Source organism: Scytonema sp. PRP1, from assembly GCF_036697665.2.
Lineage (GTDB): Bacteria > Cyanobacteriota > Cyanobacteriia > Cyanobacteriales > Nostocaceae > Kalymmatonema > Kalymmatonema gypsitolerans.
Window position 1 is genome coordinate 172,303 of sequence record NZ_JBAHYJ020000059.1, and the last position, 57,671, is coordinate 229,973.

Genomic DNA, 57,671 nt, shown 5'->3' on the forward strand with positions numbered 1-57,671 from the left:
GTGTAGGTGCAGATGTGCTGGTGGGGATTTGTGTAGAACGCTCACTAGAAATGATTGTGGGTATACTCGGCATTCTCAAGGCTGGTGGTGCGTATGTCCCGCTTGATCCTGAATATCCCCAAGAGCGTTTGAGCTTTATGTTAGAAGATGCTCAACTTCCCCTGCTGTTAACTCAACACCATTTTGTAGAGTCTGTTTCTCAACATCAGGCGCGTGTCGTTTGCTTAGATACCGATTGGGAAAAAATTGCTCAAGAGTGCAAGTCAAACCCGGAAAACACTGCAACATCCGAGAATCTAGCTTATGTCATCTATACTTCAGGTTCCACAGGTAAGCCCAAAGGTGTTTTAGTCAATCACTCTAATGTAGTGCGTTTATTTGCAGCGACAGACTCTTGGTATCACTTCAACTCTCAAGATGTCTGGACACTGTTCCACTCTTATGCCTTCGACTTCTCTGTTTGGGAAATTTGGGGAGCTTTGTTTTATGGTGGACGACTGGTAGTAGTCCCATATCTGGTTACGCGATCGCCTGAATCCTTTTATGAGTTATTGTGTCAAGAAAAAGTCACTGTTCTCAATCAAACACCTTCAGCCTTCCGTCAATTAATTCAAGCCGAACAATCTATAGAAACTGCTAACGACTTAAGCTTACGCTTGGTAATTTTTGGTGGAGAAGCCTTAGAACTGGCGAGTTTGCAGCCTTGGTTTGACCGACATGGCGACTCCTCACCCCAGTTAGTGAATATGTACGGGATTACAGAAACTACCGTACACGTTACCTATCGTCCTTTGAGCAAAGCTGATTTGCATGATACAGCCAATGTCATTGGACGCCTGATTCCTGACTTACAGGTATATCTGCTAGACCAAAATTTACAGCCAGTACCGATTGGTGTCAGGGGTGAGATGTACGTCGGTGGTGCTGGGGTGACTCGTGGCTATTTAAATCGTCCTGAATTGACTCAAGAAAGGTTTATCTCTAATCCTTTTGCGGAGGTAGGAGGGAGTAGATTATATAGAACAGGTGACTTAGCTCGTTATTTACCTCATGGCGAGTTAGAGTATTTAGGGCGCATTGATAACCAAGTCAAGATTCGCGGCTTCCGTATTGAGTTGGGAGAAATTGAGGGATTGCTGGGGCAACATCCAGCCGTTTGGGAAAATGTGGTGGTAGTGCGAGAGGATGAACCGGGGGACAAACGTTTAGTTGCTTACGTAGTGCTGAAGGTAGAACAATCAGCCACAGTTCCAGAACTGCGTCAATTCCTGGGCAACCAACTGCCAAGCTACATGATACCCAACGCCTTCGTGTTGCTGGAATCTTTACCTCTTACCTCTAACGGAAAAATTGATCGCCGCGCCCTACCAAAACCAGACTTAGACAGCACACAACTAGAAAAATTTGTTGCCCCACGCACGCCCATTGAGGAAATGCTGGCACAAATTTGGACACAAGTGCTGAAAATAGAACAGGTAGGGATTCATGATAACTTCTTTGAATTGGGGGGACATTCCCTACTAGCGACGCAATTGGTTTCCCGCATCCGCAATTTGTTCAAAGTGGAACTACCATTGCGTGAGTTGTTTACTAATGCCACAGTAGCTCAATTAGGGCGATCGCTCCAGCAGTTGCAACAACAAGATATCGCCCTGACTTCTGTGCCAATCCTCAAGCGAACGGAGAATGTAGAACTACCACTGTCATTTGCTCAACAGCGTTTATGGTTTTTAGACCAATTTGAGCCGAATAGCCCCTTTTACAATATCCATGTTGCTTTGCGTCTAACAGGAACTCTCAAAGTTCCTGCCTTAGAACAAAGCTTACAAGCAATCGTTGAGCGTCACGAAGCCTTACGGACCAACTTCATCACCGTTGATGGACAAGCTTCACAAATCATTCAAACACAAGCAGACTGGCAAGTTTCAGTTTTTGACTTGCAACATTTACCTGCAAACGAACAAGAAATAGCTGTACAGCAACTAGCGCAAGAACACGCTATTCAACCCTTTAACCTAGCAAATCAAGCATTATTTAGAGCGAAGTTACTGCTGCTGAATGAGACAGAAAACGTCTTGTTAGTGTCCATGCACCACATTGTCTCAGACGGTTGGTCAATGGGTGTGTTTGTCAAAGAATTAGCGGTGCTGTACGATGCTTATGCTCAAGATAAATCACCCAATTTATTACCACTGCCGATTCAGTATGCAGACTTTGCACTATGGCAGAGACAGTGGTTGCAAGGGGATGTACTACAAAGCCAATTGAATTACTGGCAAAAACAACTAAAAGATGCACCAGCTTTATTACCGCTTCCCACAGACCGACCTAGACCTGCGGTGCAAACCTTCGCTGGCGCACGTCAAGAATTTGCGCTTTCACTGGAACTCACCCAAAAACTGACACAACTGAGTCAGCAGCAAGGTTGTACTCTCTTTATGACGCTGTTAGCTGCATTTGATACCCTACTGTATCGCTACACAGAACAAACAGACATTTTGGTAGGGACACCAATTGCTAACCGCGATCGCTCTGAGATAGAAGGGTTAATTGGCTTTTTTGTCAATACCTTAGTCATGCGTACCAACTTGGCAGGTAATCCCAGTTTTAGCGAATTATTAGGTCGCGTTCGGGAAATGGCAATGGAGGCATACACTCATCAGCATTTGCCATTTGAAATGCTAGTGGAAGCATTGCAGCCAGAACGCAACCTTAGCCATACACCACTGTTCCAAGTGATGTTTGTGTTAGAGAATGCGCCTATATCAACCGTGGAGTTAACTGGGTTAACTGTCAATTTACTCAAGCTAAGGAGTAAAACTGCCAAGTTTGATTTAACTTTGGCAATCGAAAACACTACTACCGGACTGGTGGGTGTGTGGGAGTACAACACCGACTTGTTTGATGCAGGTACTATTGAGCGGATGGCTGGTCATTTTGTCACACTGCTAGAATCTATTGTGGCGAATCCCCAAGAGCGCATTTCCCAATTGCCTTTGTTGACACAACCTGAGCAACATCAACTGTTAGTTGAGTGGAATGACACACAGGTAGATTATCCCCGTGATAAGTGTATCCATCAGTTGTTTGAGGAACAGGTACAGCGTACTCCTGATGCAGTGGCGGTGGTATTTGAAGATGAACATTTTACCTACCATGAATTGAATTGCCGTGCTAACCAGTTGGCGCGCTACCTGAAGTCCTGGGGTGTAGGAGCAGATGTACTGGTAGGGCTGTGTGTAGAACGTTCTTTAGAAATGATTGTGGGATTATTGGGTATTCTCAAAGCTGGTGGGGCTTATGTACCACTTGACCCTGAATATCCCCGAGAGCGTTTGAGCTTCATCATTAAAGACGCTCAACTGTCGCTCCTATTGACTCAACAGCATTTAGTGCAAAGATTACCTGAGCATCAAGCGCAACTTATTTGTTTGGATACTGACTGGCAATCTATTGCTCAAGCGGGTGATGCTGATTTGGTTAATAGCATCAGTAGTGAAAATTTAGCTTATGTAATTTACACTTCTGGTTCTACAGGTCAGCCCAAGGGGGTGATGATTCAACATCAGTCTTTAGTTAATCTTACACAAGCGGCAATTGTTGAATACGGTGTAAGAAATACCGACAGGATACTACAGTTTGCCTCTATTAGCTTCGATGTAGCAGCAGTAGAAATCTATCCTTACCTCATTTGTGGTGCAACGATAGTGCTGCGAACTCAGGAAATGCTGAGTTCAGTGCAGACATTGATCCAAAAATGCCGCGATGGGAATTTAACAGTGTTAAGTTTGCCGACAGCATACTGGCATCAGCTAACTTTTGAATTAGTTAATGCCAATTTGTCGTTACCTGATTCCGTCAGGCTGGTAGTTATAGGCGGCGAGCATCCACTTGAGCAACGCTTGAGAATGTGGCAACAGCACATAGGCGAATACCCACAGTTACTGAATGCCTATGGCCCTACTGAAACAACTGTAGAAGTAACGTACAAAATACTGGGTGTTAATGAGCAAAAAACCACCATTGGACGACCCATTCGTAATACTCAGATATACATTCTCGACCAATATCTACAACCAGTTTCCATTGGTGTACCAGGAGAACTACACATTGGTGGTGCGGGATTGGCAAGAGGCTATCTCAACCGTCCAGAGTTGACCAATGAGAAATTTATTGCTAATCCGTTTGAGAAGACAGAAGGGAGTAAATTATATAAAACTGGGGATTTAGCACGTTATTTACCTGATGGCAACATCGAATACTTAGGACGCATCGACAATCAAGTTAAAATTCGGGGCTTCCGCATTGAGTTGGGAGAGATTGAAACAGTCCTCAGTCAGTATCCCCATGTGCAGGCTTGTTGTGTTATTGTTCGCCAAGACATACCAGGAGAGAACCGCTTAGTCGCCTACATAGTGCCACAAAAGCAGGTAACAATTACAACTAGCGAACTACGTCAGTTTCTCTCCCATAAACTGCCTGAATATATGATTCCTCAGGCGTTTGTGATGTTGGAGTTCTTGCCACTAACTCCTAATGATAAAGTAGACCATCGCGCCCTACCCGCACCGGATTTACAAAGCGACGCAGATAAATATGTCGCCCCACGCACCCCCACCGAAGAAATGCTGGTGCAAATTTGGGCGCAAGTGCTGAAAGTAGAGCAAGTAGGCATTCATGACAACTTCTTTGAACTGGGTGGACATTCGCTACTAGCAACGCAATTAGTTTCACGTATCCGCAAGATTTTCCAAGTGGAACTACCATTGCGTGAGTTGTTTGCCACAGCCACAGTTGGTGAATTAGCGCTCATCATTGAGCAATTGCAGCAACAGGAGTTAAAACTGGTCGCTCCACCAATCTTGCCAAGAGCAGAGAATGTAGAAATACCACTGTCATTTGCTCAACAGCGTTTATGGTTTTTAGACCAGTTCGATCCGAACAGTGCTTTATACAATATCCCTTTTGCGTTGCGCCTAGTTGGAACTTTGCATCAAGTTGCGCTACAACAAAGCTTGCAACAAATCATTCAGTGTCACGAAGCTTTACGCACCAACTTCATCGCTATTGATGGAGAAGCAAGGCAAATTATTAGGGAACAAGAAGATATACCTTGGACACTATCAATTGTTGATTTGCAACATCTGCCTGCAAACGAGCAAGAAATAGCTGTACAGGAATTAACGCAACAGCAAGCTTTGCAACCCTTTAATTTAGCAAGCCAAGCATTAGTTAGGGCGACTTTACTGGTGCTGTCAGAGACAGAACACATTTTATTAATGTGTATGCACCACATTGTCTCAGATGGCTGGTCAATAGGTGTGTTTGTCCAAGAATTAACAGCTTTGTATAACGCTTATATTCAAGGTCAGCCTACCACTTTAGCACCACTACCGATTCAGTATGCAGATTTCGCCATCTGGCAGAGACAGTGGTTGCAAGGTGATGTACTTCAAAGTCAATTGGACTACTGGCAAAAACAACTCAAAGACGCACCCACTTTATTACCGCTTCCCACAGACCGACCTAGAGGAGCAGTGCAGACATTTGCAGGCGCACATCAAGAGTTTGCACTCTCTGTTGAGTTAACTCAAAAACTGACCAAACTTAGCCAACAGCAAGGTTGTACCCTCTTTATGACCTTGTTGGCAGCATTTGATACATTGCTTTACCGCTACACAGGTGTAGCAGATATTTTGGTGGGTACACCAATTGCTAACCGCGATCGCTCTGAGATAGAAGGGTTAATTGGCTTTTTTGTCAATACTTTAGTTTTGCGGACTGATTTATCAGGCGATCCCAGCTTTAACGAATTACTGGGTCGTGTTCGGGAAATGGCAATGGATGCCTATGCTCATCAGGACTTGCCTTTTGAAATGCTGGTAGAAGCATTGCAGCCAGAACGAGACCTCAGCCATGCACCACTATTTCAGGTAGATTTTCTGCTGCAAAATGACCCCCTCTCAACCGTAGAGTTGACTGGGTTAACTGTCAGTTCGTTGCCAATAGAAACTGCAATGGCAAAATTCGATTTGACTTTAGCGATGCAGAATACTCCTACTGGACTGGTGGGCGTGTGGGAGTACAACACTGACTTGTTTGACCATAGCAGCATCGAGCGGATGACTGGTCATTTTGTGACTCTGTTGGAAGCGGTTGTGGCTAATCCCCAAGAGCAGATTGATCAATTGCCTTTATTGACGGCATTTGAGCAACAGCAGTTACTTGTTGAGTGGAATGATACTCAAGCTGATTATCCCTTTGATAAATGTCTCCATCAATTATTTGAGCAGCAAGCAGAACTGACACCTGATGCTGTTGCAGTGCTGTTTGACAATGAAGAACTGACTTATCAAGAGTTAAACACCCAAGCGAATCAATTAGCACATTACCTACAATCTTTGGGCGTGGAACCAGAGGTTTTGGTGGGGATTTATTTAGAGCGATCGCTATCCATCATCGTGACATTGTTAGCTGTCCTCAAAGCTGGCGGCGGTTATGTTCCTCTAGACCCTGATTATCCCCAGCAGCGATTGGCTGATATATCCCAAGACTCACAAGTTGCCATACTAATCACCCAGCAGAAATTGCTTGATTCCTTGCCAGTCCAACGGGTAAAAGTCATCGTCTTAGATGCGGAATCTGAGACACTTAACTCTCAAAGTCAAGAAAATTTGGTGAGTGGAGCAAAACCAGAAAACTTAGCTTGTCTGTTGTACACTTCTGGGTCTACTGGCAAACCTAAAGGCGTGATGCTCACTCATGCAGCTTTGGTGAATCATAGCAGTGCCATTAGTGAAGTATTTGGTCTGACTAGCAGCGATCGCGTCTTGCAATTTGCTTCCCTTGGCTTTGATGTGGCGGCAGAAGAAATCTTCCCCACTTGGTATAAAGGCGGAACTGTGGTCGTTAGACCAGTACAAATGTTCTCTGACTTTGCCAATCTTGCCGAATTTATTGAACAACAAAAGCTAACTGTCTTAAATATCACTCCAGCCTATTGGCATGAATGGACAGTGGCGGTAGCTCAATCCTATGCCACTGTGCCGCAATGTTTGCGCTTAGTGGCTGTGGGTGGGGATGCAGTGCTACCAGAAACTGTTACCATGTGGAGAGAATTGGTAGGCGATGGCATCACTTGTCTGAATGTCTACGGTCCCACTGAAGCATCGGTAACAGCCGTAGTCCACGAGCTACTACATCCCGAATCAGGAAAAACTAATACAGTCCTTATTGGGCGTCCCATCGCCAATACGCAAATCTACATCCTTGACCGTAATCTTCAGCCAGTACCCGTTGGTATCAGAGGCGAACTGCATATTGGGGGTGTGCGTTTAGCAAGAGGCTATTTCAACCGCCCAGAATTGACCCAGGAAAAATTTCTCCCCAACCAATTCAAAGATCCCAAATGCGATCGCATCTACAAAACCGGGGATTTGGCACGCTACTTACCCGATGGCAACATCGAGTGCTTTGGGCGCATCGACAATCAAGTAAAAATCCGGGGCTTCCGTATCGAGTTGGGAGAAATCGAAGCCGTACTCAACCAACATCCTGATGTGCAGACATCTTGTGTCATCCTCCGAGAAGATACTTCTGGGGATACTTGTACTGAGCGGAGTCGAAGTAAACGCCTAGTCGCATACATAGTACCTTATGCCCAAGAGATCCCCGTAATTAGCGAACTGCGTCAGTTCATTTCCAATCGTCTGCCGCTTTACATGGTTCCAAGCACTTTCGTGGCGCTGGAGTCACTACCACTCACAGCACACCGCAAAGTAGACCGCCGCGCCCTACCCGCACCAAATTTACAGAGCGAACAAATAGACAACTATGTTGCACCGCGCACCCCCACTGAAGAAACGCTGGCAGAAATTTGGGCGCAAGTGCTGAAACTAGAGCAGGTAGGCATTCATGATAACTTCTTTGAACTGGGGGGACACTCCCTACTAGCAACACAACTGGTTTCCCGCATCCGCAACATTTTCAAAATAGAACTACCATTACGTAGCATTTTTGCAGCAGCAACAGTTGCCGCATTGGCGGATTTGATTGGGCAATTGCAGCCACAAAATTTAGAACTAACTTCTCCACCCATCTTGCCAAGAGCAAAGGATGCGGAATTATCACTGTCATTCGCTCAACAGCGTTTGTGGTTTTTAGAACAGTTACAGCCTAACAGTGCCTTATATAACATTTCCGAAGCTTCGCGTCTGGTAGGAACACTGAATCAAGCTGCCTTAGAACAAAGCTTGCAAGAAATTATTCAGCGTCACGAAGCCTTACGCACTAACTTCATCGCCGTTGATGGACAAGCAAGGCAAATTATTCAAACACGCACAGATTGGCAAGTTTCCGTTGTTGACTTACAACATCTGCCTGCAAACGAGCAAGAAATAGCTGTACAGCAACTAGCGCAACAACAAGCTTTGCAACCATTTGACCTAGCAACGCAACCATTAATCAGGGCGACATTACTAGTGCTAAATGAGGCAGAACACATCTTGTTAGTGTGTATGCACCACATTGTCTCTGATGACTGGTCAATGGGTGTGTTTGTCCAAGAATTAACAGCGTTGTACAATGCTTACGCTCAAGGTCAGCCAACCACTTTACCAACACTACCAATTCAGTATGCAGACTTTGCACTATGGCAGAGACAGTGGTTGCAAGGCGATGTACTGCAAAGCCAACTGGATTACTGGCAAGAACAACTCAAAGACGCACCAGCTTTATTAGCACTGCCCACAGACCGACCCAGAGGGGCAGTACAGACTTTCGCTGGCGCACACCAAAAGTTTGAACTTTCACCCCAGTTAACCGAAAGGCTAACACAACTAAGTCAGCAACAAGGGGCAACTTTGTTCATGACGCTGTTAGCAGCTTATGATACTCTGCTGTACCGCTACACGGGTGTAGCAGATATTTTGGTGGGTACACCAATTGCTAACCGTAATCGCAGCGAAATAGAAGGGTTAATTGGCTTTTTTGCCAATACCTTAGTGATGCGGGCTGATTTATCTGCAAATCCCAGTTTTTCTGATTTACTGCGTCGTGTTCGGGAAGTAGCTTTAGGCGCATACGCTCATCAGGACTTGCCCTTTGAAATGCTGGTGGAAGCATTACAGCCAGAACGCAACCTCAGCCATACACCACTGTTCCAAGTTATGTTTGTACTTCAGAATGCACCTATGTCTGAAGTAGAAATGACGGGGCTAACTCTCAGTCACATATCAACAGCAGGTGTAACTGCCAAGTTTGATCTTACCTTAGCAATGGGCAACACTGAGGCTGGATTAGTGGGAGTCTGGGAATACAATACCGACTTGTTTGATGCCAGCACCATTGAGAGGATGGCTGGTCATTTTGTCACATTGCTGGAAGCAATTGTGGCTAATCCCCAAGAGCGCATTTCTCAATTACCATTATTGACAGCAGTTGAGCAGCAGCAGTTATTAATCGACTGGAATGATACACAAGTAGATTATCCCGCAGATAAATGTATCCATCAGTTGTTTGAGGAACAGGTAGAGCGTACACCGGATGTAGTAGCGGTGGTGTATGAAAATGAACAACTCACCTACCATGAATTAAATTGTCGTGCTAACCAGTTGGCGCACTACCTGAAGTCCTTGGGTGTGGGAGCCGATGAGCTAGTGGGTATTTGTTTAGAGCGTACACCCTTGATGATGGTGGGACTACTGGGTATTCTCAAAGCCGGTGGGGCATATGTGCCGCTTGACCCTGAGTATCCCCAAGAACGCCTAGAATTTATGCTGACAGACACTCAGGTAAAAGTGCTGTTGACTCAAGACAAATTAGTAGAGTCTCTTCCTCAACATCAAGCCCGTGTGGTGTGCTTAGATACTGACTGGCGAATTATTCACCAAGAAAATCAGGATAATCTCAACAGCACAGTCAGTGCAGAAAACCTAGCTTATGTAATTTACACCTCCGGTTCTACAGGCACACCCAAGGGAGTAGTCGTCACACATCAAGCTGTAAATCGATTGGTCTTAAACACCAACTACATACAGTTAACACCCGATGACTGTATTGCTCAAGCGGCAAATATTGCTTTTGATGCTGCTACGTTCGAGATTTGGGGAGCATTGCTGCATGGAGCAAGACTAGTCATCATTACCAAGTCTGTATTACTTTCGCCCCAAGAATTTGCTGTAAATTTGCGCTCCCACAAAATCAGCGTCCTATTCTTAACCACAGCTTTATTCAATCAATTAGCAAATTTGTTACCGCAAGCATTTGCTTGTGTACGATATCTGCTATTTGGAGGGGAAGCGGTTGACCCCAGATGGGTGCAGGAAATCCTAGATAAAGGCGCACCACAGCACCTACTCCATGTCTATGGCCCTACAGAAAATACTACGTTTTCTACTTGGTATTTGGTAGAGGAGTTAGTAGACACAGCCACAACTATTCCTATTGGTCAGGCAATTTCTAATACGCAAACCTACATCCTTGACCAAAACTTACAACCTGTACCTGTTGGTGTACCGGGAGAATTGTACCTTGGTGGTGTGGGATTGGCACGCGGCTATCTCAACCGACCAGAGTTAACCAATGAGAAATTCATCCCCAATCCTTTTGCGAAAGCAGGAGAGAGTAGATTATATAAAACGGGGGATTTGGCACGGTATTTACCAGATAGTAATATTGAATACTTAGGGCGCATTGATAACCAAGTAAAAATCCGGGGCTTCCGTATTGAGTTGGGAGAGATTGAAGCCTTACTCAGTCAACATGAAGATGTGCAGGCATCTTGCGTCATTACCCGTGAAGATATCCCTGGACAGAAGCACTTAGTCGCCTATGTAGTGCCGCAAAAACAGGTGATACCGACAAGCGACGAATTGCGGCAATTCTTAAAAGCTAAACTGCCAGACTACATGGTTCCCAATGCTTTCGTCATTCTGGAAGCTCTACCCCTGACTCCTAACGGTAAGGTAGACCGCCGCGCCCTGCCTGCACCAGATTTAGATAGTGAAATAGCAGATAAATTTGTTGCGCCCCGCAACTCTATTGAGGAAAAAATTGCCCTGATTTGGTCGCAAGTGCTGAGGTTAGAGCGAGTAGGTATTGATGATAATTTCTTTGAACTAGGAGGACATTCCCTCCTAGCTACTCAGGTAATTTCTCGCTTACAGGAAGCTTTGCAAATTTCGTTGCCGTTGCGTTCTCTGTTTGAATCACCAACAGTTGCTCAGTTAAGTGAAGTAATTTCCACTCAGCTAGAAACTGGTTCTAGTCTAACAGTAACGCCGATTCTACCTGTTTCCAGAAATGCAGACATACCCCTGTCATGGGCGCAGGAAAGGTTGTGGTTTGTCAATCACTTAGAAGGCGAAAGCGGTGCTTACACAATAGATTTAGCTTTGCGTTTGGTGGGGCAACTCAATGTTAAAGCTTTGGAACAAGCTTTTGCGGCGATCGTGCAACGCCATGAACCTCTGCGGACTCGCTTTGGGATCAAGGATAATAAGCCAGTACAGGTAATAGACCCCTATACAACCTTCACGTTACCAGTGGTCGATTTACAGAATCTGCCAGACCCCACCAAACAAGTAGAGCAACTGGTGGCAGAAGAAGCCTGCAAACCTTTCGACCTGGCTAATGGTTCTGTGCTACGAGTCAAGCTGTGGCAAGTGGCTCAAGACGAGTATGTATTGGCATTCGCAATTCACCATATTGCAGCTGATGGTTGGTCACTGGGCGTATTCATCAGTGAATTATCAGCCTATTATCGAGCGATCGCCACAGGTAATCCTATAATGTTACCAGAGTTACCCATACAGTATGCCGACTTTGCTGTGTGGCAGCGTCAATGGCTGATAAATGAAGTGCTAGAGCGTCAGTTAAGCTACTGGAAGCAACAATTAGCAGGTGCGCCACCTCTGTTAGAACTACCCACAGACCGCCCCCGCCCAGCTATACAGACTTTCCGAGGCGGTACAGAACGACTGCAATTAGACGCCAACCTAACGCAACAGCTGAAAAAGCTCTCTCAAGAGTCTGGAAGTACGCTGTTTATGACATTGCTAGCGGGTTTTGTAGTGTTAATGTCTCGCTACAGTGGACAAACAGATTTGGTAGTTGGTTCACCGATCGCCAATCGCAACCGCACAGAAATAGAAGGGTTAATTGGCTTTTTTGTCAATACCTTGGCACTGAGATTCGATTTATCCCAAGAACCAACTTTTGAAGCTTTGTTGGCGCAGGTGCGACGGGTAACTCAAGAGGCTTACGACCATCAGGATTTGCCCTTCGAGATGTTAGTCGAAGAATTGCAAGTAGAGCGGAACTTAGATCGCAATCCTTTGGTACAGGTGGTGTTTGCCCTTCAGAATGCTCCCTCTGCGCCTTTGGAACTACCTGGTTTAACAGTTGAAGAGATGGCTTCGGGACTAGATTCAGTGCGGCTTGACCTGGAAGTTTACTTGTGGGATACACCAGAAGGGCTTGGGGGCTTCTGCTCTTACAACCGTGATTTATTTGATGCGGCAACGATCGCCCGTATGATGCAGCACTTCCAAATTTTACTAGAAGCGATATGCCTACAGCACGCTGGCGCGATCGCCGCAAATCCGCAGCAGCCAGTAGCATTACTCCCCTTACTCACCGAGCCAGAACGCCATCAATTGTTGGTAGAGTGGAACTCAACTCAGGTTGCTTATCCTCAAGATAAGTGTATTCATCAGTTGTTTGAGGAGCAGGTAGCACGTACCCCTGATGCAGTGGCGGTAGTATTTGAGAATCAACAACTGACTTACCACCAATTGAATTGTCGAGCGAATCAGTTAGCCCATTACTTGCGGTCTTTGGGTGTGGGAGCAGATGTACTAGTAGGGTTGTGTGTGGAGCGATCACTATTAATGGTCATAGGACTGTTGGCGATTCTCAAAGCTGGTGGTGCTTACGTACCCCTTGATCCAGAGTATCCTAGCGATCGCCTCAGCTTTACGTTAGAAGATACGCAAGTTGGAGTACTGCTCACCCAAGAGCGACTGCTAGATAAACTACCCCAACATCAAGCAAAACTGGTATTCTTAGATGAAGTTTGGTCACAAATTGACTCCAATAACCAAGATAACTTGACTATTGAAGTCACAGCTTCTCATCTAGCAAATGTAATCTATACTTCCGGTTCCACAGGTAAACCTAAAGGTGTGATGGTTGAGCATAGGGGATTGTATAACTTAGCTCTAGCACAGATTCAGGCTTTTGGTGTACAGTCTAATAATCGCGTTCTTCAGTTTGCCTCCTTTAGTTTTGACGCCTGCATATCCGAAATCTTGATGACTTTGGGGTCAGGGGCAACACTTTACCTGGGAACAAAAGACGAAATCATGCCAGGTACGCCGTTAATTGAGCGATTACGCGATGATGCCATTACCCATGTCACCTTACCACCATCGGCCTTAGCAGTCCTACCAAGTCAGGAACTTCCAGCACTGCAAGCGATTATTGTTGCTGGTGAAGCTTGTTCGCCTGAACTCGTCAAACTTTGGTCTGCGGGGAGAAACTTCTTCAACGCTTATGGTCCGACAGAAGCCTCCGTCTGCGTCACAATTGCCAAATGCAATCCTGAAGATGAGAAAGTTACTATTGGTCGTCCCATTGCTAACACACAAATCTACATTTTAGATTCGCATTTACAACCAGTACCCGTTGGTGTACCAGGAGAAATACACATTGGTGGTGTGGGATTGGCACGAGGTTATATTAACCGTGTGGAATTAACACAAGAGAAATTTATCTCTAATCCCTTTAGCGATGAACCGCATTCCCGACTGTACAAAACTGGTGACTTAGCTCGTTATCTGCCAGATGGCAATATCGAATACTTGGGACGCATTGATAACCAAGTCAAGATTCGTGGTTTCCGTATTGAGTTAGGGGAAATTGAAGATGTTTTGACTCAACACCCCTTAGTACAGGAAAGTGTCGTTGTTGCCATTGATCGCACTGGTGATAAACAGCTAGTAGCTTACTTAGTACCTGCGCTGAAAAACCAAGTCTTACCCCAACAGTTAGCTCAATGGCAGAGTGAGTACGTCAGTGACTGGCAAATGCTCTATGAACAAGCTTACGGACAACCGCAAACAAGCGCCGATGACCTGACTTTTAATATCAGTGGTTGGAACAGTTCGTACACAAAACTTGCTATCCCAGATTGGGAAATGCGCGAGTGGGTTGAGAATACAGTCAGCCGCATCCTGTCTCTGTCACCGCAGCGAGTATTAGAAATTGGTTGTGGTACGGGGTTACTCCTATCTCGTTTAGCTCCCAAAAGTAAGGAGTATTGGGGGATTGATTATTCCAGTGCTGCCTTACAACACGTTGAGCAGATGTGTAAAACATTATCAGGTTTAGATAATGTGCGTCTGCTACAACGAACGGCAGATAACTTTGACGGTATCCCCCAAGGAGAGTTTGATACTGTAGTGATCAACTCTGTCGTCCAGTACTTCCCCAGTGTGGACTATCTGTTGCAGGTAATCGAAGGGGCGATCGCCGCGATCGCTCAACAAGGTAAAATCTTCATGGGTGATGTGCGCTCCTTGCCTCTGTTGGAAGCATTCCATGCTGCTGTGCAGTTGTCCCAAGCTTCGTTCGAGAGAACAATTGAGGAATGGCAACAGCAGGTAAATTCTAGTGTGGCTGCTGAAGAAGAATTACTAATTGATCCTAGTTTCTTCATCGCCCTGAAACAACGTTTTCCCCAAATTACTTGGGTAGAGATTCAGCCCAAGCGCGGTAACGCCCAAAACGAGTTAACGCAATTCCGCTATGATGTTACCCTGCATATAAATACTGATGTCCAAACACCTGTACTGAGCGAAGCCGAAGTGACGGTAGTTCCTTGGTTAAACTGGCAACTAGACGGGCTGTCATTAAAACAAATTGAAAATCAACTACTTACCCGACAGCCAGAAATTTTGGGAATTAGGGGTGTACCTAATAAACGGGTGCAGCAAGCGCTACAGATTTGGCAATGGTGGGAAAATCCCCCAGCCGTCGAAACGGTGGGGCAACTACGGCAACTACTAACACAACAGTCCACAGTTGGCATTAACCCCGAACAGTTTTACCAGTTGGGGCAGGAACTCGGCTACACAGTCCAACTCAGTTGGTGGGAAAGTAGTCAAGATGGTTCTTATGATGTGGTTTTCTGCCACAATCAAGCATACAAAGCCGCTTCTTTTGATAGTTCGTCCATTACTGCTAAACCCTGGACTGAGTACACTAACAATCCCCTATATGGTAAGTTAGTTCAGAAATTAGTCCCGCAAGTGCGCTCTTTGATCCAACAGAAGCTACCTAACTATATGGTTCCCCAAGCTTTTGTTCTCCTCAAAGCCATGCCCTTGACACCCAATGGCAAAGTTGATCGTCGCGCCCTAAGAGCACCGGATACAGCTACGAGAAATCTTGCTACTGGCTTTGTTTCACCCCGCACACCTCTGGAAGCTCAACTGGTGCAAATTTGGAGCGAAGTTTTAGGAACTGAACGCATTGGTGTTAAAGATAATTTCTTTGAACTAGGCGGACATTCCCTGTTAGCTACTCAAGTGGTGTCACGAATTAACTCAGCTTTGGGATTTGGTCTATTTGTGCAAAAGATGTTTGAGTTTCCCACAGTAGCCGAACTTGCATCTTACCTGGAAGTAATGGATTGGGCTGTTGGAGATTCAGCAGTTACAGAAGTTAGTGGTGAAGTAGTGGAGTTTTAAGCGATGAAGAGCACATTTGAATTTATTTGTCAACTCAAAAAATTGAGTATTAACCTAGAGACAGATGGCGATCGCTTGCGTTGTCATGCGCCTGAAGGTGCTTTAACTCCAACACTACGCCAGGAAATAGCCAAACGCAAAACAGAAATTATTTCCTTATTGCAAGAAGCCAAACAAGCTAAAGTCTCCGAGCAACTTGTCATTGAACCCGTGCCACGGGATTGTGAGTTACCGCTATCCTTTGCCCAACAGCGACTCTGGTTTGTCCAGCAGCTTTCACCAGACAATGATTCTTACAATATGTTGGAGGCACTGCGGCTAGACGGTGCGCTCAATATAGTGGCACTGGAACAAAGCCTGAATGAACTTGTCCGCCGCCATGAAGTCTTGAGAACCACTTTTCCCACTGTAGACGGGAAACCTATCCAGAAAATTGCCCCTGCCACTACCTTAAATTTATCTATCCACGACTTGCAGGGGTTGTCAGTCGATGAACAAACCGCCCAGATTCGGCAAATTGCCGAGTCCCAAGCGTCTGCGCCCTTCGATTTGGCGTTTGGGCCTTTAGTACAATTCACCCTACTCCAATTAAGTCCCAAGGAGTATGTACTGTTATTGAAGATGCACCACATTATCTATGATGGTTGGTCTTTAAACATCTTCTTCGGTGAGTTATCTCAACTATATGCAGCCTTTACCCAAGGATTGCCCAACCCACTACCAGAATTACCCATTCAGTATGCTGACTTTGCCTTTTGGCAACGCCAGTGGCTAACCGGCGGAGTTCTAGAACGCCAACTTAATTACTGGCAAAAACAGTTAGCGGGTGTTCCTCCCGTACTAGAACTACCCACCGATAAACCGCGTCCCCCAATCCAGACTTTTCAGGGTGCAGCTCAGTCTTTTGTGCTAGATCGAGAACTCACGCAACGCCTCCAGCAGTTAAGCCAGGAGTCAGACGCAACGTTGTTTATGACTCTACTGGCAGCGTTTTTGGTGTTAATTTCTCGTTATAGTGGTCAACCAGATATTATTGTTGGTTCGCCTATCGCCAACCGCAATAGCCCCCAAATCGAGCAATTAATGGGGTTTTTTGCCAATACCCTAGCATTAAGAGGCAATCTTGCTGAAAACCCCAGCTTTGCTGAGTTTCTGGCACAGGTACGGCAAACAACCTTGTCAGCGTATGCTCACCAAGACTTACCTTTTGAAATGTTGGTGGAAAAGCTACAGCCCCAGCGGGATTTGAGCCGTAATCCCTTGGTGCAGGTGATGTTTTCTCTGCAAAATGCGCCGCAGTCTTCTGGGAATTTGTCAGGATTAAATATTCAGAATATGCCCTTACCAATTGATGTTAGGGCTAGGTTTGACTTGGAAGTAAACTACTGGCAAGTTCCTGGAGGTTTGGAGGGGGTTTGGTGTTACAACACTAATTTATTTGAGGCGAATACAATTACTCGGCTAGCCCAACATTTTCAAACTTTACTCCAAGCAATTGTAACCAATCCACAAGCGCGAATTTCTGAATTACCCCTGTTGAGTCCAGCACAGCGTCATCAATTGTTGGTGGAGTGGAACAATACTCTAGTAGAGTATCCCCATGATAAATGTATCCATCAGTTATTTGAAGAGCAGGTAGAGCGTACTCCAGATGCCCCTGCGGTGGTGTTTGACAATGAACAATTAACGTATCATGAATTGAATTGCCGTACGAACCAATTGGCACACTACTTGCGTTCTTTAGGTGTAGGAGCAGATGTACTGGTTGGGTTGTGTGTCGAGCGTTCTTTAGAAATGCTAGTGGCACTGCTGGGTATTCTCAAAGCAGGTGGGACTTATGTGCCGCTTGACCCTGAGTATCCCCAAGAGCGTTTACAATTTATGCTCGAAGATGCTCAACTTGGCGTGCTGCTGACCCAAAAGCAACTCTTTGATAAACTAAATGGGCATCAAGGGCAGCTTGTCTGTTTAGATGAAATCTGGTCACAAATTGACGAAAACAACCAAGATAACCTGACTGGAGTCGTGAGTGCTACTCATTTAGCTAATGTGATTTACACGAGCGGTTCCACAGGTAAACCTAAAGGAGTAATGGTTAAGCACACCGGATTGGTGAACTTAGCTCAAGCTCAGATTCAAACTTTTGGTTTGCATTCAGATAGTCGCATTCTCCAGTTTGCCTCCCTGAGTTTTGACGCTTCTATCTGGGAAATGATCATGGCTTTGGGGTCAGGGGCAACCCTTTACTTAGGTACAAAAGACTCCTTAGCACCTGGTACACCTTTAATTGAGCGATTACGCAACTATGGCATCACTCATGTCACTCTACCACCATCAGTATTGGCAGTCCTGCCTGCTGAGGAATTGCCTGCGTTGCAAACAATCATTGTCGCCGGAGAAGCTTGTTCTGTTGAACTGATAAAACAATGGTCTGTTGGGAGAAACTTCTTTAACGCTTATGGGCCAACGGAAACAACCGTCTGTGCTGCGATCGCCAAATGCACTAAAGATGATGAGAAAATATCTATCGGTCGCCCTATAGCCAACACGCAAATCTACATCTTAGACTCGCACTTACAACCAGTGCCAATTGGTGTACCAGGGGAACTGCACATTGCTGGAGTAGGATTAGCACGCGGTTATCTTAACCGCCCTGAGTTGACCAATGAGAAATTTGTCCCTAATCCTTTCCTAAGAAGCAGAGGGGCAGAGGTCTATGGCAGGAACCCCGTACACGGGACGGGTGGGCAGAGGGATAGAGGGGAAACAAAAGACCAATCCTCTAATTTCGAGCGGCTTTACAAAACAGGGGATTTAGCTCGTTATCTACCTGATGGCAACATTGAATACTTGGGGCGTATTGATAATCAAGTCAAAATTCGTGGCTTCCGCATTGAGTTGGGAGAAATTGAAACTGTACTGAGCCAACATAGTGATGTGCAAGCATCTTGCGTCATTGTCCGCGAAGATACCCCTGGAGATAAGCGCTTAGTCGCCTATGTAGTGCCGCAAAAACAGGGGACACTCACAACAGGCGAACTACGAGAGTTCCTGGCTAATAAACTGCCTGGGTACATGATGCCAAATGCTTTTGTCATTCTAGAAACCCTACCACTAACTCCTAACGGTAAAATAGACCGCCGCGCCTTGAAAGCTCCTGCTAACACTAGTGAGAAGGATAGATTTATCGAAGCGCGTAATCAATTAGAGTTGAAGCTCGTACAAATCTGGTCAAAAATTCTAAAAATTGACAAAATTGGGGTACAAGATAACTTTTTTGATTTGGGTGGTCATTCTCTGTTAGCACCCTACGTAATGACTCAAATTAAGCAGCAGATTGGTAAAGCTCTTCCTTTAACAGCCCTGTTTCAAAACCCCACGATTGAACAGTTAGCAACAATTATCCAAACAGAATCGGATGACTCTTTGCCATCTTGTTTGGTAGCAATTCAACCAAATGGTTCAAACTTACCTTTCTTCTGTGTTCCAGGTGCAGGAGGTAGACCGTTTTACTTCTATCACTTAGGACGTTATTTAGGAGACGATCAACCGTTATACGGTTTTGAAAATAATCTGTATCAGGAATTGGGTGAGATTACTCGTATTGAAGATATAGCGAGTCATTACATTGAAGCAATGCAAGCTGTTCAGCCACAAGGTCCATACTTTTTAGGAGGACATTCTTATGGGGGTAATTTAGCTTTTGAAATGGCTCAACAGTTGTGTCAAAAAGGACACAAGATTGCTTTATTGGCAATATTTGATTCTTCAGCACCAACCTATAAAGATAAGCAAATACTTGTTGATTATCTTAATTGGGAGCATACGAGGTGGTTAGCTGAAGTAAGCCAAGGCATGGAAATTTATTTAGAAAAGAATCTAGATATTTCTTACGAAACTCTACAAGTTTTAACTGTGGAAGAGCAACTAAAATACGTTTTAAACTGTTTCAAAATGGCTAAGATACTGCCTCCAAATGCTGAAACTATGCAACTGATAAATATCGTACAAGCTTATAGAAGCAGCTGTTTATGTCTGGTTGATTATGTACCGAAACAGCTTTACCCGGGTAAAGTGACAATTCTCCGCGCCAACGAAGATATGACGGAAGACTCTAATAATGAGTTTGCTGAAGTTTCACAGGATTTATCCTTGGGCTGGAGTGAGTTTTCTACTGAACCAGTGGAGAGCCATTTTGTATTGGGCAATCACGTTTCAATTATGGCTGAACCCCATGTCCAGGTTTTAGCCCAACGGTTGAAAGCTTGCATCAAAGAAGCGCGGGAGGGAGTGGGGAATAGAGAGAGGCGAACTATTAGCTGTTGACTAATGACCAATAACTAATAAGGTAACTATGGATAAAAACGAATTTCTTACTGTATTTGACAATTTAATTCTTGATCCTTTGACTAGAGATTACTACGGTCAAGAAGAGTTTTTCAATGTAGGCTATTGGCGCTCAGATACTCAAAATCAGCAGGAAGCCAGTTTTAACTTAATGGAAAAGCTGTTAGAAGCTATTCCAGATAAGCAGGGAAATATTCTTGATGTTGGCTGTGGCTTAGGAGCAACTACCAGTTATCTACTCAAGTATTATTTGCCTGCCGATGTTGTAGGCATCAATATTTCCCCTAAACAAATAGCCAGAAGTGCAGTTAATGCACCAGACTGTAAAATCATTTGTATGGATGCTGTGCAGATGGAATTTGAGGATGATACATTTAATAACATCATCTGTGTGGAAGCAGCTTTCTACTTTAATACAAGGGAGAAGTTTCTGAAAGAGGCTTGGCGTGTATTAAAGCCTGGAGGCAAGCTGATCCTCTCTGATCTTGTCTTTAACACTACAAAGTATTTCGGCGATCTCGTTGTTCCTCAAAATATTGTCCAAGATATTGAGGAGTATAAAGGTCTTTACCAACAGGCAGAATTCCAGCAGATAGAAGTTTTGGAAGCGACAGAGGAGTGCTGGAATACACACTCGCGAGATTTGAAATCTTGGATTGAAAAGGAATTTGAAGCAGGAGAGATAGATGAAGAAACCTATAAGGTAAATGTGGCTGCTATAGATGATTTGCTAATTTCATCATCACTGAATTATTTATTAGTTTCAGCAAAGAAGCCTATCAAGTAATGCGAAATTATTTTTTTCTTTAATGAGATTAATCTAAAAAAAATGACTAATGATAAAGTTAATAACAACATCGAACGATGACAAAAATTTGTGTAGATGAACAAGAATTAACTAAAAAAATAGTCCAAGATATTGAGCAAGATGAAATTGCCAGGTCTGTCAAAAAACTGCGTCAACAGGCGGTAAACTCTAGTGAACTTCCTCAAGCTTGGCTATCAAAGACGGCAGATGCTCTAGAAAATAACGACTGGAGTATCTTATCTGAAGATTTTATCAATATGGATTTTATTGGTAAAAACGGGTATTTCCTAATTGTTGCACCGTACCAAATAAATCGCAAATCTCGACCTAATCTGGCTTTAAGTGCAATTTACGGGAAGATACACAGTAATCAAGAGCCATCTATTGAACAATTAGAAAATCTGATTCGGGAAAAATTTGGCCAATTGAATCAACCAATGCCGATAAACCTTTCTTTTACAGAAATTGCTAGTTGTGGTAATGTCAAAGGTGAAAGTGGTGAAGCCTTTATCGTCCCGAATGGATGGTCTTTTCCTAACAGTGTTCGTGGCCCAGCATTAAACAATGCAAAAGAGCAGCGACGACGTTTTTTAGGCTCTAGCTACGAATGTATTCAAAAAGTATTTGAATACGAAACAGCTAGTTTACTACTAGGCCCCCTAGAGGATGAAATCAATAGTGAACGCTATCGTCACGTAGATACTCAAGTTCATGAAGCAGGGCATGCAAGTGGTTTGGGTTTTGACTTTAAAGACAAGCATCACCTTTTTCAAAACTATTCTTATGCTGGTGTAGAGGAATGGCGAGCTGATAGTTTGGGGTTTGAGTTTGCTGCTTGTACTTTACCTGCTCAAGAAGCTGGAAAGTTAGTAGCTGTCAATTTCTGTATTCGCTTTGGTTTAGATGCTCACCGTTTAGGAGGTCTAGAAAAGGATACCGATGTGTATGCTAGTTTAATCAGCTTAGAACATCTGTTTCAAAATGATGCTATATATGTGACTAAAAATGGTCAATTAGCTTTACGTAATTTGAGTTATCCTGGTTTACTCCAAGCTGTAGAACTCCATCGCGCACAAGCATTATCTCTGACTCGCAGAGAGTTAAATTTGAAAACGCCTACAGGTATTTTCTATCTATATAAAGTAGATATTCACCCATCAACTCAATCAATTTTTCAGGCTTTAGTTATGGAACGCTGCCAAGGTATTTGGGCGAAGTTGCAATAATGAATTTCTCTGTTTTTTGGCTTTGTTACAGAAGTAGAAGTCAACTCAAAGGATGGGGGAGCAGAGGGAACAGAGGGAGAGAAAGTTCTCCTTTTCCCTTTCTATGGACTAATGGCTAATGACTAATTATGGGGTAATTAAATGTTTCAGTCGCTATCAGGTAAGAAACTAATAATCATTGGCGCAAGCTCAGGGATTGACCTAGCGATCGCCACTAAAACATCTCAACTGGGAGCATCGGTGGTAGTATCAGGTCCCTCTCAAGACAAATTACATCAACTCAAGGATTTGGTGTCTTTTGACTTGGAGGCGATCGCCGTTGACATCTTAAACGAAGCTTCAGTCGATGCTCTATTTGAGAAAGTCGGTAAGTTTGATCATTTAGTTGTGACAGCTGTACCAGACAGAAATATGCAGCGATCGCTAATAGCCGAGATGACGACTAAAATTGCTCAAAGCGGGATGGAAAAATTCTGGGCAACTTTCTATGCTGTTCGTGCTGCGGTAAAAAATATAGCCACTGACGGCTCGATTACCTTGACATCAAGTGTCACTATCTCCAAACCTTCAAAACTGGGTGGTATTTCAGTCATAGCTGCCGCAAATGCTGCTGTCGCTGTATTTGGACGCACGTTAGCCTTAGAACTCTCACCGATTCGAGTGAATGCGATCGCTCCTGGAATAGTAGAGGATACAAGCGTACTGACTTATCAAAGCGAGTCCGAGCGAGCAGATCTGTCAAAGTGGGCCGAAGCATCCTTACCTGTTCAGCATCTTGGACAACCAGAAGAACTGGCGCAAGCAGTGTTAAGTTTGATAACAAACCCTTATATGACAGGGGTTATTTTACCTGTGGATGGTGGTGTAACCCTGTTGTAGTCACAACACCAATTGCTTCTGACGATTAAACATTCTAAAATATGCCAACCCAAGTTATTCAAGCTCAACCCACAAAAAATCCTATTTCCAGTTTTATTCAATTTTGGGGGGATGTAAAAATTGTCGCTGGGCCTTATTGGTATCCAACCAACCCAGGAGAAAGAGCATTTTCAGATGTGATTCGTAGCTGGGTAATGTTAATTTTACTTGTGCTACTAATAATCGTGCTGGTAAGTGTAACTGCTTTTAACAGTTTCATTAGCCGCTATATGGTTGATGCTCTTATTCAAGATAAAGATTATTCTAAGTTTATTAATGAATTATCGCTTTATGCTGTTGGGCTTTTTTCAGTAGCGATTGTAACAGGATTTTCTGAATTTCTTAGAAAGCAAATCGCTCTTGATTGGTACAAATGGCTGAATAATCAAGTTTTAGATAAATATTTAAGTAATCGTGCTTATTATAAAATTAACTTTAGTGCCGATATTGATAACCCAGATCAACGTATATCTCAAGAAATTGAACCGATTACTAGTAACGCTCTCAGCTTTTCAGCAACTTTCCTCGAAAAAATCCTGGAGATGGCTACTTTTTTGATAGTTGTCTGGTCAATTTCCCAACAGATTGCTGTTGTTATGGTTGTTTATACGGTTATAGGCAATTTAATTGCTGTTTATCTGAATCAAGAATTAAATAAGCTTAATAAAGAAGAAATTGAATCTAAAGCCGAATACAATTATTCCTTAACTCATATACGAAATCATGCTGAATCGATAGCTTTTTTTCGGGGAGAACAACAAGAAGGAAATATAATTGGTCGCCGATTTAATAATTTTGTCAAGAAAACTGAAAGCAGGATTAATTGGGAGAGAGGAAGGATAATTTTTAGCAGAGCATATCAAGCTGTTATCCAATTATTTCCCTTTTTCGTACTTGGGCCTTTATATATTAACGGTGAAATTGATTTTGGAATACTTGGACAAACTATTTTAGCTTGTCAACTCTTTGGTGGCGCTCTAGGAGACTTAATTAGTGAATTTGGAGTTTCAGGAAATTTTTCCAGTTACACTGAGCGTTTAGCTGAGTTTTCAGGTGCGCTAGAAGCAGTAACTCAACAACCTGAAAATGTCAGTACGATTAAAACAATAGAAGAAAATCATCTTGCTTTTGAGCATGTCACCTTACAAACACCTGATTATGAACAAGTGATCGTTGAAGATTTGTCACTTTCTGTCCAGCCAGGTGAAGGTTTATTAATTGTAGGGCCGAGTGGTCGAGGTAAAAGCTCTTTATTGAGAGCGATCGCTGGGTTATGGAATGCGGGAACCGGTCGTTTGGTAAGACCTCCCTTAGACGAAGTATTGTTTTTACCCCAACGTCCTTATATAATTTTAGGAACTTTGCGCGAACAGTTACTTTATCCTAAGACAAATCGTCAAATGGCCGACGCAGAGCTCAAAGAAGTTTTGCAACAAGTTAACCTGCAAAACTTGCTAAGTCGAATTGAAGGCTTTGATACAGAAGTTCCTTGGGAGAATATATTGTCCTTGGGAGAACAACAACGCCTTGCTTTCGCACGACTATTAGTTACTCATCCCAGGTTCACAATATTAGATGAGGCAACAAGTGCCTTGGATTTGAAAAATGAAGGAAGTTTATATCAACAGTTACAAGCAACGAAAACAACATTTATTAGTGTAGGGCATAGAGAAAGTCTATTTGATTATCATCAATGGGTTTTAGAACTTTCACAAGATTCCAGTTGGCAACTTGTGACTGTGCAGGAATATCGAAATCAAAAAACAATAAATATTCAAAGCACGCCTAATAATGAGTCGCAAAGTCAATCACAAATATTGACGGAAACAATCACAAGTGAAGGGCTTTCTCATAAGAAAATAAGTGAATTAACTAACTATTCTATTAGCACTATCAGAAGTAAGGCAAGCAAAGGAAATTCTATCACTACTAGGGACGGCTTGACGTACCACTATGACAAGAACCCAAGTGTGTTGAAATGGGTGAGAGTTTAGCTGAATTATCACCTATGAAAGAATAGTTTTTTATTTTGATTAGTAAAAATCGCGCTTGCTCAGAACCCCGAGTTTTTTAAAAAGTCGGGGTTCTTGTTGTTGACGAATGAATGACTTATGACCGAATAAGGCAAAAGTTAAAAGTTAAAAGGTAAAAGAAAGAAGAATAAAATTGGTCACAAACCCCTGAATTTCTTCATGGAAAAGAAGGTAAAGATTTTTTTTGAGACACTCATGCTGTGAAAAAAAGGCGTCCTTGCTACAAGCCCCTTGATTCATCTATGGGGTTGTCTTTCTTTTTACTTTTTACTTTTTACTTGGATTGACTCTTCTCTAATTTTTTCTATTTCGTAAAAGCAAGCTTTCAAAAGTGTAAAAAACAGCAGGAAATATCAAAAGAATCAAATTAAATTGTGTTACCCCTTGACTGTATAACCTGTTTGGAAATAGGAGAATGGAACCACAAATAAAAAACACAATAATTAACAAGATATCTTGACGCTGAAATAAATTTGGACGTACAAATGGTACAGCGGATAAAAAGAGTGCTACAGTTATTAAAATAATGCCTAAAGAATTGATTTGATGATTGAGCATATTTGAGGTTTTTGATAGTTTCAAAGTTGAACACAAAAAGTTAACCGCCAACTGATGAGTGATTTGTCGTTAATGGTAAGCACCTCAAAATAATCAAGCAAATTGTTTCTTACTTCCCACGTAAACGAATACATTCAGCGACAGAAAAAACTCCTGCTCCGGCTAGCAAAGATTGACCAATTGGTATTTCTTGAGTGCCAGACCAGCGAGAATCTTGAAATAAAAGAAGTATGCCAGACAGGCAAAACACAACAGCAAAAATGGCATCGTAATCTCGCCCTAATCTGGGATACCAAGAACGTAGAAAAAATAGCCCTGCTCCAAAAGCTACCAGAACAACACCTAGTAATATTAGCCAGGTAGCAGCTTTAAATAAAAATAATCCAAATGCACCGATAAAGGGTAAGAATCTTACCACAGACAGAGTTGGATTGAGCCAAGTAGGTGGTTTCGGGAATACTCGAGAGTGGTTGATTGCACCAGAAACAGGTACTGAGGATGGTTGTTGGGATGGTGCAACAGGTATATTTGACGGAGGCGCAGCGTTATATATGTATGTAGGCGGAATCCATAGTTGCGTTGCTAGTAAGGGATTTGTGAGCTGCTGCAAGTCTTGCAATATTTCTGTGGCTGACTGGTAGCGATCGCGGTAATGATAGCACACCATCCTCTGCATAATCGCCCCCAATCCCGGAGAAACCTGCGCCTGATGTTGCCAAATCACTTCTCCTGTTTCCTGGTTTTCCTGAAATTGAGTTGGTAACAATCCCGTCATTGCTTGGATCGCAATCATACCTAGCGCGTAAATATCACTATTGTGTCGTGGCTTACCTTGCGCTTGTTCTGCTGGCATATAGCCAGGAGTACCAATAGCAACAGTAGCAGTTATAAGGCTTGGAGATGCTACAAATTGAGACCGCATTTGTTTGACTGCACCAAAGTCAATTAAAACTAATTTGCTGTCTTTGTCACGTCTGATTAAATTATCTGGCTTAATGTCGCGATGAATAACATCATAGCTATGTACAAACTCCAAGACACCCAAAACATCTTGTAGCATTTGGATAACTTGGCTTTCAGTCCAAGGTTCACTAACTTGCATTTCCGTGCTGAGTGGACGCCCTACAATCAACTCTTGCACCAAAAAAAAATCTTCATTTTCTTCAAAATAAGCTAACAGACGGGGAATTTGGTCATGATTGCCCAATTGTTCCAAAATTTCCGCTTCGCTATTAAATAAACGTCTAGCAACTTCCAAGTAGTACGCGTCAGAACTCGCACGTTTCAGCAGCTTGAGAACACACTTGGGATTTCCTGGACGGCGTGTATCTTCAGCAATGTAAGTTTGACCAAATCCTCCAGCCCTAAGGACTTGGACAACTTTGTAACGCCCATCTAGTAACTTTCCTAACATTGTATAGCTTATGCGAGTGTTTTCACTACATGATCTTGCCACAAGATCACAAAAGGACTTATGTACTGACGTTTCTGGTGGAGGGGATTGGGGATTGGGGATTAGCCCTTCGACTTGCCAGAGGGCTAACACCGAGCGAAGTCGAGGTGTTAGGGATTGGGGATTAAGGGGTACAACGCGAAAAATTATGCCGGGGAAATATGCCCTCCCAAAGAAAGGAAATTTTTTTCTACACCCTACACCCTGTCGTCTTCAATAACTCTATTTCCAAGCTAAGGGAAAATTGAACAAAGAAGAGTTTAAACTTTATTCATGATGCTCCAGTTTCAACCCCCTGGCTTTGGACAAAAAATTATCAACACCTCCTTGGGGTTGATGGTTTACTATACCCAAACGAATGCACCTTGGTTGATTGCTGAAACTGAAGATTTACCTCCCCTTGTCTTCCTCCATAATTTTGGTGGCGGGGCTTCTGCTTATGAATGGTCTAAAGTTTATCCTGCTTTTGCCCCTACGCACAAGGTGCTAGCCCCAGACTTAATCGGTTGGGGTGAATCTGCACATCCTGTGCGAGATTACCAAATTAGCGATTACTTGACGACGATTGCAGAATTTATCAGACATACTTGTCGTCCACCTGTGACGGTGATTGCGTCTTCATTAACAGCTGGTTTGGCGATTCGCCTTGCTATTGCCCATCCTTTTTTATTCCAAGCACTGTTTTTGGTATGTCCCTCTGGATTTGATGATTTTGGGCAAGGTGCTGGACGTAGACTTCCTCTTCAATTAATAAATACACCGATATTGGACAATCTCATTTATGCTCTGGGCGCAGAAAATGAATTGGCGGTACGCAACTTTTTGCAAAGGTTTCTGTTTGCCAAACCCGAACGAGTTTCCGAAGAAATGGTACAGGCTTACCTAGCCTCTGCACAACAGCCCAATGCTAAATTTGCCGCCTTGGCATTTTTACGGGGTGACCTTTACTTTGACTTAAGCTTGTATATTCAACAACTGACCATCCCTACAGTGATATTTTGGGGTAAGGAGGCACAATTTACCAGTGTTAAGCTAGGACAGCGTTTAGCAAAGTTCAATCTTAGTGCTATTCGAGATTTTCATGCAATTCCAGATGCAGGGGTTCTGCCCCATTTGGAAACACCAGAAATCATGATTGGTTTGTTACAGCGCTATTTATCGCCCAATTCCTCTACTTGAGAAACATCTAAACCCGTGAACCTGGCGACTTGTTCCACTGTCATTCCTGTCTGAAGTAAATTTCGTACCGTTTGCTGCAACTGCGACTGCACTTGTTCAGCGCGTTGGCGTTCAGCTTCAGCGCGTTGATGTTCAGCTTCAGCGCGTTGGTGTTCCTGTTCGGCGCGTTGGCGTTCCTGTTCAGCGCGTTGATGTTCCTGCTGTGCAATCTCCGCAGCAGTAGGTAACAGTTCTCCCTCCAATGTCGCCCAACGTAACCAAACGGTTTCCACTCCTCTATATAGCGCTTCTCACTCGGATGAAATACATATTTTGTGGGGTGGGCATCCTGCCCGCCCTCAATTTAAGACGGGCTAGAAGCCCATCCCACAAGAAAAGGTTGTATTGCACTCAATTAAGAACCGCTATAGTTACCTTGCGATCGCTGCAATGCTAACCCTAATGACTGACTCACCAACTGATTTCGCTTCCAACGGAACCAAGGACATGGCTTTTCACCTGTTGCGTAGCCATTGCGGACTCTTTTATGTTACTTAATTACAGGGATGGAGTGCGATTGCATTCGCAATGCTGAGATTCACTCAAGAAAGTGATCGCTGTGGGTGTTTGTCTGGTGTGATTTTCATAGAGCTTTACTTGAATAAGTTTTAAACACCCTGTTGACATTAACTTTAGTGTATCGTAAAAGTGTACATAGTATTTTTACTGTGGTGCTTACCAAATGAATGTCGTATTTCTTGCTCAGGCTGCTGTAAATTTTTTTCTAGGAAAAGCTCTAGAGGGTGCGCTTCAAAGCATTGGTAGTGATGCCTATAAAGCTAGTGTTGAACGCTTGCGAGGTTTTTTCCAATGGAAATTTGCTGGTAAACCTGAACTTACTCAAGCTGTTGAGAATCCTAAAGCACTTGAGGCACTAGTTGAAAAGAAAGCTACAGAAGAGGAAGATTTCAGAAAAGAACTAGAGAAACTGGTTGTCGAAGTCCAGGAAGCGATAAAAAATACTTCTGGTACTAACTATAATAACGTCGGCTCCATTACCGAACAGAACATAGAGTCAGTTTCTGGTGTCAATGCGGGTCACAACACTGTAGCAGGTCATCAAACAAACGTAGGAGGTAATCAGACTAATCACAACTTTCGTACTTGATTTATCATCACTTCAGGTTCAAAACAAATTTCTTGAAGAACGAATTGAAAACCTTCAAGGAGCTTTAGGCGACTTTGAGCAAAAATACAAAGATATTGCTACTTTTGTTAAAAAGTTTAAGGATGTTATAAGAGAAGAGATAGAAAGCTTAGACTTAACAGAGGAACCTGTTAAATCCATTCTTATTGAAAAATTACAGCAAGTATTTAAGTATGATTTTGCCCTAGAAGATATAGAAAATTCTTACAAAGCTTGCCAAGAAGTTTCTACATGGTTATCCAAGAATCGGAGTAAGTTAGTTATAAAGATCCAAAATCTCATTAGTCAAAGAAAGATTATTTGCAATAAAGTAAATACTTCAGTGCTAGCACCACAGCGAATTGAACAATTCAGCAAAGATATTGAACTCTACCTGAAGTGGATTGGACATTACATGGCAATAGGTGATGCACCCACTCCACTGCCTAACGGGGTAATTAGCTTTGTCTTGCCTCCTGTAGCTTACTTAGAAGTCTTTAAGTTTATAAGAAATCAGATCATTTCTACCAAGAATGGTCTTTCTGAGGAAGCAGTTGTAGAAGCACAAGGTTACTTTGATAGATTTTTGATTGAACCCCTTTCGCAGTTCAATTTTTATGATTCATAGATAGCTATTTAGTATTGTCTGTTTGAACTGCAATGGCTCTGTAATATTATGTATCTCTGCCAGAGGTCCGTAAATCTATGAAGTAATCTCTGGTTAATATAACTTTTTTCTACATCTGATAGATTCTGACACGCTTTTTGTCTATCTTTGTATAGATCGTTTTCTATTTGTGCCAGGAGAGCTTCAAGCTTTTCTTTAGGTGTTTGGTAAGTCATCCGTGATGTTACAATTAAAACAGTGAATACGTACTATTCACTCATTCCTTTTTTATGTGGCATCACCAGGATTCATATTGTAAGATTTCCTTAAATCTCTACGTATAAAGTGTGAAAATCTAATACGTAATAGATTTAACAAGCCAACGGTGGGCATATGCCCACCCTCCTTACTTAAGATTCCATCACCTCTGCTGTCTTCTGCTTATCCAACTTGAGAACCAAAACTCCCAAGGGTGGCAGACATAAATCCAGCGAATAGGGATGATTGTGCAATGACCAATTGTCCGTCCACTTACCACCTAAGTTACCCATATTGCTGCCACCATACTGACGAGCATCGCTGTTGAACAACTCAGTATAAAATCCTAGCTCAGGTACACCGATGCGATAGTGGGAATGGGGTTGAGGTGTGAAGTTGCAAACCACAACAACGAAATTATCAGAATCCTTATCGTGACGGATAAAAGAAACCACGCTGTGGCGGTTGTCGCTACAATCAATCCACTCAAACCCTTCGCGTGCAAAATCTTGGGTGTACAAAGCAGGTTCAGAGCGATAAAGATGGTTTAGTTCTTTGAAAAACTCTTTGAGCTGTTGGTGCGGTTCATACTGAAATAGCTGCCACTCTAAGTCACCCCAGACATTCCACTCACTCCACTGCCCAAACTCCATGCCCATAAACATGGTTTTCTTACCTGGGTGAGTGAACATAAAGGCGAACAAACAACGCACATTTGCCAATTTCTGCCATCTATCCCCAGGCATTTTGCCGATGATATGGCTCTTACCATGCACCACTTCATCGTGGGACAGGGCAAGCATGTAGTTCTCACTGTGGTGATACCACATACTAAAGGTGATGTTGTTTTGGTGGAACTGGCGGAACCATGGATCCATGCTGAAGTAATCCAGCATATCGTGCATCCAGCCCATGTTCCACTTCAAGTTAAAGCCCAGTCCTCCAGTGTAGGTGGGCCAAGATACCATCGGCCATGCGGTAGATTCTTCGGCAATTGAGACAACGCCAGGGAAATAGCTGAAGATACTGTGATTCACCTGACGCAGGAAATCAGCTGCTTCTAAGTTTTCTCTGCCGCCGTACTGGTTGGGAAGCCATTCTCCATTTTCACGGCAATAGTCGAGATAGAGCATGGAGGCGACAGCATCAACGCGAATGCCGTCAATGTGGAATTTATCAAACCAGAACAGGGCATTTGCCACCAGGAAATTCCGGACTTCGTTGCGCGAGTAGTTGAACACGAGAGTCCCCCATTCCTTGTGTTCGCCTTTCCGGGGATCGGCGTGTTCGTAAAGATGGGTGCCATCAAAGAATGCTAAACCATGACCATCTTTGGGAAAGTGACCGGGAACCCAATCTACAATCACTCCAATATCGTTTTTGTGGCACTGGTCAACGAAATACATAAAGTCTTCTGGGCGACCAAAACGCGAGGTGGGGGCGTAATACCCAGTGACTTGATAACCCCAGGAGCCATCAAAGGGATGCTCGGCAACGGGCAGCACTTCAATGTGAGTGTATCCCAAATCTTTGACGTAGGGAATGAGTCGTTCTGCCAATTCCCGGTATGTAAGGAAACGTGCGCCGGGATTAAGTTCTGAAACCATCACCATAGGTTCGGTTTCACCGTTGGGCAATTTGGGTGGTTCTGCACTAGAGCCGTGTAACCAAGACCCTAAATGCAGTTCGTAAACTGAAAGGGGTTGAGTGAGGGGATCGGTGTGACGCCGTTTTTCCAGCCAGTCTTCGTCACTCCATGTGTAGGCATCCAAATCGGTGACAATGGATGCGGTTTTGGGGCGGGGTTCTTGTTGAAAACCGTAGGGATCAGATTTTTCGTAGATGTGTCCTTCGTAGTTTTTGATTTCGTATTTGTAATGCTCTCCTACGCCAAGTTCGGGAATGAATAATTCCCAAATGCCAGTGTGTCCTTTCCGCATCTGGTGTTTGCGCCCGTCCCAGTTATTGAAATCTCCCAGGATTGAAACATTACGGGCGTTGGGTGCCCAAACGGCAAAATAAACGCCTTTAACACCATTGATTTCAGTGGGGTGCGCTCCCAGTTTCTCGTAAATCCGGTGATGGTTGCCTTCGGCAAACAGGTGCAAATCAAATTCAGTCAGCCGGGGAGAAGGGAAAGCGTAAGGGTCATACATGACTCGCTCGTGTTCGCCTTCTTTTATCCGTAACTGGTAATTTGCTAGTTCTTTTGTTTCTATCGTGCATTCAAAAAAGTTGGGATGATGCACCGCTTCCATTGGGTATTCCTTGCGTTCTTCAGGAAGGATCACCCAAGCCGCACTCGCACTTGGTAGGTAGGCACGCACAGCCCAGACGTTTTTGCCATTCTGTTCTATGGGGTGGGCACCGAGTACTTCAAACGGATCTTGATGTTGATTCCAAACGATGCGGTTAACCTGTTCGGGGGCGATCGTGGTCATAGACATGCAGCTACCTACGTTAACTAAAGTGGGTAAGTAAATTTGCTTTGTAAAACATCTATATATATTCTTTACATTTATTTGCAATTTTGTCGTGATAGTCATCGTACCTTGGAGGGAGTCCTTTTGGAGGAGTATGCTTTACCTCGTGTAAAGTACGGAGTGTGAAATGTAGTAAGTTCTTTGATTCATACACGCTTCAAAGATTTAGAAAGGGGAAAAGCTGAAGCAAGGTTTTACGCAGTCGCAGCAGAAAAACTTGATCTTGAATTCGGGGATCAAGTTTTGGGGGTGGGCTTTTTTGCAACTGAGCCTGCAATTGAGCGTATTCGCCAGCGCTCAAAGGCTTACCATCAACAGGCGATCGCGCTGTTGTAATAATCTCGGTTCGCAATATTTCTTCTGGTATCTCTTCTTGTGGCGGTAATGCCATGACCAATGCCCCCCAATGACTGCTCAGCTCCACCAATATGCTAGTACAGACTGTTAAAACCAGAAATCTTATCACCTTTCTCATTTTCTCTCTCTCCCCCAGTCATGAGTTAAGCTGTCACGCCTATAAGAATGCATACTGTTAGCAGCTAGGCGTCTTGCCAGCACTGGTTTTGTTAATGCCGTACCTTATGAATGAGCGAATGCGTGAATTGCTTATTCTCTCCTCCCCTCCCCAATAGCTTAGCTATAAAGAAACCCGGTTTCTCTGTGAAACCGGGTTTCTTGGGTAAGTTGCTGTGAAGATCTGGCAACCTCAAGTGTTGCTATCAGATCACTTTTCCAGACGAGAAACGGAGTACAGGGGATTGTCAAGACAAAGTGTCAGTGAGCGTGACTAATTTATGCACTCTCAAAACTCAGCCATCTACTTTATGGAAATTTGGGAGGTTCAACTCAACCAATGTAGTGAGACGCGCTGCAACAACCTGTTTTGGCTGTTTTGAGACTGCTATTTAGGGGGACTTGGTTGGGGTGGCGGCAGGACTAGCTGCGCCACCAGCACCAGCACCAGCACCAGCACCAGGGCTAGCTGCGCCACCAGCGGGAGGGGTAGTGCCAGTATCTGCTGGTTCCGCAGGTGAAGTAGCGGCACCTCCAGCGCCCCCAGCGCCCCCAGGAGCATCGCCGCCGCCACCACCACTATCACAGGCTCCGAGAGCTGCTGCCAGACCCAAAATTAAAGCAAAACTAAGGATTTTTATTTTCATAACTCCTCTTTCACCAATTGCGGCAATAACAATTTTAGCCTGTTGACTACGATACCTTATTTGTTGCTTTTTTTTAAGCAACTTGAGATGACAGATTTAAACAAAATGTTTTCGCTTGTTGTAAAGTCACTCAATCGTTCAGGGTAGTATTAGCAAATTAAGTCACTAAGGGCGATATCATAGCAAAAATTGCGTTTTTTTTTCACACCTCTTGCTTATAGTGGCAATGCGTTGCCATACTTTATAAATGCGATACCTGAACACCTTGAGTGTTCAGCGGCAATTCCATTCATTGCCAAGAAATCTGATTTCTTCCGTCAAACTAAGTTTCTTGGGAATGGGAAGATTGGTGCGCCTACCTATCAGAATATATTGATTGGGTGTAGGGTGTATTTGTTGGTTATTGCCCGAAAGGCAATAATAACGAGAGTAAAAACAGACAATCATCTAGAATAAAGTATTTTCTATCCAAAAAATTATGGCTGTTGCTCGCAAATCAGATGTTTCTGCAACGGGCAGTGGGTTCCGGACAGCAGTGAGAAGTGGCAGAAAACGTCGCTCTGCTCCCCGACCAAAAGAGTCCACTCAACCACCAGAAAATCCTCCACAGACACCGCAGTTCAGAACTCCCCAAGCCGTTCTGCCTGCCTTGTCTACATCAGTATCCTCTAGAAAACTAAGGCATTCGTCCAAAAATTTATCAGTTTCTGCACGGCAGATGGCAAGGGAAGCTTCCAGCGCCAAGACACAAACAACATCCGTGCCAGATCCTAGCAAACAAAAAGCCTCAAGCGTCCCTGTGATGCCATCTGCTGAGTCTTTCCCTTCGTGGTTGCTGCGCCTTTTCGCCTTACATCGTCATTCTTCAATTATCGCGTTTTTGTTAGTCGCTACGACGCTTGTAGTTTATGGTTGGACTGTATATTCCCAACAACTTTGGAGTCAGGCATACCGCAAGCGGCATAACTTGGAACGCTATGAGCGGCAGTTGATGACAACCAACGAGGTGCTAAAAAACCAAATGGCGAAAGAAGCAGAACGCCCACCAGCCAAGCTGGTATCGCCAACTCCGGCAGGGATGCTTTTCTTGAAGAGAGCACCTATTGAGCCTAACCCAGTACTTAACAGAACGCCAAATTCAGAAATACAACAGCAAACCCCCAATCCAGTGGGGTATTAGTGAAAAGTCAAAAGTCAAAAGCCAAAAGCCAAAAATAATAACTTTAGACTGTTGACTTTTCACTTTGGACTCCGCACAGCGGTTGGGCTAAACCTGCTCAAATCTGCCCAATCTTCATTAAATCTATGAGCATGACGATACGGAATTGGGGCGGCAGTGGTGCGGGTATTTATACAAAAACCCCTCAACACCCAACGAGCTAAGGCGCACCACTTGCCAAGATTGGGCAGATTTGAGTAACGAGGCGTGAAGGGGTGGACAAAGGATTATATTCATGCAAAAGTCACCAAGCAGAACAAAATTTAAAAAGTTTAACTTTCCGAAACCAGAATTTACCAGACGACAGCAGAAGGGTTGGAGACGAGAGTTCAACAGCAAACCTGACCAGACTCAAGAGCAAGCACCCAACACCAAATTCAGACTGTTTATTGTTTGGAGCTTTCTGATTGCTGCTGGCGTAGGGCTGGGTGTTAACTTGTACAACCTGCAAATCGTGCGCGGACCAAAGCTCACACAAAAGGCGCGAAACCAGCAAATGGTGAATTTGCGACCTTTTATGCCTCGTCGCCCAGTGGTCGATCGCAATAAGGATTTGCTAGCAATTGACCGTCCCGTGTATACTTTGTACGCCCATCCCAAACTCTTTGAAAAGTCTAATCACCAGATGGCAGAACAGCTTGCGCCAGTACTGGCTCAAGACGCTGCTGAATTAGAAAAAAAGTTTGAAAGTAAAAAAACCGGGATCACACTTGCTTCGGCATTACCAGAAGAAATTGCCGATCGCGTTTCTTCATTCCACCTCAATGGCTTAGAGTTAATTCAAAAATACTCGCGATTCTACCCACAGCAGGATTTGGTAGCAGAAGTGGTAGGCTATGTGAATCTTGACCGTCGCGGTCAGGCTGGTGTGGAGTACAGCCAAGAGAAGTTACTAGAACGTTCTATGCAGACGGTACGACTCAGCCGAGCAGGTAACGGGGCGCTGATGCCAGATTATGCTCCAGAGGGTTTTCTCAATTCTGATGATATGCGGCTGCAACTCACTATAGATAACCGCCTGCAAAGAGTTGCCCGCTTTGCCCTTAAAGAACAAATGGAAAAGTACCGGGCAAAGCGAGGAGCAGTCATTGTTATGGATGCGTGGGATGGTTCCCTACTCGCCTTAGTTTCTCAGCCCACTTATAACCCAAATGAATATTCTAAAGCCGATATCTCTCTATTTAAAAATTGGACGGTAGCAGATCTGTATGAACCAGGTTCAACGTTCAAACCTTTAAATGTGGCGATCGCTTTGGAAGCTGGCGTCATTAAACCTGAAGATGTGTTTAATGACCCCGGTTACATTCAAGTAACTGACCGAACAATCAGGAATGCTGAAAACAAACGTTACGGGCGGATCAACATCTCTCAAATTCTGCAACACTCAAGCAACATAGGCATGGTGCAAATCATTCAAAGATTGCAGCCTTCTGTCTACTACGGTTGGCTGGAACGCTTGGGGCTAGGGCAAAGCGTTGATGATACTGATTTACCCTTCACTGTAAACAGTCAGCTAAAACGTCAGGAAGAATTTCTTGCCACGCCAGTTGAACCAGCTACAACCTCCTTTGGTCAAGGCTTTTCACTGACAGCGTTGCAACTGGTACAAATGCACGGAGCTTTAGCCAATGGGGGCAAATTGGTCACACCTCACGTAGTCCAGGGGCTGATAGACACCAAAGGGCAGGTTCACTATTCACCCAATCGAGCTACTCCGCGCCAAATATTCTCACCCACGACCACCCTAAAGGTGGTAGAGATGATGGAAAGTGTAGTCGATGACGGCACAGGAAGAGCATCGCAAATTCCTGGGTACCGCATTGCAGGCAAAACCGGCACAGCCGAAAAAGCCAGTCGCGCTGGTGGCTACATCAGCGGAGCTAAAATCACCAGCTTCGTGGGTATCTTACCTGTAGAATCGCCCCGCTACGTCGTATTAGCATTGGTTGATAACCCAAAAGGAGAAAATGCCTATGGTAGTACTGTAGCCGCACCCATTGCTAAGTCAGTCATGGAAGCACTGATTACCATTGAACAGATTCCACCGAGTAAACCAGTGCCTCAAATACCCGCCAATCAAGCACCTGTCAGTCCACGTTGAGGACAAGGAGAGCGGGGAGACAAGGAAGCAAATTCTCCCTTGTCCCCCTTGTCCCCATCTTCCTCTGTGCGCCTCTAGACTGAAATATTTCATCAAGAAATTAATTTTTCTTTATCACCTGTGGGAGAGGTACTTAAATTTACTTAATGGAAATCTAAATAGTAGAGGTTGAAACAATTTCATGCCTGCCTTTACTAACCAAGTATTCCATGCACAGCAATTTAGTGATGTCTCCTCTCCCCGAGGTTGAAACAAACAGTAAGCAGATAAAAGAAAAAATAGATATAAACTACGAGCGTGCTGAGCAGCAATTTATAGAACTGCTTGCAACAGAGAATTTGGACAAACAACTAGATGCAGAACCTGCGTTAAACAGTGAGTTTGAACACGCACTCTCTGTGGCAATTCGTGATGCTTATGAAAATGGTGCTGGTGATGATGCAGCTCACCGCTTTGTCCAGCGCATACTATATCGCATCAATCGCTTAAATCTGTTTTGGTACGACGACCTACGCCACTACGTCAACGAGCGTTCTCCTTACTTGTATAAAGTGCGCGACCAAATTGAGACGGCTTGGCAAGACTGGGAACTCGCACAAATCGATGTCGCTGCATTGCAACAATTGGATGTTAAACAAGCTCTCATTGATCGTTGTGCTGAGGATTTAGATCCCCCTTTGTCGGCAGAAAGTCGCTACATCCGCGAGGAAATGAGCGAGGCTGGCTACCGTCACTTGCTAGCTATTGGCTCGTTTGACGGTTTAGTCGAAGGTAGTCGCCTTTCTCGCATTTTGGGTGGTGCTGCTAATCCAGTACAGTGTACTTTGGTGCGTGTCCTGCTGGAAGAATACGGCAACGGTCGTTTTTCTCGCAAGCACTCTACATTTTTTGCCCAAATGCTAGCTGAATTTGGGATGAACACCGAGCCAGAGGGGTACTTTGATTTAGTTCCTTGGGAAGTACTCGCTTGCGCTAATCATAACTTCCTACTGACTGAGTGCAAGCGCCATTTCCTGCGTTATAGCGGTGGATTGACCTATTTCGAGGTGGCGGGACCTGCGGCTTACAGAAACTATCTTGCTGCGGCGCAACGACTCGGACTATCTGACGCGGCGATGGGTTATTGGGAATTGCACATCCGGGAAGATGAACGCCACGGACGTTGGATGTTGGATGATGTGGCTTTGCCTTTAGCTCAAATGTACCCTGATGATGCATGGCAATTGGTGCTGGGGTACGACCAAGAAAAGCTGATGGGCGATCGCGCGGCTCTTGCTGTTGTGCAGTCGATACGTGAAGCAGAACAAGCCACATTAAGTTATTCATAATTCAAAGTTCACAATGGTAGACCAACAGCATTCGTAATTTTGCATTTCTAATCTACTGATAATTCACATAGCCATTTATTCCTTTAGTAACAGATAACTTGCTAAAGGAACCGTTTTTTTTTGACTTTTTAAAGGTAGCTGCTAGGGTGCGCACTACCCGCCTTTGTTCAAAAATATTGGAATTAATGATAACCAAATGAAAAACATCTTCTTTTGCCCTGATGAATCCAATTTTTACTCAAACTGCTTGGAAAATTTGGTTCTGAGAAATTGTCAAAAATCTGAATCTGTCGTCGAGTTTGGCTCAGGAGATGGCAGCCCTGTTATTAATTCATTACTCAGAAACAAGTTTGATGGTGTGATACATGGATTTGAATTAAATACTTCTGCTTGGAAAACCGCAAATTTAACAATAGACGAATATAATCTTGGTCATAAATACATAATTCATAATTCATGTTTGTTTGAGTCTTCTCAACCAGAAGCTGAGTATCTAGTTGCTAATCCTCCTTATCTCCCCGCCCCGGATAAGGAAATTTATATGCCATTGTTATTTGGTGGCATAGATGGCGCAACAGTTACCAACGAACTCTTATCCTTGGGGTATGACAATGTATTACTTTTAGTCTCCAGTTTTTCTAACCCAGAAAGTACAATTCATCATGCAATATCTAACGGTTACCGTGTGACAAATTTTATAGTTTTACCTTTAAAATTTGGTTACTATAGCTCCGAGCCAAAAGTTAAAAACCACATAGAGGAATTACGAAAAAACAAAATGGCTTTTTATTCTGGCGATTATTACTTTTTAGCTGGTGTTTTATTTCAACAGTCTCAAGATAAGAGCGTGGATTTATCTAATCAGTTAGCTCAAGTTATGACAAGTTTGTAAATTCACTCATCCCCCGGCTATAAAAACACGAATATCGCTCGTTTTTATAGCCAGGGGGAGATCGAAGTCCTGCGTCCTTTTGAGCAGTCGTTGCAATACGCTTGTTGGTAATTTCACCTTTATAGGCAGAGGGGAAGGGGGCTTTCTAGCGTTCTTGAGCAAGCCCTTTCCCTCTGTGTTGTCGATTGCAGAACATGGGTATGAAGCCCCGTCCTGGAAGGACGCTTGGACGCTTTGCGGAGTATAAGCTCCGTCTGGGGTCTCTCCCCCTTTCCCCCTTCTCCCCGGCTCCCCTGCCTCTTTTGACACCCTTATTGATGGAAAGCCTTATTTCTTAAGATTTTATACTCACTCAGTAAAAATATTTACAAAAATTGAAAGTTGTTTGAAAATTATTATATAAATTAATATAGGCTAGAAACAACACTCATAACTCAAACTCTACCTCAAACTAGATGTAAAATATTTAAGGCTTTTACAAAATGTCTTAAGTATGATTTATTACAATAAAATTTAAGTACTAGATCGGCAATGAGTGATCATTGGAGCTGGTTTTTAAGACAAGATGAGTGTAACTGCTTTAGCAGCAAGTAATCATATCTTTCAAAAACTCTCTTTGCGTCGCTCACTTCGTGTATCGGGTGTGCCTGCCATCAGCGATTATTTTTCGGTTGACAGAGTGGTAGATTGAGTCTTCCTGACTCGTTAAAAAGCATGACACTACACGATACTAATTAAGAAGAACGACCTGTTGTTGAGTTAAGAAGGTGCGTCTCCATGTTATTTGCTCTATCAAACCAGCTTTGCGAGGTTTACCAAAAAGAATGAACCCACAACCGCCACTGCCTAACAATGAAATAGCTAGGCTCAATGCACTTAGCCAGTATCAAATTCTCGACACTCCTGCCGAAAAAGTCTTCGACGATTTTACCTTCTTAGCTGCACAAATTTGTCGTACCCCAATTGCGATTATTAGCCTTGTTGATGGAAATCGGCAGTGGTTTAAATCGAAAGTGGGTTTAGCAGCACCTGAAACAAGCCGGGATCTCGCATTCTGCGCTTATACAATTTTGCAACAAAAGCCATTAGTCGTCAGGAATGCGTTGGCAGACTCTAGGTTTGCAAACAACGCTTTGGTACTCTCCGATCCCAACATTCGTTTTTACGCTGGCGCACCCCTGATTACACCGGAGGGATTTGCGCTTGGCTCATTATGCGTGATTGACATAGTACCCCGAGATTTGAGTCTCGAACAGATAGAAGGACTACGAGTATTGAGTGATCAGGTGATAGCACAATTTGAGTTGCGGCGTAATGCTATAGCTCTATCACGTACTATCATCGAACGACAGCAGGCGGCAGCACAGCTTCGTAGTCAGTACGATGTGGTCGAAGTGTTTTATCGTCGAGGAGAGGAAAATGCTCGAAAAGGAGATTACCAAGGAGCCATTGCAGAGTTTAACGAATTCCTGCGGCTCAATCCCAACGGTTTTAAGGCTTACTATCAGCGAGGGCTTGCCCGTCAAAAGCTAGGAGACTACAAAGGTGCAATGATAGACTTTGATATGTACCTGCAGTTTAATCCTAACGATGTCGAAGCTCGCACCAATCGGGGACTGATCCGCTTTGAACTTGGAGACTACAAGGGAGCGATCGCAGATTACAGCAGTAGTATGCAGATTAATCCTGGCTATACTATTCCTAATGACATTGCGTTTATCAACCCTGGGCTTGACAAAAGAGAAGCAATTGTGGACTACACCCACTCCTTAGGGCTTAATCCCAATTACGCTGAGACTGAGATCAATATCAGCCAGATTCATACTGAATCTGAGTTGGAAGATTATAACGGCGAAATTGAGAATAGCACCCAGTTTTTGCCCCTTAACTCTAACGATGGCGAAGTTTACGTTACCATAGAGAATGGTCAGTATGAGCTTGAAAATAGCACCCAATTGCAGCTAAATTCTGATAATGCCAAAGCATACATTAACCGGGGTAATGCCCGTTGCGAGTTGGAAGATTACAGTGGTGCAATTGAAGATTACACACAATCTTTAAGGATGAATCCTCAGGATGCACAAGCTTATATCAGCCGGGGTAATGCTTGCTTTATGGTCAAAGATTACATTGGTGCAATCAATGATTATACTCGTTATCTGCGGATGAATCCTAACGATGCCAAAGCTTATATTAGCCGAGGCAATGCTTACAGTGAGTTGGAAGATTACAGTAGTGCAATTGAAGATTACACTTGGTCTATAGACCTGAATTGCAACGATGGTGAAGCTTACATCAATCGAGCTAATGCTCGCTCTAAGGTAAAAGACTACAGCGGCGCAATTGAAGATTACACGGAGTTTCTGCGGATTCATCCCAACGATGCTAAAGCTTATATCAGCCGGGGTAATGCCCGCTCTAAACTAAAAGACTACAGCGGTGCAATTGAAGATTACAAAAAAGTGTGGTCAAAAGCAATTGAGCAGTTACCTAAACTATCGAGCGAGGACGGCTGATGAAAAATTACGTTTAGATATTTCATTTACCTGTGGAGTTTTTGACTCTTGGCTAGAGTTCTTGCAAAAATCTCTAATTTGATAATTTAAAATCAAAAATGCACAGAGATGGACACTAGATAAATAGTCTGTGTTTATCTGTAGTTTCATCTCTGAAAGTTGATTGTTATGTCATTGTTATTTATAGATACAGATTATTTAATTTCCACAGTTCAATTTATTGGTCGCATACCAAGTATCTATCGAAAGTGCCTGCGCTAAGCGCATAAATCGCGCATGCTTAGATTCCCGACAACTTTGGCGAAGTCGGGAATCTTGTTGTTCACGTAGCCGAAGGCAGCCCGTAGGGCTTATAATTTAGGATTGTTATAGACAAGGCTAGACTGACGGTAGCCTAATATCTGTCGCAAATAAACTTTGTAACCGATGGATTTGAGCGCCAATGAGGTAGAGTAAATCGCCTTTACCTAATAAACGAGCAGCGGCTGTTTGTTTTCCTCCCAAGATAATAGCTGAGTCTGCTTCACTGGCAGTTCGGAGTGCAACGCGTCCTGGTAAGTTAGAGCGTATAATTGGGGTAACAATACCTGCTTCAGGACGTTGGGTAGCAATAATGAGATGAATTCCAGCTGCTCTTGCCATTGCACCTAGCCGTTTAATGCTTTGTTCTAACGCTGTACGAGTTTCTTTTTCTGCCATGAAGTCGGCGTATTCATCGAAAATGCAGACAATGCGAGGTAAAGGTTGACGGGAACGTTGATTGTAAGTACTCAAATCAGCACACCCAGCTTTTTCAAATCGCTGATAGCGCGATTCCATTTGTGTCACTAATTGATCCATCAGTTCAATAGCGCGATCGCTATCTTTAACGACTGGCGAATACAACCACCGCATTCGCTCAAATTCGGGAAAGGTAACTCGTTTGGGATCAACTAAGGCAATCTGTAGATGTTGCGGCGAATGACGAACGAGTAGACTTAGAAGGAGCGATCGCAAAAACTCACTCTTACCACTTCCAGTCGTACCCCCAACCAAAAAGTGACAGGTATTTGGATCGGACAAATCAGCTTCTACCAACTGTCCCTCTAAATTCACCCCAATCGCAATTTTTACAGGTGCTGTCGCAGGTAAAATTTGCGACTTTATATAATCCTCAAATCTAGCAACTTGTCTATCTGGACGAGGTAAATCAACACTCACATATCCAGCCTGAGGAGAAATCAGAGGCGGGTTTGCTAAGCCCAACTGCACTTGCAAATCAGCTGATAACTTCAGCAGAGAGTTCACTTTAACACCAAGCTGGGGTTTGAGCTTCACCCGGATAAAAGCTGGACCAACAGCCGCCCCGTGGTAATCTACACCAATACCAAAAGATTGCAACGTGGCAACCAATTCTTCACCTATGGCATCAGCATCGGTTGATCCCTGATTATGTTTTGTAGATGTCTCCCCCCTTTTTAAGGGGGGTTGGGGGGATCAAGCCTTGCATCAACAAAATAAGTCTGACACTTTTGCTGCTGTGGACAAATTTCGCACAGATAAGGCTGGGTTGTAGGTGGTGGGGGATTGGGATTTGGTGGTTCCCAACTCAGCCATTGCTGCATCTGTTGTAACTTATAGGGAATCAGGTGATGCACCGTATTCTCTAGCTGTTCCCAGGTATACTGATACTCTTTGAACTCTGGCAAAACACAGTAAACTGCTGAGTCAACAGCTACTTTTTTCTTTTGCCACAGCATATAACTATAAAGCGCAACTTGGGCTAATTGCGCTGATGCATCAGCAGGCTGATAAGTTTTAAATTCCACCACACATAGGCGCTTGAGTTCAAAGTTGTAGACTAAGCAATCAAATTCCCCTCCTACCCGTTGCCGCGTTCCATCTGGGAGATTAAAGTAATACTCAAGAGTGCGTTCTTCTGTGATAAAAGTCTTACGAATAACTGTTTCTGCATCGCAATAGCGGCGATTAACTATCAGCAATTCAGCAAAGCGTTTGATGAGTCGTTGTAATCCTTGCCATACTTGCAGCAGTGCTTGTGCTTGGTTAGCATCTTTTTTAACAACTTGTTGCAAGTAAGGATAGAACTTTACTTCATAAAAAAGCTGTTGCATACCAGAGGCAATTTCCTCTACCTGCAATTGGGCAGCAGATGGTTTAAACAAATCTTGAAATCCTGGTTCATGAGTAGCTAAACTCACGATTTCATCAGCTAATTTATGGAATGCTTTACCAATTCCAATAGCGGTATTCTGTGGTAAAAATAAGGTATTTCCACCGAAACGCTGATTTAAATAAAAAAGGCGCGGGCACTCAAAGGCAACTCTGACTTTAGTAGCATTTGAAGATGAATTTTCAGATTTTTCTGTTGACTTTTTTGAACCATTAGATACCATATCAAAAATATTATTTATAATATTAGGATTAGAATTTTCTAATAAGCGGCGATGCACAGCAGCCAGATAAACTGTATCCATTGCGGCATATTGTAGCTGCTTTTGACTAAGAGGGCGTTTTCCCCAGTCGCTTCCTTGTTCTTCTTTATCTACATTGGAAAATCCACAGAGTTCTGCTGCTAATGTTTTAAGTTGCAGGTTGGATACTTGCAAAACTTCGCGGGTAATCTTTCTGGCTAGCTTCAGCGTACAGGTAACATTTTGTGCTATCTGTCCACCCAGGTATTTCAAATCAAAGCTGGCGTTGTGGAATACCTTTTGTATATTAGGATTAACCATGATTTGGTTAATAAAATATGCTGCTAAATCAGGTTTATCTAACACATCGAGAATGAAAACAGATTCACCCGCCGAATCTGTGGGGTTAGCCAACACCTGAATGAGCGATAATTTGGGATACGAAGTATTCCAATCAGCGATTTCTGTATCTAGCCAAAGCGTTTTAGCACAGGCGAATTTGGCGATTTGCGCTCGCATTTCAGTAGCTTCTGTCAGGTATTGCATTTGCTAAGATGTCAGAATTCAGTTTAGATGTTACCTTTTAGGTACTAAACAAATTAATTGGGCTTCTGGTTTGGCTGTGGGGTCAAGAATTTGAATTTGCTTTTCCTGACACAACTGTTGAATCAATTGAGTGATTTGAGATTGACTCAGCATAGGAAACTGATTACGAGCATTTTGGATAAGTATCTCTCGCCCCATAAACTGCTGAGTTGTAACTAAATCTAAGACAAATTCTTTAGCTTCCATCTCTTCCTTGGTTAGCTTGACTTGCTTAACTGCAGTAACTAGTTTTAATTGCTGATTGTGAGAGGCTTGCCTACCATTTGTTTTACCATTGCCATCTTTACTATTATTTATCTCATCAGTATTCTTAATTATCCCCAAATTCTTTAACAAAGAACAATCATCGAACACCTTGGAGTCACGGACGAGAGCTTGTAAACCCTTTAATCCAAAAGTTTTTCCTCCAATAACCAAGTCTCCCTCACGAGCATCCTTAACCAAGCTGTGATAGGTAGCTAGGTAGTGAACAGAGTTGATATCTGGCGTGATGCGACTATGGGGAGAACCTCTGAAGATTTTCGTAAAAAGTTCATAACCTTTATTCTTTTGATTACCCAATAATTCCGCCCGTATTAGACGCAAAGTTAAAGACGAATTTTTATCAACTGCATTTTGGCAGGCTTTCATAACATGGAAGAAAGTATTCATGTTTTGGTCTTCCGTCCAGACTAGCCCTAACTTTTCAGGTTTACCTGGTAACTTATAGCCGAGTGAATAACTAGCAAACTGTGTTTTGGTAAACAGAGGAGTCTTAATTTCTTCTACGTCTAAAGCAGCTAAAGCTTCTTGTAGCATCTGAATAAGTTCTGGAGAAGATAAGTGGCGAATTCGTGTAATTCGCTGCTGAACTTTGGTAAAATCATCACGCCATTTCAACTTAAAGATTTCTAGCGCTCGTGGTGGCTCTATTACATCACCAGACCATATAAACTCACCCTTTTTACCACCAGCCAACCATTCTTTGTACTTTTGAAATATCTCTCTCCCTAAAATGATTGCATCTCTAGGGTCAGTTTTTTTACCAGGGAATTCAACTTCTAGATATTCACGTTTGAAAGGGTAAATCGCAGAATTAGGTAGAGGATTAGCTTGACGGTGTAACGAGTAAAGACGAGATGCCAAAAGTAATTCTGCTTGGTCTAAATTAATAAGCCCTAGAGAGACTATTCGGTCTACACTAGATTTGTCGGTCTGGTCTATTCTGCTCTCGTACTGCTTCCAAATATCAGTGTTGATACTGATGATGACTAAAAAGTTCTTGTCCTCGTTGTGAATTTTGGCATTTATATCGAACAAGGTTTGCAGATCGATGGTTCTGTCTGGAAGACGAGCTATGTTGTTTAGCTGATCGAAACACAGCACGATTGGTTTGGTCTCAGCAGCAATTCTGCCGAAATTAGCCAATATCTCCCGTGCTGCTTCTTCTGTATCAATAGAGTTTTTCACTCGTAAAGCTTGCAGAGACTCTTCACTTAAGTCATCTCCTCGCAACCACTCACAAGCTAAGGGATATAGTTCTGAATTAGTAAGATCGTGCAGTACTCCAAAAAAAATGTCGGCATTATAGATACTTGCTTGCTTGTATATGACCTTGAGCTTGTCGATAAATTTCCGGCGATCGCTTCGCAGCAAGTCAAAAATATCATCCTTGAGAATGCGTTGTTTTATACTGCGTTGCTTGATGGCAGATAACACACTCTCAAGCCAAAGCAGCAACTGAGAATCTTGTTGTCCCTCTGGAACTTGTACCAAGCTATCGACTGTGTAGCGCAAAATATGCCGCCAGATGTAGTCACTCTGAGGAAATGGATGGATATAGGCAAAAAAAGCTTTATGATTGAACGTCTTCTTGAGCCTCCCCAACAGATAAGTTTTGCCAGAACCACCATCACCGTCAAGTATCACAGTTCGCGTACGATGGTCTTTAGCAACTTGATCGAGTGTTGCTTGTATGGTGGCGATCGCTTCTTGATGGATAGAGTCAACCCTGGGTTCTGGGTGTTGCTGTTTGTGCCAAAAGTTGACAGAACGAAAGTTATCGAAGGGGTTGGTACTTCTCAGAATAATTTCATCTATGGATGCCATAAGGCTGCTCTTTAATTAACGGTAACTTTAAGAAAAAACAGAGGACTACCTGAACGCTGGCTAATACCAGCATTGACTTGCTCTGCGGTGTATTGTTGAGCGTGTACAAGCGCCCTCAACTCAATTTGGTCGCTCGCTTGCAGACGATACAGTGCCTTATCTAATTCTTCCCGTGACAATGGGGGTTGTAACTTTTGCCGCAGATGGAAGATTGGCAAATAATTGTCAGTACCTAGCTCCTGATCCAATCTCCGGATAGTTTGTAAAATTTCTTCGTCAGTGAGGTTGATAATTGTTACAGCAGCCGACTCTTGCTTGGTAGGCGCTGAAGTAGCTACTTCCTCTGGCTTACCATGTAGAGATTTCCGCAAAAAGCGCAGGTAATTATTCAGCAGATCGAAGCTGATGTTTGCGGCTCCCTTGGGGCTGTAGTCATCCCGCAAATACTCAATTCCGCGTTCGGTAAGCCATACCTCAGCTTTAGTCTTCTTAATCTTGATATCAGCTTCAATCAATCCCTTTTCATAAAAGCTTTGCAAGATGGCGTCTCGTTCCCCAGACTTCACGGATTTGACATTGATTTTGCTTGGCATGATTTTTCCTGAAGCCTTGCTGATACTCTCCAGTACCTTCAATTCATTAGGCTTAAGCGGCAACTGATCTGTGTCAGCTTTTAGTAAGGCTTGAGCAGGCGGTAAAATCTTAACTGCGGCAATCTCGCGGGAAAAGTCTACCAGTTCGCGATCGCCTAAATTTTGACAAATTTTATTTCTACCTTTAAAACTCTTAAAACCACTAGCAGTAAGGCTTGAACGATAATTCTCACATCCTAGTAATTTTAATAGGAACTTTAATTCATTGGTATCCATGCGGGTATTGTTGCCTAAATATTAAGTCAGCACCACTCTAGCTCGAACTGCAATAATTTACACTTCTTTTTATCCTACCTAGATTTAGTGTGTTCAGGCAGCGTAAATGTTCCTAAAGAAACATAAAGTTTAGATGTTGGATTTCGTGCATTAAGCCAACCTACCCTCTTTCTCCGCGCCTTTGCACGGCAGTCTCGTTAATCCCTCTTTTGTCATTGTGGGGTGAAACCTTTGGCAGAATATTAACAACGCAACAACTCAGCAAGATAATTATGAATGGCTGGAAAGTGTAACAACCCAAACTACAACCAAATGACCGCTTACGTACCTAAAAGCATATTTTGTAAAATTTAAAATATTATGTCCTGCCAAAGAACTAGATCAAATTGATACCGTTTCTCTATGAAGATGCGCCTAATTAGTAATGAGTAATTAAGGTTGTGCCTCAGATTCTGTCCTTGGGAATCTTATCGAAAATTGCGCCCATCTACCGAAGCAGAGATGGCATTGATTGTTGAATGAAGGCAACAATGCCTTCAGCAATTAACTGCACCGCAATTGCCAAAATCAAGAAGCCCAAAACGCGGTTCATTGCACCAATGCCATTTCGTCCCATTGCTCGAATGAGAGGCTCTCCCAACACGAGAAACAAGTAGAGCGATAAACCAAAGGCAGCAATTCCCACTAAACAACCAGCATATGCAAGCCATTCGTTTGCCCGTTCAGATAAACTAATCACCACACCAATCGCTCCCGGTCCACTGATCAACGGAACTGCCATTGGGGTGAAAGAAATATCATCCTTATCAACCGCTTCTTGATGTTCTGACTCTGTCAATCGTTGCCGAGCAGTGACCATTTCCCAAGCAGTATGAGCAACGATTAACCCGCCTGCAATTTGGAGAATCCCCAAAGAAATTCCGAAGAAGGACAAAATCAGTTTTCCTGCTAGCAAAAAAGTGACCAACACCAGAACTACATTGATGGAGGTCTGCCGCGCTTGTTTGAGACGGTAAGGCTTGGTATCGTCTGCCGTCATGGTGTAAAAAATCGGCACCGCTCCAATCGGATTGGCGATTGGGAACAGCGCGACAAACATTCCAATGGTGTATGAAAAAAGTTGTTGCCACATCAAATAATCTTACCAAAACTTTGCGGGAGCGTGAAAGCCCTGGAGGAGCAGCAACGTAGTTGCGTACTCCGTGCTTCAGCCCAGGGATGAAACGCGACGGGCGCAGGTTTTAACCTGCTGTCTCTCTTTCTTTTTCAAGCACTAGACTATCAATCCACTCTTCAATCAAAGCAGTAATAGTCCTATCTTTCTGAGCAGCATATAAATAGAGCTTATTTCTTCTACGTTCAGACAAGCGTATTGTTAATGTCTTTCCTTTCATAATGCACATACTTTGTTAGTATTTTAATGTTATCATATGCAAAGGAGGTGAAAACAGATGTATGGATGCCAGCAAAATCTAATCAATCCAAATGAAGAGTTAAAAGCGATACTTGAGTTTATTTGCTCAGAATCGCACAAGTTAACTAATTGTGGCATCTACTATGCTCGTCAGCTATATTTCAAAACTGGCAAATTAATTGGCAAGTACGATTTAGAGAAGGAATACAAGACCAACAAACATTATCAAGTACTCCATTCTCAAGCAGCACAACAGATATTAAGGTCTGTTTCTGAGTCTTTTAAGTCTTTCAAAGAGCTAGATAAGAAGTACAGTAAAGGTGAATTGCACTTTCAACCAAAGCTACCTAAGTACCGTAAAAGCAATGGCTATGCATTGGTAACATACCCAAAGCAGGCATTAAAGCTTGTGGGTGATAGTATCAAAATTCCACTAGGCAACACTATTAAGCGATGGTTTAAGCTTAATAGCTTTATAATTCCAATGCCTTCTAATTTGCAGTTTGCAGATATCAAGGAATTACGAATACTCCCAAGAAACCAATGTTTTTATGCTGAGTTTGTTTATGAGCAAGAGTCAGCACCCGATTTAAACCTAAATCCTCAATATGCTTTAGCTATTGACCCTGGTATAAACAATTGGTTAAGTTGTGTTTCCAATGTTGGAACTAGTTTCATTGTTGATGGACGCAAAGTGAAAAGCCTCAACCAGTGGTACAACAAACGTGTTAGTACTTTAAAGGAAGGCAAGCCACAAGGCTACTGGGATGAGCAATTAGCCCACATCACAGAAAAGCGTAATCGACAGATGCGGGATGCGGTAAACAAAGCTGCTAGGTTAATTGTTGACCACTGCATTGAACATCAAATTGGTACTGTTGTTTTTGGTTGGAATCAAGGACAACGACAAGAAGCACAACTTGGTAGAACAACTCAATCTTTTGTGCAGATACCTACTGCCAAACTAAAGGAGCGAGTTAAACAACTGTGCGAATACTACGGTATCAAGTTTGTTGAAACTGAAGAATCCTACACCAGCAAGGCTAGTTTTTTGGATGATGATTCTCTACCAAAATACGGTGAAAAACCCGAAACGTGGAAACCATCAGGAAAACGAGTTAGACGCGGAATGTATCGCACTGGAACAGGTAAGCTCATCAACGCTGATTTGAATGGAGCCGCAAATATAATGCGGAAAGTAGAGACACAATTAGGTTTAAGCCTAGTCAAGGTCTGTAGGCAAGTTTTGACCCTTGCTACCAGATTTCGTATCTGGGAAACTAAAACTAAAAAGCGGAAGGGAGCGGCTTCAGCCCTCCCTGTAGCAACAGTTTAGAATCCCCGTGTCTTTAGATCGGGGAGAGGTCAAGGGGTTTGCGATTCTCTATTTCTTTGATTTGTTTGGAATTTAGAGCGATCGCCAAGGTGAAAGCGGTTTTGCTTGGTCTTGGTTAGGTGCAGCAATGCAGGCAACAAACCTGCCTTATGGTGTGGTTTGCGCTCCAGGACAGCGCTACCATCCTGCCATCATTACCCAAGCTGCCGCTACCCTTGCGGAAATGTTCCCTAACCGCTTCTGGGTAGCATAAAGTATAAATACTTGCTTGATAAGAAAATATAATAATATATATTTCTGATAATTTTCAATTGAAGTGATAGTAAAGAAAAGAAAATATATTGAAAAAAATATATCAGATGAAAGCGAGAAAAATCAATGACTCGCTTGCGGAAAAATCAATATAAATTTATAATCCTATTTCCGCTTGCGCGATAACTTAGATAAGACAGTGCTATCACAATCAACTGCCGCATCAACTAATGCCTGCAATACCTTGGGGTCTTCTGCTGATAGTGCTGCACCACAATCAAAGACAAAATCATTTTTACGTTTTAACTATTACTACCAACCAAGGAAGTCATTGATCACATTAACTGAAGAACTGACTCTGAGTGACGTCTTGGAGCAAGTTCAGGCAATCTTCCAGGGATCGAGCAGTTATCAGCTTTTTTAATTGCGATAACTTGATCGCTGTAAAAGCCTTGCGCTCTTTGGTTTTCATGGTGCTATTCCTTTGCTCCTATAATCAAATTATCGTTTTTAATTGCTACTGTAACTATTTTTTCCCAACTATAAATAAATCAGCTAAAAACCCCCTGTAGTTGTGGTTTTGGGGAGATTTGTTTTGGTCTACTCATGTTTATTAAAGAGGTTTTCTTACTTCAGATAGACTAAAATCGTCTCGACTGATTGATATTATGTGAACAGGTAAAAGGACGCACTCATTCAGTTTTGCTTGAAGAGGAAGTGTAATTTTCGCTTGATGACGAAAACAGGCAGAGTTACTGATTGGATTTTCAGTGCGCTTAACAAAACATGTTGTTAATGGAGGAAATTTATGAATATTCTTGCTTGGATCATCTTAGGTGTGATTGCAGGTGCGATCGCGAAAATGATTTATCCCGGGCATCAGGGGGGCAGTATTCTGGGAACACTGATCCTAGGAATTGTTGGTGCCTTCATTGGTGGAAGCGTGTACACCTTGCTGACCACAGGAACGTTAGCCTTGACCTCAGCAGGATTGAGCATCGGGGGCATTATCGTCTCGGTTATTGGAGCCATGATTGGTCTGTGGCTTTACTACACGTTTACCCGCAGAGCCTACTAAACCAATAGCCTCTGTTGAGAGGCTGATAGATAAGTCTTGAAGCATAGAACAGGTAAAGCTGCTACTTAGCAGAGGCTTTTTGCTATACACATAATTGTGCAGAGAATCCCATTATTCTCTTTTCTGATTGTTCCCGTTACGATTGCGATGACATCATCAATTCCCGTCGCTGCTCAGGATGAACGAGTCACCGAACCTAATTTCTTGCCATAGGAGATACCCGAAGGGTAAGAACATCTGAGGCAATAAGAACTCATTTCTTCAATGTCGTTCCTTTGATGATTTCGTCGAACCATTCGAGTTATCATTTTGCGACTGATTTTTCAGCCAAGCGGTCAAAACTTCAGAAAGTTGAGACAAAGACTTTTCTAACGTAGGTGAAAGTTCCAAAGGAAGACTTCCTGACTGCAAATGGAGGGAGCGTTGCGGAAAGGGAATCTGAACATGACGATGCCGCAAAACTTCTTCAATTTGAAAGTAGAGGTCGCTCTTGATTTGAAACTGCTTGCGAGGTTGTGAGATCCAAACTAATAACTGAAAATTTAAAGAATCTTCACCAAAGGCTTTAAACCAAACTTTCGGTGCTGGTTTTTTTAAGACATCAGGATTATCTTTTGCCGCCTCTAGTAGGGCAGAACGCACGGTACTCAAACTTGAACCATAAGCTACACGCACGGGTAATACTAGCCGAGACACAGGGCTACGATGGCTCCAAGTGACCACCTCCTTATCTAATAAACGAGAATTTGGCACAATCACCGTTATGTCATCTAAAGTACGGATGTGAGTGCTGCGGGCAGTTAATCGCTCCACCGTTCCCATAAACTCCCCAATTTGCAGAAAGTCCCCGATTTCGATAGAGCGCTCAAAGGTGATGACTAAACCACTCACCAATTCCTTAGCAATTCCCTGCAAGCCAAACCCAATTGCCACACCCAAAACACTCGCTACTATTGCCAGGGAACTGATGTCCAAGCCCCAAATTTGCAACAGAACGACTGTACCGATAAATATTAAACTATAGTTGATGATAACTGCTATCGATTCTTGAACACCTCGGCTAACACTAGTAATGCGTAATATACGCGATCGCAACAAATTCGTAACTGCTCCTGCAACAGCCACTAATCCAAAAAATAGGGCAATTAAGATAATGATATTGATGACTGAATAAGACTTTTCCCCTAGAGAAATGACTGGTGATGTCAGACTCATCCAAAGAATATTAGCAATGCGCTGACTCCACTCCCGCGTTAACGGAAATAAGTCTGTAATGTAAATAACCGTTCCTAACCATAATCCGGCACGCACTAAGGAGAGCGTCAATTGTAGAAATAATTCAATACCCTTAGGTTGCGCTCCTGTATCAGGGTCATTCGCTTCCCTAGGAACGAGTCTACGTAGCCAAGAACGCCAAATCCGAGCCAAAACTAGATGGAGAGCAACTGCACCCAACACGGATAAAACTGCAAATAATATCGCCCTCCACAGATAACCTAACCTTCGTTCTTCTTGACCTTGCGAAATAGCCTCAGTGATTTGTTGCACCCAGATTTGAGCCTGTTCCTGCTTTGTTCTACCAGGAGGAGTGTCTTGTTGGGTTACCGTTAGCAAGTGACGACCATTTACCTGAATTACAGGTAATTCATTACTTTCTAGAATCTCCACCTTTGCTGGTTCAGTCGAGCGGACTGCCGCCTTTAAAATCAATTTGGCATCAGCCGCACGATTTTCAGCACTAAATTGCCCAGATTCACTGACTTTAAATAGCGGACGACCATCCAGTGTAATCACAGATGTCGGTCGCCCTTGGGCTTGTACTGACATTTGACTCGTTGAAAACCATGTCAGTACAACCATTAAAGCAATGGCATAAATGATGATAATGCGAAAGCGACGAAAGCGACTCATAAAAACCTCGCGGGAGTTTGGAAACCAAGTCTTCTTATTCCAATTTGCGAGCATTACCGTTACCTTCTGCTTTCGCATTGTCTCTCTGTGCTGGCATATCGGCAAGCTTCCTAAGAGCATCACTGATTCTTATTGGTTTTGGCACTTTACCCGATCCTGCGGGCCATCCTTCACGCTGACGCGAGCGATTCCCATCTGTTTCTTCTGTCTGATCGTGGAACAAAACTTGCGTGGTTGGGAAAGGCAAGTCAATGCCGTTGGCTGTCAGCTTATTTTTGATAGCAGTCAGAACCTGATCGCGTGAGTCGAGACTATCTGCCCGTCGCGGGGGAGCAATCCACCACCGGGCGCGGATATTGACTGTACTTTCAGCAAGTTCCATCACCAATACATCAGGAGCAGGATCTTTCAAGACCATATCTACACTATGCATTGCTTGGAGAATCAACTCCTTCGCCTGTTCAATGTCGTCACCGTAACCAATGCCAACATCATACTCCAAGCGGCGGTTCTCAAAGGCAGTATTCACAGTCACCGAATTTGTAAATAGTTCCGCATTGGGAATTACGATGCGGCGACCATCGTATGTTCTGATTGTTGTAGCACGTGTCTGAATGTTTTCTACCGTTCCCTCAAAGGTTTTAAAGATAATTTGGTCATCGATTTGGAACGGTTCAGTTAAAAGAATCAGGATACCAGCCAAAAAGTTTTGCAAAATGTCACGGAAGGCAAAACCAATTGCTACACCACTGATACCTAAGAGTTGAACTAAATCTCCTGCTTGGAATGTTGGAAGGACAATCGATAAAGCTACGAATAAACCTAATAAGATGATAGCCCCCTGCGCTAAACGTCCGAGAATCAGCCCCAAATTACGTGCATGGCGGTACCTCCGAGTTAGGCGTCTGACAGCAAACCGAACTATCCTACCCGCGAACCAAAATAACGCAAAGACGACCAATGCCAATACAATATTAGGCAGCATGATGATGAAACTATCAAGCATTTTCTGAAGTTTTACCCATACTGCTGATACTGATTCCTGAAAATTCATTACACCTTTTTCCTAGGGAGATGGTGCTTATATTAATAGAAAATTTTAAAAATAATTTCTGCCTAAGGTCAGTCATATATTGCAGCAATACATAATTTTTTCTAACGCAGTATAACTTTTATCCAGTTTGTTATGACATGATCTGCTTTGGCTCTTGTGAAGAAAATTCAATCATTTTAATGTTCTAACTATGGGTAGATGAAGAAAATTTAAAACCATGAATAAATACCCAGAAAACAACAAGAGTTTTTGAGGGAATCCATAGAGGGGTTGCAACATAATCCCTCAATTTTCGTCTACAGCCTTTTTCGTGAATGAGGGATAGTATTTTGCTAAACATCAATAAGATTCGCCATTATTTCAATAATTTAAAAAACAAAAGAGTTGCGCCGCATGAAATAGAGGAAATACGAAGCGGACTCTTAGAAGAATCAACTATAGATATAAATTATCTCGTGTTGATTTTCGGCTCCTGTGTCATTGCCACCTTAGGATTACTTTCTAATAGTGTCGCTGTCATTATCGGTGCTATGATAGTTGCTCCTTTGATGTTACCAATTCGAGGGTTAGCATTTGGAGCTTTAGAAGGCAATGTTGTTCTCTTCCGCAAAGGTTTAAGTGCAATTGTAGTAGGAACAGCCTTGGCAATCACTTTAGCTTTGTTAGTTGGTTATTTTGTAGGGCTTCCAGAATTTGGCAGCGAAATTATTAGCCGTTCTAAACCTAATTTACTAGACTTAGGAATTGCAGTGGCAGCTGGAGGAATTAGTGGTTTTGCTAAAGTTAAGCCAAAAATTTCTGGTTCTCTGGCTGGTACTGCCATTGCTGTTGCTCTTATGCCACCGATATGTGTTGTGGGTTTGGGTTTATCACAAGCAAATTGGTCGCTCAGTATTGGTGCAACCCTACTTTATCTGACAAATTTGCTGGGAATTACCCTTTCTTGTATGCTGACTTTTTTGCTCACCGGTTGTACTCCACTGCACCGTGCGCGTAAAGCTCTAGGTTGGACACTAGCATTTACAGCGGTACTTCTCATTCCTTTAGGAGTTAGCTTTTTCCAGCTGGTTAGACAAGCCCGGCTTGAAGCCAGTCTAAAAAGAGCTCTAGTGAATCGAACTATTACCTTTCAACGAGTGATATTACTAGATAGTGATGTGAATTGGTTAACCAATCCGCCGGAAGTCCGTTTGAATGTTCGCACTAGGGAACCTGTCACACCAAGACAAGTGATGCTTTTAGAAGAATTTTTAAAAAAAGAAATGGATCAGCCGTTCACTTTGATTTTTCAAGTTGGTCAAATAGAGGAAGTTAGGCGCGAAACCCCGGATAATTCCCAATTGAAGTAGATGTCTGAAAATTACACTTAGCCATTCTTAACTATAGTAGGTTGTGTAAAGCGTTTCTTAATCCAATCTTCTATAAAAGATGTTTACTTATGAAAAATATTTTTATGAAGACATTCACTTTTTGTTAACTTTTATAAGTATCTAATTTGTTCTATGCCCCAAGGTACATGATTTATTTTTGATTTTAAAGACTTGATCTAGAAGTGAGCGATCGCCGTATGTCCCTCACCGTGGGCACGCCTGCGGCGTAAGTCCTGCGGACACGCACTCGCGTTCGGACAGTGCGCTGCGCGCGTTCGCGTAGCGTGCCCTTTGGGCATTGGCAGGAAGTGCCCCCCATAGGCTCGGCTCGCTTTGGGAGCCGAGCCCTTGCGGGCGATCGCACCCGATGGTTTGCTATTATTTATAGACGATACCAACGGCGTAATTTACCAAGTGCCATATAAGTGTCATATATCGGTGAAAGTAAATAGCACAAAACGCGGCGGAAACCATGATACGTATCTGACGCGCAGAGGTTGAGATATTCTCCGTGTCCTCCTTGCTGTCACTTTCTATTCACATTTATCGTCGATACTCGAAATAGAAAACAATTGGTCACTCCTTGAGAGTCAAAAGCCTAGAGTGATTAAAGTTAGCTCTTGGCTCTTGACTCTTTATTAGCTTTAATAATGTACGTACAAAAGCTTATTGCCAATAGGGAGTTTTTATTATGGTTGGACTGATTTGGACTTGGCTAGTCACTGCTGTCAGTTTTTTGATTATTGCTAGATTGCCAATTGGAGTGCAAATTGACGGTTTTGGCAAAGCATTGATTTCTGCTGCAGTTTTCGGAATTTTGAATGCTATCCTGCTTCCCATTTTGACCTTTTTTACCTTTCCCTTTATTCTCGTTACCTTGGGTTTATTCTTCTTTATTTTGAATGCAATCATCTTTGCTTTAGCTGCGTATTTAGTACCAGGATTTAGCTTAAGGTGGGGGATTTGGAGCGCTCTAATTGGTTCAATTGCTTTGGCAATTATTAACTCTATCCTCTTGAGACTTGTGGCACCAATTGCTTAATCAACAAAGAACAGAGAAGCATTCCTGGATGCCTAATGATAAAAAGCATAAGATTTGTAGACAATATTCCTTTGGAAGTTAGAGTTCATGAGAAAGTTTTTGCGACAACAAATCAGCTATTTACTAATGGGAACTGCTGTGTTTATCCTGTTAGCTTCTTGTCAACCAACACCAGTAGCAGAGTCACCATCTCCCGCAGAGACTTCCACAGCGACACCTGTAGTAACACAAACC

Annotated in this window: 34 protein-coding genes and 1 pseudogene (2 of these 35 only partly in view); 21 read left to right on the forward strand and 14 right to left on the reverse strand. The window is 43.2% G+C overall.

Features of this window, described 5'->3' with window-relative positions:
- From V5G28_RS12045 to V5G28_RS12070, 6 genes are all read left to right on the forward strand, one after another.
- Nucleotides 1-15,752, forward strand: the 3' portion of a protein-coding gene (locus tag V5G28_RS12045; protein WP_332997558.1) for a non-ribosomal peptide synthase/polyketide synthase. 1,549 nt of this gene lie to the left of the window's left edge; only the last 15,752 of its 17,301 coding nucleotides appear in the window; the start codon falls outside the window, past its left edge; the stop codon is at nt 15,750-15,752.
- 3 nt (nt 15,753-15,755) lie between these two features.
- Nucleotides 15,756-20,078 (forward strand): amino acid adenylation domain-containing protein, encoded by a 4,323-nt coding sequence (locus V5G28_RS12050; RefSeq protein WP_336230449.1) that lies wholly within the window; start codon nt 15,756-15,758, stop codon nt 20,076-20,078.
- A gap of 28 nt (nt 20,079-20,106) precedes the next feature.
- A complete protein-coding gene (locus V5G28_RS12055) occupies nt 20,107-20,886 on the forward strand; it encodes a class I SAM-dependent methyltransferase (RefSeq protein ID WP_332997562.1) in 780 nt (259 codons plus the stop codon).
- Nucleotides 20,887-20,963: 77 nt separating this feature from the next.
- Entirely contained in the window at nt 20,964-22,133 is a 1,170-nt protein-coding gene (locus V5G28_RS12060) for a DUF6014 family protein (protein ID WP_332997564.1), read from the forward strand.
- 141 nt (nt 22,134-22,274) lie between these two features.
- Nucleotides 22,275-23,012 (forward strand): SDR family oxidoreductase, encoded by a 738-nt coding sequence (locus V5G28_RS12065; RefSeq protein WP_332997566.1) that lies wholly within the window; start codon nt 22,275-22,277, stop codon nt 23,010-23,012.
- Nucleotides 23,013-23,053: 41 nt separating this feature from the next.
- The gene (locus V5G28_RS12070; RefSeq protein ID WP_332997568.1) at nt 23,054-25,045 is read left to right on the forward strand and encodes an ABC transporter ATP-binding protein/permease; all 1,992 of its coding nucleotides are present in this window, start codon (nt 23,054-23,056) and stop codon (nt 25,043-25,045) included.
- A gap of 333 nt (nt 25,046-25,378) precedes the next feature.
- Here V5G28_RS12070 and V5G28_RS12075 read toward each other — a convergent pair whose 3' ends face one another.
- Nucleotides 25,379-25,642 (reverse strand): Ycf66 family protein, encoded by a 264-nt coding sequence (locus tag V5G28_RS12075; RefSeq protein ID WP_332997569.1) that lies wholly within the window; start codon nt 25,640-25,642, stop codon nt 25,379-25,381.
- Between the two features lie 109 nt (nt 25,643-25,751).
- Nucleotides 25,752-27,056: a protein kinase domain-containing protein gene (locus V5G28_RS12080; protein WP_332997571.1), complete on the reverse strand. Its 1,305-nt coding sequence runs from the start codon at nt 27,054-27,056 to the stop codon at nt 25,752-25,754.
- A gap of 315 nt (nt 27,057-27,371) precedes the next feature.
- On the opposite strand from V5G28_RS12080, the gene V5G28_RS12085 reads away from it, so the two are divergent.
- A complete protein-coding gene (locus tag V5G28_RS12085) occupies nt 27,372-28,274 on the forward strand; it encodes an alpha/beta fold hydrolase (RefSeq protein ID WP_332997694.1) in 903 nt (300 codons plus the stop codon).
- On the opposite strand, the gene V5G28_RS12090 is transcribed toward V5G28_RS12085, so the two are convergent.
- On the reverse strand, nt 28,247-28,546 hold the full coding sequence (locus V5G28_RS12090; protein ID WP_332997573.1) for a hypothetical protein: 300 nt from the start codon (nt 28,544-28,546) through the stop codon (nt 28,247-28,249). The genes V5G28_RS12085 and V5G28_RS12090 overlap by 28 nt on opposite strands.
- Nucleotides 28,547-28,995: 449 nt before the next feature.
- Here V5G28_RS12090 and V5G28_RS12095 point away from each other — a divergent pair, with 449 nt between their 5' ends.
- A complete protein-coding gene (locus V5G28_RS12095; protein ID WP_332997575.1) occupies nt 28,996-29,421 on the forward strand; it encodes a hypothetical protein in 426 nt (141 codons plus the stop codon).
- Between the two features lie 361 nt (nt 29,422-29,782).
- Nucleotides 29,783-30,067 carry a hypothetical protein gene (locus V5G28_RS12100; protein WP_332997577.1) on the forward strand — a complete coding sequence of 95 codons (285 nt, stop codon included), beginning with the start codon at nt 29,783-29,785 and terminating at the stop codon, nt 30,065-30,067.
- Nucleotides 30,068-30,456: 389 nt separating this feature from the next.
- On the opposite strand, the gene glgB is transcribed toward V5G28_RS12100, so the two are convergent.
- The 3 genes from glgB to V5G28_RS12115 form a co-directional block, all read right to left on the reverse strand.
- Nucleotides 30,457-32,745 carry a 1,4-alpha-glucan branching enzyme gene (glgB, locus tag V5G28_RS12105; protein ID WP_336230461.1) on the reverse strand — a complete coding sequence of 763 codons (2,289 nt, stop codon included), beginning with the start codon at nt 32,743-32,745 and terminating at the stop codon, nt 30,457-30,459.
- A 199-nt stretch (nt 32,746-32,944) separates the two neighbouring features.
- Nucleotides 32,945-33,262, reverse strand: a complete 318-nt coding sequence (locus V5G28_RS12110) for a hypothetical protein (RefSeq protein ID WP_332997579.1) — start codon at nt 33,260-33,262, stop codon at nt 32,945-32,947.
- Between the two features lie 430 nt (nt 33,263-33,692).
- Nucleotides 33,693-33,947, reverse strand: a complete 255-nt coding sequence (locus V5G28_RS12115) for a hypothetical protein (protein WP_096570814.1) — start codon at nt 33,945-33,947, stop codon at nt 33,693-33,695.
- Nucleotides 33,948-34,425: 478 nt separating this feature from the next.
- On the opposite strand from V5G28_RS12115, the gene V5G28_RS12120 reads away from it, so the two are divergent.
- The 5 genes from V5G28_RS12120 (at nt 34,426) to V5G28_RS12140 (ending at nt 42,003) form a co-directional block, all read left to right on the forward strand.
- On the forward strand, nt 34,426-35,127 hold the full coding sequence (locus V5G28_RS12120; protein ID WP_332997582.1) for a hypothetical protein: 702 nt from the start codon (nt 34,426-34,428) through the stop codon (nt 35,125-35,127).
- Between the two features lie 274 nt (nt 35,128-35,401).
- Nucleotides 35,402-37,267, forward strand: coding sequence for a peptidoglycan D,D-transpeptidase FtsI family protein (locus V5G28_RS12125; RefSeq protein ID WP_332997584.1), 1,866 nt, complete (start codon nt 35,402-35,404; stop codon nt 37,265-37,267).
- A 209-nt stretch (nt 37,268-37,476) separates the two neighbouring features.
- Nucleotides 37,477-38,595: an iron-containing redox enzyme family protein gene (locus V5G28_RS12130; protein ID WP_442994250.1), complete on the forward strand. Its 1,119-nt coding sequence runs from the start codon at nt 37,477-37,479 to the stop codon at nt 38,593-38,595.
- Nucleotides 38,596-38,791: 196 nt separating this feature from the next.
- The gene (locus V5G28_RS12135) at nt 38,792-39,487 is read left to right on the forward strand and encodes an SAM-dependent methyltransferase (protein ID WP_096563315.1); all 696 of its coding nucleotides are present in this window, start codon (nt 38,792-38,794) and stop codon (nt 39,485-39,487) included.
- Between the two features lie 824 nt (nt 39,488-40,311).
- A complete protein-coding gene (locus tag V5G28_RS12140; RefSeq protein ID WP_332997586.1) occupies nt 40,312-42,003 on the forward strand; it encodes a tetratricopeptide repeat protein in 1,692 nt (563 codons plus the stop codon).
- Nucleotides 42,004-42,381: 378 nt separating this feature from the next.
- On the opposite strand, the gene V5G28_RS36680 is transcribed toward V5G28_RS12140, so the two are convergent.
- The 6 genes from V5G28_RS36680 to V5G28_RS12165 form a co-directional block, all read right to left on the reverse strand.
- Nucleotides 42,382-43,395 carry a DNA translocase FtsK gene (locus tag V5G28_RS36680; RefSeq protein ID WP_442994251.1) on the reverse strand — a complete coding sequence of 338 codons (1,014 nt, stop codon included), beginning with the start codon at nt 43,393-43,395 and terminating at the stop codon, nt 42,382-42,384.
- A 65-nt stretch (nt 43,396-43,460) separates the two neighbouring features.
- Nucleotides 43,461-44,963, reverse strand: coding sequence for a hypothetical protein (locus V5G28_RS36685; protein ID WP_442994252.1), 1,503 nt, complete (start codon nt 44,961-44,963; stop codon nt 43,461-43,463).
- Nucleotides 44,964-44,993: 30 nt separating this feature from the next.
- On the reverse strand, nt 44,994-47,111 hold the full coding sequence (locus tag V5G28_RS12150) for an ATP-binding protein (RefSeq protein ID WP_332997588.1): 2,118 nt from the start codon (nt 47,109-47,111) through the stop codon (nt 44,994-44,996).
- A gap of 11 nt (nt 47,112-47,122) precedes the next feature.
- Nucleotides 47,123-47,980, reverse strand: a complete 858-nt coding sequence (locus V5G28_RS12155; protein ID WP_332997590.1) for a transcription factor RcaD — start codon at nt 47,978-47,980, stop codon at nt 47,123-47,125.
- A gap of 487 nt (nt 47,981-48,467) precedes the next feature.
- Nucleotides 48,468-49,112 (reverse strand): MarC family protein, encoded by a 645-nt coding sequence (locus tag V5G28_RS12160; protein WP_332997591.1) that lies wholly within the window; start codon nt 49,110-49,112, stop codon nt 48,468-48,470.
- Nucleotides 49,113-49,221: 109 nt separating this feature from the next.
- Nucleotides 49,222-49,374 (reverse strand): hypothetical protein, encoded by a 153-nt coding sequence (locus V5G28_RS12165; protein ID WP_332997593.1) that lies wholly within the window; start codon nt 49,372-49,374, stop codon nt 49,222-49,224.
- Nucleotides 49,375-49,431: 57 nt separating this feature from the next.
- Between V5G28_RS12165 and V5G28_RS12170 the strand changes: the two genes are divergently transcribed.
- The 3 genes and pseudogenes from V5G28_RS12170 to V5G28_RS12180 all read left to right on the forward strand — a co-directional run bounded on the left by V5G28_RS12170 (nt 49,432) and on the right by V5G28_RS12180 (nt 52,060).
- A complete protein-coding gene (locus V5G28_RS12170) occupies nt 49,432-50,730 on the forward strand; it encodes an RNA-guided endonuclease InsQ/TnpB family protein (protein WP_332997595.1) in 1,299 nt (432 codons plus the stop codon).
- Between the two features lie 76 nt (nt 50,731-50,806).
- Nucleotides 50,807-50,977 (forward strand): annotated as a pseudogene (locus V5G28_RS12175) (LLM class F420-dependent oxidoreductase); the annotation flags it as partial.
- A gap of 813 nt (nt 50,978-51,790) precedes the next feature.
- Entirely contained in the window at nt 51,791-52,060 is a 270-nt protein-coding gene (locus V5G28_RS12180; RefSeq protein ID WP_096562046.1) for a GlsB/YeaQ/YmgE family stress response membrane protein, read from the forward strand.
- A gap of 261 nt (nt 52,061-52,321) precedes the next feature.
- Here V5G28_RS12180 and V5G28_RS12185 read toward each other — a convergent pair whose 3' ends face one another.
- Nucleotides 52,322-54,025, reverse strand: coding sequence for a mechanosensitive ion channel family protein (locus tag V5G28_RS12185; protein ID WP_332997598.1), 1,704 nt, complete (start codon nt 54,023-54,025; stop codon nt 52,322-52,324).
- Nucleotides 54,006-55,025: a mechanosensitive ion channel family protein gene (locus V5G28_RS12190; RefSeq protein WP_332997600.1), complete on the reverse strand. Its 1,020-nt coding sequence runs from the start codon at nt 55,023-55,025 to the stop codon at nt 54,006-54,008. The genes V5G28_RS12185 and V5G28_RS12190 overlap by 20 nt, the downstream gene beginning before the upstream one ends.
- Nucleotides 55,026-55,354: 329 nt before the next feature.
- On the opposite strand from V5G28_RS12190, the gene V5G28_RS12195 reads away from it, so the two are divergent.
- The 4 genes from V5G28_RS12195 to V5G28_RS12210 all read left to right on the forward strand — a co-directional run.
- A complete protein-coding gene (locus tag V5G28_RS12195; protein ID WP_332997602.1) occupies nt 55,355-56,374 on the forward strand; it encodes a DUF389 domain-containing protein in 1,020 nt (339 codons plus the stop codon).
- Nucleotides 56,375-56,728: 354 nt separating this feature from the next.
- On the forward strand, nt 56,729-56,896 hold the full coding sequence (locus tag V5G28_RS12200; RefSeq protein ID WP_332997604.1) for a hypothetical protein: 168 nt from the start codon (nt 56,729-56,731) through the stop codon (nt 56,894-56,896).
- A 190-nt stretch (nt 56,897-57,086) separates the two neighbouring features.
- On the forward strand, nt 57,087-57,437 hold the full coding sequence (locus V5G28_RS12205; RefSeq protein ID WP_332997606.1) for a phage holin family protein: 351 nt from the start codon (nt 57,087-57,089) through the stop codon (nt 57,435-57,437).
- Between the two features lie 87 nt (nt 57,438-57,524).
- Nucleotides 57,525-57,671 carry the beginning of a superoxide dismutase gene (locus V5G28_RS12210; RefSeq protein ID WP_332997608.1) on the forward strand. Its footprint extends 672 nt past the window's final position, so the window shows 147 of its 819 coding nt (coding positions 1-147); the start codon lies at nt 57,525-57,527; the stop codon falls past the right edge of the window.

What these genes read in the sequence shown, in the direction of transcription:
- V5G28_RS12190 (WP_332997600.1), bottom strand. Translation starts at nt 55,025, where the DNA reads ATGAATTTTCAGGAATCAGTATCAGCAGTATGGGTAAAACTTCAGAAA.
- V5G28_RS12155 (WP_332997590.1), bottom strand. Translation starts at nt 47,980, where the DNA reads ATGGATACCAATGAATTAAAGTTCCTATTAAAATTACTAGGATGTGAG.
- V5G28_RS12085 (WP_332997694.1), top strand. Translation starts at nt 27,372, where the DNA reads ATGCTCCAGTTTCAACCCCCTGGCTTTGGACAAAAAATTATCAACACC.
- V5G28_RS12075 (WP_332997569.1), bottom strand. Translation starts at nt 25,642, where the DNA reads ATGCTCAATCATCAAATCAATTCTTTAGGCATTATTTTAATAACTGTA.
- V5G28_RS12135 (WP_096563315.1), top strand. Translation starts at nt 38,792, where the DNA reads ATGAAAAACATCTTCTTTTGCCCTGATGAATCCAATTTTTACTCAAAC.
- glgB (WP_336230461.1), bottom strand. Translation starts at nt 32,745, where the DNA reads ATGACCACGATCGCCCCCGAACAGGTTAACCGCATCGTTTGGAATCAA.
- V5G28_RS12130 (WP_442994250.1), top strand. Translation starts at nt 37,477, where the DNA reads ATGCACAGCAATTTAGTGATGTCTCCTCTCCCCGAGGTTGAAACAAAC.
- V5G28_RS12140 (WP_332997586.1), top strand. Translation starts at nt 40,312, where the DNA reads ATGAACCCACAACCGCCACTGCCTAACAATGAAATAGCTAGGCTCAAT.
- V5G28_RS12205 (WP_332997606.1), top strand. Translation starts at nt 57,087, where the DNA reads ATGGTTGGACTGATTTGGACTTGGCTAGTCACTGCTGTCAGTTTTTTG.
- V5G28_RS12080 (WP_332997571.1), bottom strand. Translation starts at nt 27,056, where the DNA reads ATGTTAGGAAAGTTACTAGATGGGCGTTACAAAGTTGTCCAAGTCCTT.
- V5G28_RS12110 (WP_332997579.1), bottom strand. Translation starts at nt 33,262, where the DNA reads ATGAGAAAGGTGATAAGATTTCTGGTTTTAACAGTCTGTACTAGCATA.
- V5G28_RS12120 (WP_332997582.1), top strand. Translation starts at nt 34,426, where the DNA reads ATGGCTGTTGCTCGCAAATCAGATGTTTCTGCAACGGGCAGTGGGTTC.
- V5G28_RS12055 (WP_332997562.1), top strand. Translation starts at nt 20,107, where the DNA reads ATGGATAAAAACGAATTTCTTACTGTATTTGACAATTTAATTCTTGAT.
- V5G28_RS12170 (WP_332997595.1), top strand. Translation starts at nt 49,432, where the DNA reads ATGTATGGATGCCAGCAAAATCTAATCAATCCAAATGAAGAGTTAAAA.
- V5G28_RS12185 (WP_332997598.1), bottom strand. Translation starts at nt 54,025, where the DNA reads ATGCTCGCAAATTGGAATAAGAAGACTTGGTTTCCAAACTCCCGCGAG.
- V5G28_RS12065 (WP_332997566.1), top strand. Translation starts at nt 22,275, where the DNA reads ATGTTTCAGTCGCTATCAGGTAAGAAACTAATAATCATTGGCGCAAGC.
- V5G28_RS12180 (WP_096562046.1), top strand. Translation starts at nt 51,791, where the DNA reads ATGAATATTCTTGCTTGGATCATCTTAGGTGTGATTGCAGGTGCGATC.
- V5G28_RS12165 (WP_332997593.1), bottom strand. Translation starts at nt 49,374, where the DNA reads ATGAAAGGAAAGACATTAACAATACGCTTGTCTGAACGTAGAAGAAAT.
- V5G28_RS12115 (WP_096570814.1), bottom strand. Translation starts at nt 33,947, where the DNA reads ATGAAAATAAAAATCCTTAGTTTTGCTTTAATTTTGGGTCTGGCAGCA.
- V5G28_RS12095 (WP_332997575.1), top strand. Translation starts at nt 28,996, where the DNA reads ATGAATGTCGTATTTCTTGCTCAGGCTGCTGTAAATTTTTTTCTAGGA.
- V5G28_RS12070 (WP_332997568.1), top strand. Translation starts at nt 23,054, where the DNA reads ATGCCAACCCAAGTTATTCAAGCTCAACCCACAAAAAATCCTATTTCC.
- V5G28_RS36685 (WP_442994252.1), bottom strand. Translation starts at nt 44,963, where the DNA reads ATGCAATACCTGACAGAAGCTACTGAAATGCGAGCGCAAATCGCCAAA.
- V5G28_RS12060 (WP_332997564.1), top strand. Translation starts at nt 20,964, where the DNA reads ATGACAAAAATTTGTGTAGATGAACAAGAATTAACTAAAAAAATAGTC.
- V5G28_RS12050 (WP_336230449.1), top strand. Translation starts at nt 15,756, where the DNA reads ATGAAGAGCACATTTGAATTTATTTGTCAACTCAAAAAATTGAGTATT.
- V5G28_RS12160 (WP_332997591.1), bottom strand. Translation starts at nt 49,112, where the DNA reads ATGTGGCAACAACTTTTTTCATACACCATTGGAATGTTTGTCGCGCTG.
- V5G28_RS12125 (WP_332997584.1), top strand. Translation starts at nt 35,402, where the DNA reads ATGCAAAAGTCACCAAGCAGAACAAAATTTAAAAAGTTTAACTTTCCG.
- V5G28_RS12150 (WP_332997588.1), bottom strand. Translation starts at nt 47,111, where the DNA reads ATGGCATCCATAGATGAAATTATTCTGAGAAGTACCAACCCCTTCGAT.